The sequence below is a fragment of the Streptomyces sp. NPDC054887 genome, assembly GCF_053610585.1.
The window spans coordinates 1-55,185 of record NZ_JBSGYQ010000036.1 but is presented as its reverse complement, the minus strand read 5'-3'; the positions used below and the strand labels follow the sequence as shown (position 1 = coordinate 55,185).

55 protein-coding genes and 1 pseudogene (1 of these 56 only partly in view) are annotated in these 55,185 nt (G+C 70.8%); 18 read left to right on the top strand and 38 right to left on the bottom strand.

Features of this window, described 5'->3' with window-relative positions:
* The 4 genes from ACWGH0_RS21070 to ACWGH0_RS21055 all read right to left on the bottom strand — a co-directional run.
* Nucleotides 1–965, bottom strand: the 5' portion of a protein-coding gene (locus ACWGH0_RS21070; RefSeq protein ID WP_453405712.1) for an ABC transporter ATP-binding protein. It extends 91 nt beyond the left edge of the window; only the first 965 of its 1,056 coding nucleotides appear in the window; the start codon lies at nt 963–965; its stop codon lies beyond the left edge, outside the window.
* Nucleotides 962–1,663, bottom strand: coding sequence for a phosphonatase-like hydrolase (locus ACWGH0_RS21065; protein ID WP_453405711.1), 702 nt, complete (start codon nt 1,661–1,663; stop codon nt 962–964). The genes ACWGH0_RS21070 and ACWGH0_RS21065 overlap by 4 nt, the downstream gene beginning before the upstream one ends.
* Nucleotides 1,664–1,668: 5 nt before the next feature.
* Nucleotides 1,669–2,790 (bottom strand): TIGR03364 family FAD-dependent oxidoreductase, encoded by a 1,122-nt coding sequence (locus ACWGH0_RS21060; protein ID WP_453405710.1) that lies wholly within the window; start codon nt 2,788–2,790, stop codon nt 1,669–1,671.
* A gap of 183 nt (nt 2,791–2,973) precedes the next feature.
* Nucleotides 2,974–3,756: a GntR family transcriptional regulator gene (locus ACWGH0_RS21055; RefSeq protein WP_453405709.1), complete on the bottom strand. Its 783-nt coding sequence runs from the start codon at nt 3,754–3,756 to the stop codon at nt 2,974–2,976.
* A 283-nt stretch (nt 3,757–4,039) separates the two neighbouring features.
* Here ACWGH0_RS21055 and ACWGH0_RS21050 point away from each other — a divergent pair, with 283 nt between their 5' ends.
* Both ACWGH0_RS21050 and ACWGH0_RS21045 read left to right on the top strand, forming a co-directional pair.
* Nucleotides 4,040–4,264: a hypothetical protein gene (locus ACWGH0_RS21050; RefSeq protein WP_453405708.1), complete on the top strand. Its 225-nt coding sequence runs from the start codon at nt 4,040–4,042 to the stop codon at nt 4,262–4,264.
* A gap of 228 nt (nt 4,265–4,492) precedes the next feature.
* A complete protein-coding gene (locus tag ACWGH0_RS21045; RefSeq protein ID WP_453405707.1) occupies nt 4,493–5,236 on the top strand; it encodes a class I SAM-dependent methyltransferase in 744 nt (247 codons plus the stop codon).
* A 141-nt stretch (nt 5,237–5,377) separates the two neighbouring features.
* On the opposite strand, the gene ACWGH0_RS21040 is transcribed toward ACWGH0_RS21045, so the two are convergent.
* Nucleotides 5,378–7,381 (bottom strand): ABC transporter ATP-binding protein, encoded by a 2,004-nt coding sequence (locus ACWGH0_RS21040; protein WP_453405706.1) that lies wholly within the window; start codon nt 7,379–7,381, stop codon nt 5,378–5,380.
* A 614-nt stretch (nt 7,382–7,995) separates the two neighbouring features.
* Here ACWGH0_RS21040 and ACWGH0_RS21035 point away from each other — a divergent pair.
* On the top strand, nt 7,996–8,937 hold the full coding sequence (locus ACWGH0_RS21035) for a DUF1353 domain-containing protein (RefSeq protein WP_453405705.1): 942 nt from the start codon (nt 7,996–7,998) through the stop codon (nt 8,935–8,937).
* Between the two features lie 24 nt (nt 8,938–8,961).
* Here ACWGH0_RS21035 and ACWGH0_RS21030 read toward each other — a convergent pair whose 3' ends face one another.
* Nucleotides 8,962–9,561 (bottom strand): DUF998 domain-containing protein, encoded by a 600-nt coding sequence (locus tag ACWGH0_RS21030; RefSeq protein ID WP_453405704.1) that lies wholly within the window; start codon nt 9,559–9,561, stop codon nt 8,962–8,964.
* Between the two features lie 248 nt (nt 9,562–9,809).
* Here ACWGH0_RS21030 and ACWGH0_RS21025 point away from each other — a divergent pair, with 248 nt between their 5' ends.
* The gene (locus ACWGH0_RS21025; RefSeq protein WP_453405703.1) at nt 9,810–10,346 is read left to right on the top strand and encodes an SMI1/KNR4 family protein; all 537 of its coding nucleotides are present in this window, start codon (nt 9,810–9,812) and stop codon (nt 10,344–10,346) included.
* A 48-nt stretch (nt 10,347–10,394) separates the two neighbouring features.
* Here ACWGH0_RS21025 and ACWGH0_RS21020 read toward each other — a convergent pair whose 3' ends face one another.
* Together ACWGH0_RS21020 and ACWGH0_RS21015 are read right to left on the bottom strand one after the other, a co-directional pair.
* A complete protein-coding gene (locus ACWGH0_RS21020; protein ID WP_453405702.1) occupies nt 10,395–11,585 on the bottom strand; it encodes an ABC transporter substrate-binding protein in 1,191 nt (396 codons plus the stop codon).
* A 77-nt stretch (nt 11,586–11,662) separates the two neighbouring features.
* Nucleotides 11,663–12,868 (bottom strand): trans-sulfuration enzyme family protein, encoded by a 1,206-nt coding sequence (locus tag ACWGH0_RS21015; RefSeq protein WP_453405701.1) that lies wholly within the window; start codon nt 12,866–12,868, stop codon nt 11,663–11,665.
* Nucleotides 12,869–12,942: 74 nt separating this feature from the next.
* Between ACWGH0_RS21015 and ACWGH0_RS21010 the strand changes: the two genes are divergently transcribed.
* Nucleotides 12,943–14,448: an aminotransferase-like domain-containing protein gene (locus ACWGH0_RS21010; protein WP_453405700.1), complete on the top strand. Its 1,506-nt coding sequence runs from the start codon at nt 12,943–12,945 to the stop codon at nt 14,446–14,448.
* Between the two features lie 514 nt (nt 14,449–14,962).
* On the opposite strand, the gene ACWGH0_RS21005 is transcribed toward ACWGH0_RS21010, so the two are convergent.
* On the bottom strand, nt 14,963–15,703 hold the full coding sequence (locus ACWGH0_RS21005; RefSeq protein ID WP_453405699.1) for an NIPSNAP family protein: 741 nt from the start codon (nt 15,701–15,703) through the stop codon (nt 14,963–14,965).
* A gap of 110 nt (nt 15,704–15,813) precedes the next feature.
* Here ACWGH0_RS21005 and ACWGH0_RS21000 point away from each other — a divergent pair, with 110 nt between their 5' ends.
* Nucleotides 15,814–16,791 (top strand): helix-turn-helix transcriptional regulator, encoded by a 978-nt coding sequence (locus ACWGH0_RS21000; RefSeq protein WP_453405698.1) that lies wholly within the window; start codon nt 15,814–15,816, stop codon nt 16,789–16,791.
* 205 nt (nt 16,792–16,996) lie between these two features.
* Here ACWGH0_RS21000 and ACWGH0_RS20995 read toward each other — a convergent pair whose 3' ends face one another.
* Nucleotides 16,997–18,037, bottom strand: a complete 1,041-nt coding sequence (locus tag ACWGH0_RS20995) for a vWA domain-containing protein (protein WP_453405697.1) — start codon at nt 18,035–18,037, stop codon at nt 16,997–16,999.
* A 265-nt stretch (nt 18,038–18,302) separates the two neighbouring features.
* Between ACWGH0_RS20995 and ACWGH0_RS20990 the strand changes: the two genes are divergently transcribed.
* Both ACWGH0_RS20990 and ACWGH0_RS20985 read left to right on the top strand, forming a co-directional pair.
* Nucleotides 18,303–18,959, top strand: coding sequence for a TOPRIM nucleotidyl transferase/hydrolase domain-containing protein (locus tag ACWGH0_RS20990; protein ID WP_453405696.1), 657 nt, complete (start codon nt 18,303–18,305; stop codon nt 18,957–18,959).
* A 389-nt stretch (nt 18,960–19,348) separates the two neighbouring features.
* The gene (locus ACWGH0_RS20985) at nt 19,349–19,561 is read left to right on the top strand and encodes a DUF4287 domain-containing protein (protein ID WP_453405695.1); all 213 of its coding nucleotides are present in this window, start codon (nt 19,349–19,351) and stop codon (nt 19,559–19,561) included.
* A 126-nt stretch (nt 19,562–19,687) separates the two neighbouring features.
* On the opposite strand, the gene ACWGH0_RS20980 is transcribed toward ACWGH0_RS20985, so the two are convergent.
* Complete coding sequence (locus tag ACWGH0_RS20980) at nt 19,688–20,194, bottom strand: EF-hand domain-containing protein (RefSeq protein ID WP_453405694.1); 507 nt, start codon at nt 20,192–20,194, stop codon at nt 19,688–19,690.
* Between the two features lie 206 nt (nt 20,195–20,400).
* Here ACWGH0_RS20980 and ACWGH0_RS20975 point away from each other — a divergent pair, with 206 nt between their 5' ends.
* Nucleotides 20,401–20,937, top strand: a complete 537-nt coding sequence (locus tag ACWGH0_RS20975) for a kinase (protein ID WP_453405693.1) — start codon at nt 20,401–20,403, stop codon at nt 20,935–20,937.
* A gap of 68 nt (nt 20,938–21,005) precedes the next feature.
* Here the strand turns inward: ACWGH0_RS20975 and ACWGH0_RS20970 are convergent, their stop codons facing one another.
* Together ACWGH0_RS20970 and ACWGH0_RS20965 are read right to left on the bottom strand one after the other, a co-directional pair.
* Complete coding sequence (locus ACWGH0_RS20970) at nt 21,006–21,485, bottom strand: diadenosine tetraphosphate hydrolase (RefSeq protein WP_453405692.1); 480 nt, start codon at nt 21,483–21,485, stop codon at nt 21,006–21,008.
* Between the two features lie 213 nt (nt 21,486–21,698).
* The gene (locus ACWGH0_RS20965) at nt 21,699–22,760 is read right to left on the bottom strand and encodes a hypothetical protein (RefSeq protein WP_453405691.1); all 1,062 of its coding nucleotides are present in this window, start codon (nt 22,758–22,760) and stop codon (nt 21,699–21,701) included.
* A gap of 241 nt (nt 22,761–23,001) precedes the next feature.
* Between ACWGH0_RS20965 and ACWGH0_RS20960 the strand changes: the two genes are divergently transcribed.
* Nucleotides 23,002–23,370 carry a VOC family protein gene (locus ACWGH0_RS20960; RefSeq protein ID WP_453405690.1) on the top strand — a complete coding sequence of 123 codons (369 nt, stop codon included), beginning with the start codon at nt 23,002–23,004 and terminating at the stop codon, nt 23,368–23,370.
* Here ACWGH0_RS20960 and ACWGH0_RS20955 read toward each other — a convergent pair.
* Nucleotides 23,349–23,504, bottom strand: coding sequence for a hypothetical protein (locus ACWGH0_RS20955; protein WP_453405689.1), 156 nt, complete (start codon nt 23,502–23,504; stop codon nt 23,349–23,351). The two genes, ACWGH0_RS20960 and ACWGH0_RS20955, sit on opposite strands and share 22 nt — an antisense overlap.
* Before the next feature lie 256 nt (nt 23,505–23,760).
* The gene (locus ACWGH0_RS20950; RefSeq protein ID WP_453405688.1) at nt 23,761–23,979 is read right to left on the bottom strand and encodes a hypothetical protein; all 219 of its coding nucleotides are present in this window, start codon (nt 23,977–23,979) and stop codon (nt 23,761–23,763) included.
* Nucleotides 23,980–24,157: 178 nt separating this feature from the next.
* On the opposite strand from ACWGH0_RS20950, the gene ACWGH0_RS20945 reads away from it, so the two are divergent.
* Nucleotides 24,158–24,706 carry a GNAT family N-acetyltransferase gene (locus tag ACWGH0_RS20945; RefSeq protein WP_453405687.1) on the top strand — a complete coding sequence of 183 codons (549 nt, stop codon included), beginning with the start codon at nt 24,158–24,160 and terminating at the stop codon, nt 24,704–24,706.
* 148 nt (nt 24,707–24,854) lie between these two features.
* On the opposite strand, the gene thpR is transcribed toward ACWGH0_RS20945, so the two are convergent.
* The 10 genes from thpR to ACWGH0_RS20895 form a co-directional block, all read right to left on the bottom strand.
* Nucleotides 24,855–25,442, bottom strand: coding sequence for an RNA 2',3'-cyclic phosphodiesterase (thpR, locus tag ACWGH0_RS20940; protein WP_453405686.1), 588 nt, complete (start codon nt 25,440–25,442; stop codon nt 24,855–24,857).
* Nucleotides 25,443–25,778: 336 nt separating this feature from the next.
* Nucleotides 25,779–25,958: a hypothetical protein gene (locus ACWGH0_RS20935; RefSeq protein WP_453405685.1), complete on the bottom strand. Its 180-nt coding sequence runs from the start codon at nt 25,956–25,958 to the stop codon at nt 25,779–25,781.
* A gap of 231 nt (nt 25,959–26,189) precedes the next feature.
* Entirely contained in the window at nt 26,190–27,305 is a 1,116-nt protein-coding gene (locus tag ACWGH0_RS20930) for a sugar ABC transporter substrate-binding protein (RefSeq protein ID WP_453405684.1), read from the bottom strand.
* Nucleotides 27,306–27,823: 518 nt separating this feature from the next.
* On the bottom strand, nt 27,824–28,477 hold the full coding sequence (locus ACWGH0_RS20925) for an 8-oxoguanine DNA glycosylase OGG fold protein (RefSeq protein WP_453405683.1): 654 nt from the start codon (nt 28,475–28,477) through the stop codon (nt 27,824–27,826).
* 145 nt (nt 28,478–28,622) lie between these two features.
* On the bottom strand, nt 28,623–29,468 hold the full coding sequence (locus ACWGH0_RS20920; protein ID WP_453405682.1) for an RICIN domain-containing protein: 846 nt from the start codon (nt 29,466–29,468) through the stop codon (nt 28,623–28,625).
* 242 nt (nt 29,469–29,710) lie between these two features.
* A complete protein-coding gene (gene xdhC, locus ACWGH0_RS20915) occupies nt 29,711–30,520 on the bottom strand; it encodes a xanthine dehydrogenase accessory protein XdhC (protein WP_453405681.1) in 810 nt (269 codons plus the stop codon).
* A gap of 1 nt (nt 30,521) precedes the next feature.
* Nucleotides 30,522–32,978 (bottom strand): xanthine dehydrogenase molybdopterin binding subunit, encoded by a 2,457-nt coding sequence (gene xdhB / locus ACWGH0_RS20910; RefSeq protein WP_453405680.1) that lies wholly within the window; start codon nt 32,976–32,978, stop codon nt 30,522–30,524.
* On the bottom strand, nt 32,975–34,456 hold the full coding sequence (locus ACWGH0_RS20905; protein ID WP_453405731.1) for a xanthine dehydrogenase small subunit: 1,482 nt from the start codon (nt 34,454–34,456) through the stop codon (nt 32,975–32,977). The genes xdhB and ACWGH0_RS20905 overlap by 4 nt, the downstream gene beginning before the upstream one ends.
* Nucleotides 34,457–35,073: 617 nt before the next feature.
* Nucleotides 35,074–35,604: a chloramphenicol phosphotransferase CPT gene (gene cpt / locus ACWGH0_RS20900; protein ID WP_453405679.1), complete on the bottom strand. Its 531-nt coding sequence runs from the start codon at nt 35,602–35,604 to the stop codon at nt 35,074–35,076.
* Between the two features lie 259 nt (nt 35,605–35,863).
* Complete coding sequence (locus ACWGH0_RS20895; RefSeq protein WP_453405678.1) at nt 35,864–36,526, bottom strand: TetR family transcriptional regulator; 663 nt, start codon at nt 36,524–36,526, stop codon at nt 35,864–35,866.
* Between the two features lie 279 nt (nt 36,527–36,805).
* On the opposite strand from ACWGH0_RS20895, the gene ACWGH0_RS20890 reads away from it, so the two are divergent.
* Complete coding sequence (locus tag ACWGH0_RS20890; protein WP_453405677.1) at nt 36,806–37,522, top strand: NADPH-dependent F420 reductase; 717 nt, start codon at nt 36,806–36,808, stop codon at nt 37,520–37,522.
* 231 nt (nt 37,523–37,753) lie between these two features.
* Here the strand turns inward: ACWGH0_RS20890 and ACWGH0_RS20885 are convergent, their stop codons facing one another.
* Nucleotides 37,754–38,692, bottom strand: a complete 939-nt coding sequence (locus ACWGH0_RS20885) for a sigma-70 family RNA polymerase sigma factor (RefSeq protein WP_453405676.1) — start codon at nt 38,690–38,692, stop codon at nt 37,754–37,756.
* Nucleotides 38,693–38,702: 10 nt separating this feature from the next.
* A complete protein-coding gene (locus tag ACWGH0_RS20880; protein ID WP_453405675.1) occupies nt 38,703–39,899 on the bottom strand; it encodes an NAD(P)/FAD-dependent oxidoreductase in 1,197 nt (398 codons plus the stop codon).
* Between the two features lie 259 nt (nt 39,900–40,158).
* Here ACWGH0_RS20880 and ACWGH0_RS20875 point away from each other — a divergent pair, with 259 nt between their 5' ends.
* Complete coding sequence (locus tag ACWGH0_RS20875; RefSeq protein ID WP_453405674.1) at nt 40,159–40,875, top strand: helix-turn-helix transcriptional regulator; 717 nt, start codon at nt 40,159–40,161, stop codon at nt 40,873–40,875.
* Between the two features lie 31 nt (nt 40,876–40,906).
* A complete protein-coding gene (locus ACWGH0_RS20870; RefSeq protein ID WP_453405673.1) occupies nt 40,907–41,464 on the top strand; it encodes a DUF3291 domain-containing protein in 558 nt (185 codons plus the stop codon).
* 121 nt (nt 41,465–41,585) lie between these two features.
* Here the strand turns inward: ACWGH0_RS20870 and ACWGH0_RS20865 are convergent, their stop codons facing one another.
* From ACWGH0_RS20865 to ACWGH0_RS20855, 3 genes are all read right to left on the bottom strand, one after another.
* The gene (locus ACWGH0_RS20865; protein WP_453405672.1) at nt 41,586–41,930 is read right to left on the bottom strand and encodes a DUF3140 domain-containing protein; all 345 of its coding nucleotides are present in this window, start codon (nt 41,928–41,930) and stop codon (nt 41,586–41,588) included.
* Nucleotides 41,930–42,157 carry a DUF2945 domain-containing protein gene (locus ACWGH0_RS20860; protein ID WP_453405671.1) on the bottom strand — a complete coding sequence of 76 codons (228 nt, stop codon included), beginning with the start codon at nt 42,155–42,157 and terminating at the stop codon, nt 41,930–41,932. The genes ACWGH0_RS20865 and ACWGH0_RS20860 overlap by 1 nt, the downstream gene beginning before the upstream one ends.
* Before the next feature lie 633 nt (nt 42,158–42,790).
* Complete coding sequence (locus ACWGH0_RS20855) at nt 42,791–43,339, bottom strand: CchlQ (protein WP_453405670.1); 549 nt, start codon at nt 43,337–43,339, stop codon at nt 42,791–42,793.
* A 76-nt stretch (nt 43,340–43,415) separates the two neighbouring features.
* Between ACWGH0_RS20855 and ACWGH0_RS20850 the strand changes: the two genes are divergently transcribed.
* Nucleotides 43,416–43,763 carry a cupin domain-containing protein gene (locus tag ACWGH0_RS20850; protein ID WP_453405669.1) on the top strand — a complete coding sequence of 116 codons (348 nt, stop codon included), beginning with the start codon at nt 43,416–43,418 and terminating at the stop codon, nt 43,761–43,763.
* Between the two features lie 252 nt (nt 43,764–44,015).
* Here ACWGH0_RS20850 and ACWGH0_RS20845 read toward each other — a convergent pair whose 3' ends face one another.
* The 6 genes from ACWGH0_RS20845 to ACWGH0_RS20820 all read right to left on the bottom strand — a co-directional run bounded on the left by ACWGH0_RS20845 (nt 44,016) and on the right by ACWGH0_RS20820 (nt 50,857).
* A complete protein-coding gene (locus tag ACWGH0_RS20845; protein WP_453405668.1) occupies nt 44,016–46,772 on the bottom strand; it encodes a fumarate reductase/succinate dehydrogenase flavoprotein subunit in 2,757 nt (918 codons plus the stop codon).
* Between the two features lie 21 nt (nt 46,773–46,793).
* On the bottom strand, nt 46,794–47,549 hold the full coding sequence (locus tag ACWGH0_RS20840; protein ID WP_453405667.1) for an ABC transporter ATP-binding protein: 756 nt from the start codon (nt 47,547–47,549) through the stop codon (nt 46,794–46,796).
* Nucleotides 47,546–48,436, bottom strand: a complete 891-nt coding sequence (locus ACWGH0_RS20835; protein ID WP_453405666.1) for an ABC transporter permease — start codon at nt 48,434–48,436, stop codon at nt 47,546–47,548. Before ACWGH0_RS20835 ends, ACWGH0_RS20840 begins: the two co-directional genes overlap by 4 nt.
* Nucleotides 48,433–49,779: an ABC transporter substrate-binding protein gene (locus ACWGH0_RS20830; RefSeq protein ID WP_453405665.1), complete on the bottom strand. Its 1,347-nt coding sequence runs from the start codon at nt 49,777–49,779 to the stop codon at nt 48,433–48,435. Before ACWGH0_RS20830 ends, ACWGH0_RS20835 begins: the two co-directional genes overlap by 4 nt.
* A 14-nt stretch (nt 49,780–49,793) precedes the next feature.
* Nucleotides 49,794–50,021, bottom strand: coding sequence for a 4Fe-4S dicluster domain-containing protein (locus ACWGH0_RS20825; RefSeq protein ID WP_125741086.1), 228 nt, complete (start codon nt 50,019–50,021; stop codon nt 49,794–49,796).
* 68 nt (nt 50,022–50,089) lie between these two features.
* Entirely contained in the window at nt 50,090–50,857 is a 768-nt protein-coding gene (locus ACWGH0_RS20820; protein ID WP_453405664.1) for a GntR family transcriptional regulator, read from the bottom strand.
* 531 nt (nt 50,858–51,388) lie between these two features.
* Here ACWGH0_RS20820 and ACWGH0_RS20815 point away from each other — a divergent pair.
* The 3 genes and pseudogenes from ACWGH0_RS20815 (at nt 51,389) to ACWGH0_RS20805 (ending at nt 52,917) form a co-directional block, all read left to right on the top strand.
* Entirely contained in the window at nt 51,389–51,865 is a 477-nt protein-coding gene (locus ACWGH0_RS20815) for a DUF5709 domain-containing protein (RefSeq protein ID WP_453405663.1), read from the top strand.
* Nucleotides 51,866–52,023: 158 nt separating this feature from the next.
* A pseudogene (locus tag ACWGH0_RS20810) lies at nt 52,024–52,532 on the top strand (glycosyltransferase family 2 protein).
* 43 nt (nt 52,533–52,575) lie between these two features.
* Complete coding sequence (locus ACWGH0_RS20805; protein WP_453405662.1) at nt 52,576–52,917, top strand: hypothetical protein; 342 nt, start codon at nt 52,576–52,578, stop codon at nt 52,915–52,917.
* A 199-nt stretch (nt 52,918–53,116) separates the two neighbouring features.
* Here ACWGH0_RS20805 and ACWGH0_RS20800 read toward each other — a convergent pair whose 3' ends face one another.
* A complete protein-coding gene (locus tag ACWGH0_RS20800; RefSeq protein WP_453405661.1) occupies nt 53,117–53,710 on the bottom strand; it encodes a hemerythrin domain-containing protein in 594 nt (197 codons plus the stop codon).
* A gap of 14 nt (nt 53,711–53,724) precedes the next feature.
* On the bottom strand, nt 53,725–54,927 hold the full coding sequence (locus ACWGH0_RS20795; protein WP_453405660.1) for a hypothetical protein: 1,203 nt from the start codon (nt 54,925–54,927) through the stop codon (nt 53,725–53,727).
* Nucleotides 54,928–55,185 lie beyond the last annotated feature (258 nt).

Sequence of the window (55,185 nt, the reverse complement as noted above, 5' to 3'; positions counted from 1 at the left end):
CGCAGCTCGGGCAGGTCCGCCTTCAGGCGGTGGCCGTCCACGTCGACGTACAGCCGGTGGGTGGACCCGCGCCACTGCACCTCCGCGACGGTGCCGCGCAGGGCGTTGGGGCCCTCGCCGAGGCCGACGAGGTGGGGGCGTACGCACAGGGTCGCCGCGGCGCCGCCGGTCGCGGCGCCGGTGTCGACCTTCAGCGCCGTACCGGCGAAGGACACGCCGCCGTCGCCCACCGTCACCGGCAGGAGGTTCGCGTTCCCGACGAAGGACGCCGTGAACTCGGTCGACGGCCTGCGGTACAGCTCCTGCGGCGTACCGCAGTCCCGCAGCCGCGCCCGGTCCATGACGGCGATACGGTCCGCGAGCGTCAGCGCCTCGACCTGGTCGTGGGTGACGTACAGGATCGACATGCCGGGCAACTCGCGGTGCAGACGAGCCAGTTCGGCCAGCATCCCGGACCTCAGCCGGGCGTCCAGCGCCGAGAGCGGTTCGTCGAGGAGCAGCACGCCCGGGCGGATCGCGAGCGCGCGGGCGATCGCGACGCGCTGCTGCTGGCCGCCGGACAGCTCGCGCGGGTAGCGCCTGGCGTACGAGGCCATGCCGGTCATCTCCAGCGCCTCGGCGACCCGCCCGGGGATCCCGGCCCTCGGCTCCTTCCGCGCCTTCAGCCCGAACGCCACGTTGTCCTCGACGCGCAGGTGCGGGAACAGGGCGTACTGCTGCACGACCATGCCGATGCCGCGCCGGTGGGGCGGCAGTCCGGTGACGTCGCGGTCGCCGATGAACACCCGGCCGGCGGCCGGCCGGACGAATCCGGCCACGGCGCGCAGGGCGGTGGTCTTGCCCGATCCCGAGGGGCCGAGCAGCGCCATCACCTCACCCGGCTCGACGGTCAGGTCGAGCGAGTCGAGCACCGTGGTCCCGCCGTAGGCGACGGAGACGCCGTCGAAGCGTATGCCGCTGGTCATCGTCCCTCCCTCGCCAGCAGGCCGGGCAGTTCGGCGACCGAGCCGAGGACGTGGGTGGCGCCGTGCGCCAGCAACTGCTCGCGGTCGTGCGCGCCGGTCAGGACGCCCGCGACGACGCCCGCGCCGGCGCGGACGCCGCTGAGCATGTCGTACGACGTGTCGCCGGCCACCGCGATCTGCCGTACGCCGTCGGCCGCTCCGGTGCGCAGCAGCGCGGCGAGCACCATGTCGGGGTACGGGCGGCCGCGTCCGCCGGCGTCGGCCGGGCACAGCGTCAGCTCGACGAGTCCCCGCCAGCCGAGCGCGGTGAGGATCGCGTCCTGGGTGACGCGGGCGAACCCGGTGGTGAGGACGACACGGCGCCCGTCGGCGCGCAGTTCCTCGATGGTTTCGCGGGCGCCGGGGACGGGAGCGATGTGTCCGGCGTCGACGAGACCGCCGTACGCCTCCTCGAACGCGGTGTTGGCGCGCCGGGCCTTGTCCTCGTCGCCGAAGAGGTGGCGGAAGACCGAGATCTTGGACTCGCCCATCGTGGCGCGTACGTAGTCGAGCTTGGCGGCGTGGTCGGCCGAGCCGGGCTCGACGCCCAGGCGTTCGGCGGCGGCGGAGAAGGCGCGCTCGACGAGTCCGCCGTCGGCGACGGTGGTGCCGGCCATGTCGAGGACGACCAGGGTCACGGCGTGGGATTCGTGTCGCATGGGTGTCACCAGCCCAGTTCGTCGGCGGTCGTCTCGGCGATGGCCGGGGAGCACGTCATGCCGCGCCCGCCGGGCCCGGTCACCAGCCACACCCCGTCGCGCACCCGCTGGCGGTGTACGACGCGGCTCGTGTCGGTGCACTGCGCGTAAACACCTGCCCAGCGGTGCCGGATCGGGGGCAGCACGCGGCCCAGGAAGGACTCGGCGACCCCGGCCACATGCGCGTACGGCTCCTCGACGACGTCGAAGGCGAAGGGGTGCTCGTACTCGTGGGTGTCGCCGATGGTCAGGCCGCCGTCGCGGCGCTGGACCATGAGCAGCTGCATCCTGTGCGCGGCCGCGACGGGGTTTTGCGCCTGACCGGCGTTGAGGGCGTCGAGGGCCTCGCCCGCGTAGGCGGGGTAGTAGCGGAAGCTGTCGGCGTCGGCGACGGAGGTGGTGAGCGCCTCGCCCAGCGGCTCGGTCTGCATCATCTGGAGGCGGACCCGGCGTACGGGCAGGTCGGGGACGAGCTCCTTGACGAGCCCGCCGAGCCAGGCGCCCGTGCACAGGACGACGGCATCACCCCTGTGCACATCGCCGTGGTCGTCACGGACGGCACCGGGCGCGACGACCTCCCGCACCTCGCGGCCACCGATGAAGGTGTAGCGCCCGGAGGCCAGCAGCGCCTCCTTCAGGGCGAGTTGGGCGGTGCGGGGCTCGACGGCCGCGTCCCGCTCACACCACAGCGCGGCCTCGAACCCGCCGCGCAGGGCGGGGTTGACCGCGCGGGCCTCGGCCGCCGTCAGCAGCTTGTAGCCGCGCGCCGAGGCGTCGGCCCGGCTCACAGCGGCCTCGGCGACGGCCAGCTCCAGTTCGCCGCGTACCGGTGTCAGCGAACCGATGGCCCGGAAGCCGATACCGGGGACGCGCGCCCCGATGCCCTCCCAGAGCTCGCGTGCCCGCAGCGCGGTCTCCAGCTCCTCGCCGCCCGCGCGACCGCTGACCCATATCTGCCCGAAGTTGCGCAGGCTGGCGCCCCGGGCCTCCGTCTCGCGCTCGATCTGTACGACCTCGTGGCCGCGTTCCACTGCGTGCCAGGCGTGCATGGTTCCCACCACGCCGGCTCCTACGACTATGACTCTCACGGCGGCCACGCTCCTGAAGGCGGGTGACCCGGACGGATCCGCGCGGCAACGGCACAGTGAACAGCCCTCCAAGGATGGCCTAGACCCGTTATCTATCCGTGATGTCGAAGAGGTCCCGACCGTCCGGCCCCGACCCGACCGGCGAGACCCCCGCGGAGCCGTTTGAGCGCGGTGAGGCGGCCGTCAGCCCTGCCGGCCGAGCCGCGCCGTGAAGCTGAACCGGTCGCCGCGGAACAGCGTCCGCACCCGTTCCATCGGCCGGCCGGCGAGATCGCGCGACACGCGGTGGATCAGCAGCATGGGCAGGGCGGGCGGCGTACCGACGAGCAGCGCCTCCCGCGGTGTGGCGAGCACCGTCTCGATGCGCTCGTCCGCCTCCCCGAAGGCCACTCCCACGTGCTCGCGCAGATACGCGTAGAACGACGAGTCGGGCTCGAACTCCACGTCCAGACGCGGGACGCGAGCCACCGCCACGTACGTACTCTCCAGCCCCACCCGTTCGTCGTCCGCGAGCAGGACGCGCTCCATGTGCCACACCGGATCGCCCGGCGCCACGCCCACGTCCGGGGCGAGCGCCTCGGGGCAGGGGAACCGCTCCAGCCCGATCAGATTCCGGCCCGGCCGGCGGTTCTGCCGCCGTACGCCCTCCGTGTAGCTGGCCAGCGCGAGCGGCTGCTCCAGCTTGGGGCCCGCGACGACCGTCCCGCGCCCCTGCCGGCGCAGCCGCCCCTCCAGCAGCAGTTCACGCAGGGCCTGACGCACTGTCTCCCGCGAGACCTCGTACCGTACGGCCAGATCCCGCTCCGTCGGCAGCAGGCCGCCCTCGCCCAACTCCACCACGAGGTCGGCGATGCGTGCCTTCACCGCGTAGTACTTGGGGACCCGGCCGTGCTCCGGGACGCCGGAGCGGATCGGCGCTCCCGGGTCGCGGTGGTGCGTGTACGGATAATCCTTCGGGTAGTCCACGCATGGATGTTCGCAGACGGCGCCGGCGCCGACGCACCCGGCGGGCCGCGAACGACGAGCACACCCGCACGGCGACGACGTGCCTTTCCGCGACGACATCGCCGGGGTGCACATGGGCCTGCCGAAGAACGGACGGGGAAGTGCGCCCCCGGCACGCCGGCGCACCTCCCCGCCCCCCGAATGGGGCATCGCCGTCACGCCTTCCTTCCTCCCCACGGTGGTCACCCCGGACCTTCAGGGACCCGCGGCAGCCAGATTGTCGACGCGCGCGGATGCCGGAGTCATGGTGGTATCGACGGTCATGGACACCGTCGAACACGATCACAGTGGGGGAGAGCGGCGGCGGGCGCAGCGCCGGCGGGCGCGCCTCGCGCTGGCGGGCCGTGCGAGGGACGCATCCGACCTCGCGCTGCTCCTCGACATGCTCGCTCTGGGACCCGAGCTGGACGGGGACGTGCCCCCGCCCGGTGCGGGCACGGATCTGGCGGGATTCAACGACGCGGTCTGAGGACCGCCCCGTCCTCTCCGCGGGACGACGGCGCCGTCCCGCGACACGCCCCGGCGAGTTGGGTGATAGGAGGATCACCCAGCCAACTTCTTTGTGTCATCTGCCAGTACGGCGGCCGGACGCGGCGGGAGGAGACTTCTGCCACGACCGCGCCCCGGCGAGTGTCCGCTCCCGGAGCGCCGGCGTGTCCACGTACATGGCGAGGCACGAAACAGAAGGGGGCGGCACGTGAGCGTGCAGCAGTACGACCAGATCGGTGAGGCGTTCGAGGGGTTCAAGTCCCTGCCGCTGATGCGTTACGGGGAGGTGCCGAGCTTCCTCGGCATGGTCGGGGACGTGACCGGCAAGTCGGTTCTCGACCTGGCGTGCGGCACCGGTTTCTACAGCAGGGAGTTCAAGCGGCGCGGAGCCACGGACGTCTTCGGTGTCGACATATCCGTCGAGATGATCGCCGCCGCGCGCGCGAGCGAACAGCGCGACCCCCTCGGTGTGCGGTACGAGGTCGGTGACGTGGCCGAACTGCCGCCTCTTGACCGGCGCTTCGACATCGCGCTGGGGGTGCAGTGCCTCAACTACGCGGAGGACCTCGCCGCGATGGAGCGGATGTGCGGCAACATCCACCGGAGTCTGGTGCCGGGCGGAGAGTTCTTCGTACTCGCCCAGAGGCCCGACTACCAGTTCGACTGCGCGTCCCTCGACAAGTACGGGTTCCGCTGCGAGCCGACCGGCGAGGAATCGGAGACGGGCCCACGGGCACGGGTCACGGCGCTGCTCGACCCGCAACCGATCACCATCGTGGCTTCGGTACCACGCCGTGAGGTCTACGAGGGGTGTCTGGAGGCGGCCGGGTTCAGCGAGGTGGAGTGGGTGCCGCTGGAGGTGGCCGAGGCCGGCATCCGGGCATACGGTGAGGACTTCTGGGCGGACCTGCTCGCGGCTCCGCCCCTGGAGATGCTGCGCTGCCGCGCCTGACCCTGCCGACTGGCCCGCCAGCGCGTACGGCTGCGCTCCGCGGGCGGCGAAGGGGCGGAGGCGCCCGGCCCGCTGGAGCGGGCCGTGGCCGGCAGTGGCCCGGACGGCCCCGGGAGCGGTCGGCGCGGCGGGAGGCCGTGGTCATGTGGTCGCCTCCGCCTCCGCCTGCGGCGTGCGGGGCTGGTAGCCGCCGGCCTGGAGGGTGAACATCGCGGCGTAGGCGCCGCCGAGTGCGATGAGTTCGTCGTGGGAGCCGGACTCGGTGATGCGGCCGTGGTCGAAGACGTAGATCGTGTCGCAGTCGACGACGCTCGCGAGCCGGTGGGAGATCAGGACGGTGATCTGGTCCTCGCGCAGCCGGCCGCGCAGCACGGCCTCGTACACGGCGTGTTCGGACGGCGGGTCCATGCTCGCGGTCGGTTCGTCCAGGAGCAGCAGCGGGGCGTTCTTGTAGAGGCCGCGGGCGACCGCGATCTTCGCCCACTGGCCGCCGGACAACTGCTGCCCGCCCTTGAAACGCTTGGACAGAAGAGTGGCCCAGCCGAGGGGGAGAGAGGAGATCACGGTGTCGGCGCCGGACGCGCGTGCGGCGGCCATGACGCGGCCCGGGTCGGCCCGGGTGAGCGTGCCGGTCGCGGCGGTGATGTTCGACAGAGCGCTGAAGGGGAAGCGGACCGGCTCCTGGAGCACGCAGGCGACCTGACGGTGCAGCGACGCCGCGTCCATCTCGCGCACGTCGACGCCGTCCCAGCGCACGCTGCCGCGCTCGGGCTCGTACAGTCCGGCCAGCAACTTGGCGCAGGTGGACTTGCCCGAGCCGTTGAGGCCGACGAAGGCGACTTTCTGCCCTGCGGTCAGCGTCATGCTGATGCCGTTGAGGGCGGCGGAGTCCTTGCCGGGGTAGGCGAAGTGCACGTCGTCGACCGTGATCGTACGCACCTGCGCCGGGGCGGCCAGCGCCGCTTGCGGCGGCAGGAGTTGCCGGCTGCGTTCCTGGACGGCGAGGAGGTCGGTCACCCACAGGGCGTGCTCGTAGACGAGGTGGGCGACCTCGACGAGCCGGGTGAGCGCGGCCTGCCCGGACTGGATGGCCAGGACGGCGCCGGCGCCCGCGGCCAGCGGGAGCCATCCGGCGATGAGCATGCCGGCCAGCGCCGCGTAGGTGATACCGGTTCCGAGCCCTCCGACGGCCCGGCCGGCCAGGTGGAGAAGCGCCGCGTGCACGCCCAGCCGTGAGTCCTCCTCAGCGATCTTGACGGTGAGGAGGCGGTGTTCCTCCAGCAGTGCGCCCTGTGCGGTGTCCGAGCGCAGCTCGGCGGCGGCGTCGACATCGAGCAGCAGCCAGGAGAAGACCCTTACCCGGCGCTGGAGTGCGTTCCACCGTTTGAAGGAGGCGAAGCGGGCCCGGGCGCTGCGGAACGCCGCGACGCCGACCGGCAGCACGGACAGCAGGAGCAGCGGCAGGAGGGCCGGGTGGAGGATGCCCAGCACGCCGACGGTGCCCACGAGGCCGAGGGCGGCGGAGGCGAGGGACACGACCTGTCCGACGATCTGCCGTGCGTAGAACAGACCGCGGTCGTTGGCGCGGTACACCTCGTCGTGCCAGCCGGCGTCCTCGACCGCTTCCAGTCGCACGTGCGCGGTCAGATACAGGAACTCGCACTCCAGGGCGGTGCGCATCTTCGGTGTGACCCGCGCCTGGGCGACCGCGACGCCGGCTTCGAGGACGGCCCGCGCCGTCAGCAGCGCCACGACCAGCAGCAGTTGGGGCAGGGCCGCCCGCACGCGGTCCGGAGTGGGCCCCTGGGCGAACAGGTGGTGGAGAACCGTGACTCCCGCGAGCAGGCCGAGGGCGGTCGTCGCGGCGGAAGCGAGCTGGCACACGATCACGCACAGGGTCGCGCGCCGGTCGGCCCGCCAGGCGAGGCGGCCGATCAGGGCGGTGATGCGGGGCAGCCCGGTGAGTACCTGACCCACGGTGGCACTGGCGGCGGCACCGTCGTGCACCGACCAGTACGCCTCCTTCATCTCGTCGGTGAGGTTGTCGTCCTGCGGCCCCGCCGAGATGGTGGCGGGCGGCGGGGGAAGCGGGGGGGTACGGGGCCCCGGGACACCGTCGGCCGACGCATCGGTGGTCCCGCTCATGCCGCCGCCCTCCTGTCCGGACGTGCTGCGACGCCGCGAGCCGCGTCGCTGCCGTGCGTGACCGGGAGGGGGCGTCGTTCGATTCCGGTGAGGGGGTACGAGGGGGCAGGTGTGGGGTGCACGGTGTCCTCCGTATGGGCGTCGAGATGGCACTGGTGCTCCAAGGAACGCGCTGGATCCGGGCCCGTCACGGCCGGAACGCGGGCGCATCGTGAACAGGTGTTCTGGGCACGGGGGTCGGGCAGGCGGGCTCTGGAGGGTCGCGGCTCAAACTCGTTCGATCAGGGTCCATTCACTCCTTCAGGGGATTGCGGCCGTACAGGCAAGGTTGCGGCCGACTCCGTCGAAGGACTGGGGGATTGCCCAGAACAGGGGGCAAGCAGTGGGGTGCGGCCGACCACGTGGCCTTACACTGCCGGGCCGTCGTCGGCGTACGGGTGACGGATTGCGGGGAGAACGGACAACAGGAACCCATCGCCGGCAGGGCATGACGTACGGGTCCGTTGGGCGACAGGGGAGGTACGCATGTGCGCGTCCGGTGCTTTCTTCCTGAGCGGTGACCGGGTGAGGCCGGCCACGAGCACCCGGTGGACCGGGGCACCCGGGGCCGCGCGATGAGGTGGCGTGCCGAGGCCCCGGTCACCCGTGAGCCGGACCGGTTCTACGACGGCGGGGTCGACGCCGACGAGGGGCAGGCGGAGGTCCCGCCCGACCGCGATCGCGCTGTTCGGATCGAACTGGTCCGCCACGTGGAGGGCGGCCGCGAGCGCTTCACGATGCAGCGCCGTATTGCCTACCGGGACCGGCATCTCGGCGAACTCCTGGTGCCGGGGCAGACCCGCACCTTCTTCAGCGACCTGACCTCGGTGCCCGCGTTCTTCACCTGGCTCGTGCCGAAGACCGGGGAGCACCTGCCGGCCACGTTGCTGCACGACGGACTGATTCACCCGCTGGGTAACCCGACGTACACCTCGACCGACGGCCGGGTCGTACTGCGGGCGGAGGCCGACCGCGTACTGCGTGACGCGATGGCGGACGCCGGCACCGCGCTGATCCGGCGCTGGCTGGTCTGGGCAGCGGTGGCGACGGCGACGATGCTCGACGGGAAGGGAACGGGCTGGTCGAAGAGGCGCGCGTGGTACTACCGGCTGACCGCGGTCATGACGGTCGTGGCGATCGCCGTGCTCGGCGTCTGGGCGACGTTCGACCTCTTCGACTGCCCGCCCTTGGACCTGTTCGGCGCCACGATCACCGGTGTCCCGCTGCCCTGGATGGGCGACCGGCCCTGGTACGTCGAACTGGCCGGCGGGCTGTCGGGCGCCATCGTCGTCCCCCTGCTGACGGCCTTGCTCTGGCAGCGTTTCCGCATCGCCGGCGCGGTCGTGGGCGTGAGTCTTGCGATGCTGCTGCACGTCACGCTCGCACTGCTCGCCCTCACGGCGCTCTACCGGGGGCTGGAGTGGCTGGCGCGCCTGCCGAAGGTGGCCCTCGTCCTGGCGGGCGTCGGGACGCTGGGGGCGCTGCTCGTATTCGCCGCGGCGCTCTGTTGGCGATAGCGGGAGGTCCCACCTGGCCCTGAGTCATTTCGCGGGTCCACCATTGCCGGGATGGCGGAGGCAGGAGATCACGACCACAAGGGGCCACAAGGACTGAAGACATGTCACGTAACGTTCGGCAACGCCCATGGCTCCCTGGCGGTGCGTCTCGAGCACGAACCAGCACGCACCGGCGGCCATCAGTACGGTCGCCGTGCCGGCTGGAACGGGCCGCAGCCCCCATGGTGCCGACTTACCGCGATCGGCAGCCAGAACCGGCCACACCGCCAGGAGCGTGAAGCCGACCGCGGCGACCGACCCGTGGATCAGTGACCCCCCACTGGGCGGTACCGGGAGCAGAGCCACCACCCACGCCACCGCCCCGCCGCAGCCCAGCGCCACACGTCCGGCGAACGCGGCCGCGCGCAGTCCGCAGGCGGTGAGCAGGTGGCAGACGCCCAGGCCGAGGAGGGCTCCGGTCATCACCCAGAACCCCGCGGCCCCGTAGGCCCCCAGAACGCTGATCGTCTGCGTGACGGGATCGTACGCAGGTCCCTCCAGCAGTGCCGCGATCGTCCAGCCACCGACCAGCAGGACGGGGGCACACCCCGACGACAGCAGGGCCCACCTGGGAACAGCGCGCATCAGCCCACCGTACGGCGCTCGGTCATCACCCCCGGCGCACCGGGGCGGGTGGAACGCACGTGTTCCGGCGCCGACCGCGACGCAACGACTGGCCGATCACCGGCGGATCCGGTGTCGCGTCCCGGTCGGGCGCTGCGGGGTACGCGGTGCGGTCGGTGGGCGGATTCGGGTGGCGACGCGACCGGTCGGGCGTCGGCACGGCCGACTTGTGCCGCCCGCCGGATCCGACCGGTCGATAACCTGTGCGGGTGACGACGACTGACGACCGGCGGTTCCCTGCCGGACTCGCGGCAGCCATGGCCGTTCCTTTCCTCTATGACGAGGACGGTGTCGGCTTCGAGCCTTTCGCCAACTTCCTGCCTGCCGACGAGACGACTGACTGGATCCGCGCGTGGACGGGCAACGGGGAGCTGACCGGTGACGACTTCCGCGTGTTCGGGCAGGACGGCACCGGCGGCTACGCGGCTTTCTGGCTGATCCGCCCGGACTGGATTCTCACCGACCAGCCCGTCGTCTTCCTCGGCTCCGAGGGAGAAACGGCCGTCGTGGCCCGAGACCTGGACGACTTCCTGTGGCTGCTGGCCGGCGGCTACGGCCCCTTGGAGGCGACTCCCTCGTTCGCCACCACGTACGAGCCGGACTGGACCGCACGCCCCAACACGAGGGTCACCGCCATCGCCGAACGCTTCGCTCCGAACCGTCGCCGTTCGGCCGCCGACGTGATCGGTCTGGCCGCCCGAGAGTTTCCTGACTTCGACAGCACCATGATGGCCCTCTGCCGCTGACCCGCGGGAGGAGCGGGGCCAACGCTCGGTGCAGGCGGCCGTAGCCCGTCACACGGGGGAGTCCCGTGCAGCTGCTTGGAACGCGGTGCGACCACACCCGCCGTTTTTCGGGCCTCCGTCCCCCTCTCGGCCGGTGTGAAGAACGCGGAAGCGCTCCGGCCGCGCCGGATCCCGGTCAACCACTTGGATGGGCGCCCGGGCCCATTGCCACACGCCGATGCCCGGCGTGCGGGAGAACTCGATCCGACCGCGCGTGCCCTCGACCGCGACGCGCTGCCAGGAGGCGGCGACACGTGCCCGGTCCGTGCCGTGAGAACGCAGCACATCGGCGAGGACGGCGATCGTGTCGTACCCCTCGAAGGCGACGAAGGAGGGCGCTTCGGCCAGCCGGTCGCGAAGGGCCGTCTCGACCCGTACGCCGAGTGGACCCAGGTGCTCGGGCAGATAGCGCAGGAACGGGACCGAGGCGCCGTCGTCGCCCAGCAGCCTCGCCCACTCGGCGGACTCCGGTTGCCCGGCCGGAGCACCGATCATGATGTCGGCGAGGCGCCGGTCGCGGCGGACGGCCCCGACGATCGACACGGCCGGGTCCGGGTGGCCGACCAGGAGGAGGAGAGCCGTCGCGCGATTGTCGACGAGTTCGTCGCACACGTCCGCGGGGCCGAGTGCGCGCATGTCGAGTTCGATGACGGTGCCGCCGTGTGGTGCGAGGCACTCCCGCAGAACGCGGGTCCCGGAGGCCCAGTACACACTCGGCTCGGATGCCACGGCGATCCGGCCGTGGCCCGCGCCGAGGAGGAAGTCCGCGTACAGCTGCCAGCCGCGGGACTGTGGTGGGGCGAGGCGCGCGACCCACGGTGTCGGCTGCTCGGTGAGCGCGTCGAGGACCGCGGACGAGCAGAGGAACGGCACACCGAGCGCGTCGGCACGCGCGGCAGCGGCGCGGGCGACGACGCTGTGATACTCACCGGCCAGGGCGACCACGCCCGTGTGAGCCAGTTCTTCGACGGCTGCCACGGCCTTCCGTGGATCGGCCGCGGTGTCCCGGACCACCAGTTCGAGTGGCCGTCCGGCGATCCCGCCGGCGTCATTGACTTCACGAACGGCCAGTCCGAGGCCGGCGAGCAAGTGCCGGCCTGCCTCGACCCAGCCGGGCCGTGTGAGCGGAACGAGAGCGCCGATACGGACGGATGATCCGTCGGACCGTGTCGCTCCGAGTGGTGCGGCGGGTGTGTGCATGCGTCGATGTCTCCCGTGTGACGGTGCGGTCGGAGTACAGCCTGCGTACCGAGCGTGGTGCGCCCGTCCGCGGTCGCTCAGGCCGCCTTCGCCGCCCGTTCCAGCGCCTGCTCCAGGTCCGCCCACAGGTCCTCGACGTGTTCGATGCCGACCGACAGCCGTACCGTCCCCGGTCCGATCCCCGCCGTCTCGAGGGCCTGCGCGTCGAGCTGGCGGTGGGAGGTGGAGGCCGGGTGCATCACGAAGGTCTTCACGTCGCCCAGCGAAGGGCTCAGCGAGGCCAGGCGCACCGCCTCGATGAACGTCCGCCCCGCCTCCCGGCCTGCCGCCAGGTCGAACGAGACCACCCCGCCGCCGCCCCCGCTCAGTACCCGCCGCGCGATCGCGTGGTCCGGGTGGCTCTCCAGGCCGGGATGACGTGCGGCGGACACGGCCGGGTGGGCTGCGAGCCGCCCCGCGAGCTCCAGCGCGTTCGCGCACTGGCGCTCCATCCGCAGCGCGAGCGTCTGCATTCCGCGCAGCGTCAGCCAGGCCGCGAACGGGTCGGTCGAGGCGCCCTGTTCGACGGCGTAGTGGCGGATACGGCCGTACAGCTCGGCGTCGCGGAAGACGGCCACCCCGCCGAGGACGTCAGCGTGGCCGGCCAGGTACTTGGTCGCGGAGTGGACGACGACGTCCGCGCCGAGTTCGAGCGGCCGGCACAGCAGCGGCGAGGCGAAGGTGTTGTCGACGACGGTGGGGACGCCGTGCTCGGACGCCTCGGCGATGAGGGCGGGCAGGTCGGCGACGCGGGTGGTCGGGTTGGCGATGGTCTCCAGGTAGAGCAGCCGCGTCGTGGGCCGCACGGCACGTCGTACCTCTTCCGGATCCGTACCGGAGACGTAGGTGACCTCGACGCCCCACCGTTCGGCGAGGTCGCCGAGGACCGCGTACGTACCTCCGTACAGGCAGCTCTGCGCGATGACGTGGTCGCCGCTGGACAGCATCGCGAGCAGGACACCGTTGATGGCGCCCATGCCGGAGGCGAAGGAGTGCGCGGCTGTGCCGTGCTCCAGGCGGGCGACGGCGTCCTCCAGGGAGCGGACGGTGGGGTTGCCGAGCCGGCTGTAGAGGAAGGTGTCGGGCTCGTGGAAGGCGTCGGCCATCGCGTCGGCCGTGTCGAACGCGAAGACGTGGCCCTGGTGGAGGGGGACGCCGACGGGGCGGCTGCCCCGGATCTCCGTCCGGGGCGGATGGGCGGCGAGGGTTTCGGGACGGAGGGCTCCTCCGTTGTCGAGGCTCATGGAACCTCAGTCTGCTGACCGGGGACTTGCGCTCACAGGACCAATCCCGGCAGATTGGTCTGCCGATGGAGCCAATGTCACCGACCCGGCCGCCCGCGCCGCCTGCCGCGCCGCTCGGCCTCGACGAACTCGTCGCCCGGCTCGGACGCTGGTCCGCCGGGCGCGGACCGCTGTACCTCCTCCTCGCCGCCCGTCTGCGGCAGTTGATCGACGACGGCCTGCTGTCCCCGGACTCGCCCCTGCCGCCCGACCGGCGGCTCGCGACCGCGCTCGCGGTCGGCCGGACGACGGTGGTCTCGGCGTACGACACCCTCCGCCAAGAGGGCCGGCTGGTCCGCCGCCAGGGCAGCGGCACCCGCGTCGCCCCGGCCGCGCTCACCCCCGGCCCCCGGGTGAAGGAGACGTCGAACCCGCTCTTCCTCCACCTCCTGGAAGCACCGGACGGAGTGCTCCTGATGAGCTGCGCGGGTCCCGTGACCCCTCCGCCGGAAGTGGTGCGCGCGTACGGGGAACTGACCCTGCCCGCCTGCGACCTCGGCTACCACCCGGCCGGGCTGGCCCCGCTGCGGGCGGCGGTCGCGGCCCGGTACGCGGCGCGCGGCGTGCCCACGGACCCGGAGCAGATCCTGGTCACTACGGGGGCCCAGCAGGGACTTTCGCTGCTGACCCGGCTGCTGGTGTCGCCCGGCGACGGGGTGCTGGTCGAGGCGCCGACGTACCCCGGCGCACTCGACCTGTTCCGCGAGGCGGCGGCCACGCTGCTGCCCGTCGCGGTCGGACCCGACGGGATGGACGTCGAAGAGGCGATCCGGACGATGGAGCGTCACCGCCCCGCCCTGGCCTACGTCGTCCCGCGCTTCCAGAACCCCACCGGAACCGTCCTGCCCCCGCTGCGCGCCCGGCGTCTCGTGGAGGCGGCACAGGCGCTGGACGTGCCGCTCATCGACGACGAGGTGCTCGCCGACCTCGCGTTCGAGGAGGACCCCGGGGAGAGGGCCCGACCCGCGCTGTCCGCCTACGGTGAGGTCATCGGTGTCGGCTCGCTCAGCAAAGTGGTGTGGGGCGGGCTCAGGGTCGGGTGGGTGCGGGCGCCGGCCCCGCTGATCGCACGGCTCGCGCGACTGAAGGCCATCCACGACCTGGGCTCCGACGTGCCGTCACAGCTGGTGGCGGTGCGGCTGCTGGCCGACTTCGAGTCGATACGGGCCGCCCGCGCCCGGTCGCTGCGCGCCGGCCACGACCACCTGCGCGCGGAGCTGGCCCGCCTGCTGCCGTCCTGGAGCTTCGCCCCGGCGACCGGCGGCCAGACGCTGTGGGTACGCCTGCCCCACGGTGACGCAGTGGCCTTCGCGCAGGTCGCCCTGCGCCATGGGGTGGCCGTGCTGCCGGGTTCCGCGATGGATGCCGGCGGGGGAAGCACCCGCCGGCTGCGCCTGCACTTCCTGACCTCGCACGACACCTTGACCGAAGGGGTCCGCCGCCTGGCCGCCGCCTGGGCCGACTACGCGAGCGCCCCCACGCCCGACACCCCGCCAGGGATCCCGCGCGCGGGTGCGTCCCTCCGTGCGATCGCCGTCTGACACCGTTCGGACGACGGCCGTGACGTTGGCAGCCCGCCCGACACCGGTGGGCCCGTTGCGGCTGCGCTACCCCACGCCCCGGGCCTTCGGTGCCGCGTCGCGACCTCTCCGGACTTCGCCGCTCAGCTACGGGAGTTCACCGCCTGCGTGGTGCAGCGTGCGGGCGGACGTTCAGAAGTGCGTCGAGTGGGCAACCGAGCAGAGTGAGCAGTCAGCACAAGCCCGATGTCCAGGACTCGGCTTGGACCACAGCCGAGTCGTCCTGTGATGCTCACGCCCTTCGCGATCAGCTCGCCCGGGCGATCGAGTCCATCCGCTCCCAGACGGCGATGATCCGGGGGAGGCCGCCCGAGTCCACGCGTCAGGACGGATCCACGAACCCTGACGACCACACCTCAGCGGAATGATCTCGTCGGGGGGAAGGCGTCGGGCTGGGCGACTGCGGGCGCGTCATGCAGTTCCACCTCACGCGCCCGCAGGGTACGGCGGACGTACGTGCGTACCACGTGTCGACTCAGGCCAGCAGGGAGCGGCCGGTAGGCGCCAGCCTGAGCAACTGGGGAGCCGATGTCCGTTCCCGCTCGATGCCCGGCAGGATCTCCGCCCGGACGAGTGGGTGGGCCCGAACCGCGGCGAGGTGCCGGCGGTGTGCTTCCTCGTCGGCGTACGAGGTGAAGAGGGCGGCGACATTCTGACCGGTGCGGACCGGTAGCCGCGCGAACGTGTTGGGCGCGTGCTCGGTGGTCAGAAAGGCCAGTGGCCCGGGTCCCGTATCCCGGAGCACGGGCAGGAGCCCGTTCCCGATCTGCTCGATGCCGTCACGTCGTCCAGGCTTGAACGACCACAGGGTGGCGGCCACGAACCGGTCCGGTGGCGGTGTTCCGACCGGGGGGCGCCCGGAGGGGTCGGCGGTCAGGGCGCTTCTGGCCGACAGCGGGCGCAGAAGAAGTACGTCGTCGGAGTCGAGCATGGTGTCATTTGCCCGGGGGCCGTGCTCGGCCCACACGGGGCCACCGTAGAAGTCCGTGAGCGCACGATGCCGTGACCGCATGTCCCGGAAGCCCCGCAACCAGACGAAGCGGTCCGGGTCGTCGAGGTCCCGGAACTGACCGAGCACACGCATGCCCAGCCGCTCCTGGCTCTCGACGAACTCCCGGTCGAACAGCTCGACGAGTTCGTCCCGTCGACCGGGGCGCAATGTGTACTGGCGAAGCTCAATGACGGCGGGCGGGTCGGCGAGGTCGTTCGGTGGCACAGCAGGACTCCCGTCAAGCACTCTCTGGGCGGCGGCTACCGCCTGTCCGGCCCCGACACTAGGGTCACTCTGTGACAGGTGCTGTCAGGGTTTCCGGGGAGAACGCGCGCATGTCCGCCAGTCGACTGCTGTCGGTACTCCTGCTGTTGCAGTCGCGGGGCCGCTTGTCCGCTTCACAGATAGCGGACGAGCTGGACGTGTCCGTACGTACCACTTACCGGGACCTGGCCCGCCTGGAGGCCACCGGCATACCGGTCTACGCCGAGCCGGGCCGTGGGGGCGGCTACCAGCTGCTCGACGGCTACCGCACCCGCCTTACCGGGATGAGCGAGGGCGAAGCGCGGGCACTGTTCTTCGCCGGACTGCCCGGGCCGGCCGCCGACCTCGGGCTGGCGGCCGAGGTGGCGGCGGCCCGGCTGAAGCTTCTCGCCGCCCTGCCGACGGGCCCGCGCGAGGAGGCCGCGCGGGTCGCGGCGGTGTTCCACCTCGACGCCCCCGGCTGGTACCGGGAACCCGAACAGACGCCGCATCTGGCCGTGTTTGTAGAGGCGGTGCTCACCGGGCGCGCGGTGGACGTGCGCTACCGCCGCTGGCGCGCCCCGCAGGAGGTGCGGCGCCGCCTGCACCCGTACGGTCTCGTGCTCAAGTCCGGCACCTGGTACCTCGTGGCTGCCACGAGGAAGGGGACGGCGACCTACCGTGTGGCGCAGGCCCTCGACGCGGTGCTGGCCGACGAAGTGTTCGACCGGCCCGAGGACTTCGACCTGGGGGCCTACTGGGACACGTACCTCAAGGACTTCGAGGCGCGCCGCTACTCCGGCAGTGCGACGATCCGACTGTCCCCTCGGGGACGCCGGCGCCTGCCGGACAACGTGCCGCCCGAAGTGGTCCGGGCGGTCGACTCCACTGCGACCGCTGTGGGCGACGACGGATGGATCGAAGCCGTCATCCCGGTCGAGGGCACCCAGCACGCCTGCGGCGAGCTGCTGCGGCTCGGCAGAGACGTCGAGGGCGTCGCACCGGCCGAACTCCGCCATGCCATGGCAACCACCGTGGAGGCACTCGCTCGTACCTACGGACTCCGCTGACGCCTTCGTCGCCGACCCAGTGTCGCTACGAAGTCTGCCGTGGCATGCCGGGCCGGCCCTTCGCCGACCAGGCTGACCACGTTCACCGGGCAACGGCGTCAGCTCCGGGGAACGACGCACACGCCGCGCCCCGCTGCCGCTGCCGCCGCCTCTGGTGGGCGCTCGCCGGAACCGGCAAGTCCGGCACTCGCCCAGCGCTGTCGCGTCAGATCATGAGCAGCAGCCGCGTGTGCGGAACGAGCTTCCGGTTCACACTGGTGCTCTGCACGAAGATCATGTAGTCGTCGTTGTGATCCGGCTTGATGCGGACTTCCGTGTCCGGCAGGCCGAGGAGCGCGCGAGCCTCCGGTCCGGTGTAGACCCGGTCCGTCTTCTTTTCCAGCACCGCGATCTTTTTCCGCGCCTGAATCTTCTCCGACTTACTCAGCTGATAGAAAGCACAGCCCGTACGGTAAGTGTGCCCGCATTCGATGACCCATTCCCGTATCGCCGCTTCACGAGCCACCGGAACCAGCTGGTACTCCGACGGCTTGACCGGGGTGAGACCGGCTGCCTTGATGGTGTCCTTGTTGACCGCTTCGGCGCCCGTGGAGAACACCGCCCGCGATCCCCGGATTCCCTGGGCGCGGCCCACCATGAAATTCTCGGTGGCCTGCTGGATGACCTGACCGGCCTCCTCCAGGCCCTGTGTGCTCGTGGCGTCCCAGATGGCGATGTTGTCCTTCGGGAACCCGCACTGCATGGCCTCGCGCTTGCCCAACTGGTCCGGCACCAGTACAGCCAGCGTCCAGTTGTCTTGCTGCGTCTCGATCAACTTCCCGACGGCTTGCACCAGTTCACGGGCGTTCCTGCTGGGCGCGTCCGGGCAGCGATGGCTCGCGTTCTCCTGCCCGTCGGTCAGCACGAACGTCAGGAAGCTGTGGTCGCCGTACAGCTGCGCGGTCTGAGCCAGTTCCCGCTGAGACTTCAGAGTGGCGGCCAGCAGCGCCGTCATTCCGCCCACCCGGTACAACTGCTTCAGGGAAGGCATGCGCAGCACGTCCTTGTCGTAGATGACGCACTCCACCTTGTCGGCGAAGACGTACACCGTGACGCGGGTTTCCTGGTCCAGTTCCTTCGAACGGCGTGCCAGATAAGCGATTTGCTGGTCGGCGACTTCGACGACCTTGCCGTTCAGGTGCGACATGGACGAACTGGCATCCAACACGAGAGCGACGTGATTGATGTAGTTCTGGTTACCGGACATGGCGGCTTCCCCCTCTTCCGATTCGATGCTTCTACCTTCTCACCCACCACTGACAATCGATCTTGGTTGCCCGGGCGGCCGGCTGGCGAGCCAGGCCTCACCCAGGTGAACGAACGGGCCCGCAGTCCGCGGCAGCCGTTCCGCCCGGCGCGCTCTCGGGTGGCCGCAGGCCGCAACGCTGTGGCAGGCAACCGCATGGCCCGGGAAAAACGTACGTGCGTACGGGATCTCGGCCTGCGAGGATCGGTGCGGGAAGCGAGGTCTCATGGACGAGTTGAGGCGATTCCGCCTGGCGCTGGCCGCATGGGCGGCCGGCGGACCGGAGGCGGGTCGGGCCGCCTCGGTGGCGCGGGAACTCGCGGGCGGAGCTGCGCGGATGACCGTGCTCGTCGAGGGAAGCAGCGATCACGCCGCTGTCGAAGCGCTGGCCGCACGCTACGGCCGCGACCTCGGTGCGGAGGGCGTAGTGGTAGTACCGCTGGGAGGTGCGACAAGCATCGGGCGTTTTCTCGACGTGTGCGGTCCTCCGGGGCTCGATCTCCCGCTGGCCGGCCTCTGCGACATGGGCGAGGAGCGGCATTTCCGGCGTCACCTCGAACGGGTCGGTCTCGGGTCCGCTCTCGGGCAACCCGAACTGGAGACGCTCGGGTTCCATGTGTGCGTCGCCGACTTGGAGGACGAGCTGATCCGCGCTGTCGGGACCGACGGCGTGCAGCAGGTGATCCGTGACCAGGGGGAGACGCGCCCCTTCCGCACCTTCCAGGGCCAACCCGCACAGCGCGAACGGCCGCTGGAACATCAGCTGCGGCGCTTCATGGGCACGCACAGCGGTCGCAAGGCGCTGTACGCGCAGGCCCTCGTGGCGCACGTGGACCTCGAGCGAGTGCCCCGGCCACTGCGGCGCCTCCTCGCCCACGTCTGACACCACGGTCAACACCCGGCTGCCGGGCGGGGCGCGGTGAGACCGCCGCCGGGTCGTCGACGCGATGGCGGCTGGGGCTGCGGTTGCTACAGCGGTGCAAGTTGTGTCGGCACAGGTGTGATCCAGTCCACATCGGCACGTCGATGACTGTGCCGCCTGAGGCTGGTCGTAACAGCGACAACATCCGCACGGAAGGGCCGCCATGACCCACACGTCCCAACGCGCCCACAAGCACACGAAGTGACGCCGGACCTGGGCGCCGACGCGGGGCCCTCTCGGGACGCCGGCGGTGACGGCGCATCTGTCCACCGCCCGGTGAACCGCCGGCCACTCCAACTACTGGCATCAACCATGTCGAAGTCATCTCGACACGCAACGGAGGCATCCACATGACCGACGCAGTCACGGGTCCGGCCGCTTACTTCCCCGCCATCGAGAAGAAGTACGGCCGCCCGGTCCTCGAATGGAAGCACCTCATCCGCACCTCCCCGCTCACCAAACACATGGAACTCGTCAACTGGCTGAAGTCCGAACACGACCTGGGGCACGGGCACGCCAACGCCCTGGTCGCCCACACACTGACCGAGGGCAGAGGCGCGTAATCGCACGCCTGCCGTCCGGTGCTGGGGTGCTGTCGGACCGGTGGCTTCGCGACTCATGCCCCGGGGGCCGCCGTGAGCATGGAGAGCTCCGTGCTGCTGTCCGTGCTGAAGGGGCGTCCGTACGCGTCAGCGGACCGCGACCAGCGCGTCGTACATGGGCGAGCTGCCGACACTGACGAAGGCCCGGATGGCGATGAGGTACTCGTCGCGGCTGATGCGTCCGTCGCCGTCGGTGTCCAGGGCGTCGAACGCCGTGGCGGCGTTGTCCGCCGCATTGCCCAGCACTTCACGGAGCCTGGCGAATTCCGTTCGGTCCAACATCCCGTCTCCGTCGGTGTCAGCGAGGTCGAACAATGAGCCGAGCGCATCCCGGCAGACATCGTCGAAGGTCTGAGCGCCCGCCCACGCCGCGTACTCCTCGAAGGTCACCTGCCCGTCCCCGTTCGCGTCCATGGAAGCGAAGACGCGTTCGTGCAGGGTGCGAGCGACGGACACAAGAGGGTCGTTCATGTCGCGGCCCAGCTTTGCCGCCGCCCGGTCGGGGCGGACCAGATACTCCTGACGGGAGATCACGCCGTCACCGTCCACGTCCAGCATGCCGAAGACGCGGTTCCTAGCAGCCATGACGTCCATGAAGTGGTGCCTTTCGAGCCGAGTGAGGTGAGGTGTACCAATCGGATGTCATAGGTGCCCGTCGCACGGCGGGGGCGAACATCTCACCGCTCGAACCACTCGTTCTTGTGCTTCTGTGCACTTGTACCGGCGGCGACGGCCTCGCCCGTTCCGGCGACGTGGCACGGCCTTGCCGTAGCCGGAGGGAACACCATTATCGTGACCGTGTGACGGTGGGCACCGAGAACACGAGACTGGTCGTCCTGCGCGGAAACAGCGCCTCGGGGAAGTCGAGCGTCGCGCTCGGCATCCGTCAGAGGTTCGGCCGTGGCCTGGCTCTGGTAGGTCAGGACAACCTCCGCCGGATCGTTTTGCGCGAGCACGACCGGCCTGGCGCGGCGAACATCGGCCTCATTGACATTACGGCCCGCTATGCCCTGAATGCCGGGTATCACGTCGTCCTCGAAGGCATCCTCTACGCCGACCACTACGGCGACATGCTTGCCGAGCTGCGCGTCGACCACTGCGGCCCGACTCACGGCTACTACTTGGACGTCCCGTTCGAGGAAAGTCTCGCCCGCCACGCCACAAAGCCGATCGCTGATGAAGTCTCAGCCGACGCGCTGCGTTCCTGGTACCGACCGCTCGATCTGCTGCCCGGCGGCACAGAGACGGTCATCGATGCGGACAACGCTCTGGAGGCCACTGTGGAGCGCGTCATGACCGAAACCGGGTTGTCCGGCCTGCCTCCGCTTGTACTTTGACAGCACTGATGCCGCCAGGCTGCGCCGTGAGGAGGGCCGACGGAGGCGCGCGGCAAGGGCCATAACGGTCAGTGAGCCAAACGTAGTCGGTCCAGTTCGCCGGCGATAGCCTTTCGCAGCTCGTCATGCTGCGGACCGAGCCTGAACCGCTCGTCGCTCCACCGTTCACGCGGATAGAGCCACACCGGTGCGCCCACCTTATCGGCCGGTTCCCACTCGAACCGCGGCCAGACATGCGCGTGCAGGAACGGGTCCGTGTTCCCCCGGATCTCCAGGTTGACCCGGCGGAAAGACGTGTCCAGCCGCCGACAGGCACGCTCGACTGCTTCACCGAGCCGGTCCATGTCAGACAGGAACGACAGCCGCTTCGCCCTCGGCAGGTCCGACAGCCGCTGCACATTCGGTTCGTCCACGAGCAGGACCGAGTATCCAGGCAGGAACTGAACATCCCCGATCACCGCGAAGCCCGATGTCAGCCGTCGCAGTACGGTCGGGTTCTCACCCCTCAGCGCAGAGCCGATGCGATCCGTCCGCCAGTCACCAGTCATGGCCGCTTGAACTCACTTTCCAGTAATCGCGAACGCTCTTCGACCCTCCACCTCCCGCCATAGTGCGCCAGTAGGAGGCAGAAGGAGGCCCCGGCCGCGTACGCGCTTTCCCCTCACCTGCCGCCTCGCTCCCACCCGCACGGGGAGGTGGCAGGTCGAACGGCAACCGGGGCAGCACGCGTTGAGCAGCGTGCACGCACGCCGGGGAGTGGGTCAGCCCGTCGGCAGGCCGAGCCCGTAGTACGTGACGTCGTATCCGTCCACGTACGTGGCCTCGCCGCCGACGATGAGGTCGGTCGGGTCACTCACCCCCACTGCCCGGGCCGTCGCCACGAGCATCTCGGCGAGTGCGCGTCCCTTCGGTTCGCCGGGACCACCCGCGTCCACACGCCATACCGGATCGTCGTCCCTGAAGACGGACGCCGTCCCCGGGTGCTGCGCGACCGTGCCCCAGCCGAGTGCGGCCGGATCGATGTCGTCCGGGGCGAAGCAGCCGATCGACAGCCGGTCATTGCACGTCACCTCGAACAAGAGGGGTGCGCCGTGGCTGTTGCGCCCGTAGACCGGCATCCCGATCCCTATACCGAGGGCGGTCGTCTCGGCGGGCAGGGTCCCCAGGAACTGGCCCAGCGACCGGATTACGGTGTCCCAGCTGCGGGCGGTCCAGCCGCCGGGGAAGCCGAGGCCGACATTCGCCTGGTCGCGGTTGTTGCTGCCGAAGAAGCCGCTGATGGAATGCTCCTCGCCGATGCCCTGACGCCAGAACCAGTTCTCCGCCGGGTCGGTGGGCTGCAGTACGAGCTCCGGCCCTGACTTCCCGGCGCGCAGTTCCAGGGTGTCCGGCCTGCCGCGCCAGCGCAGGAAGGGCGCACCCCAGAGCGGCCCGCTGTCGTAGAAGGGGCCCAAGTCGCCGTGCGAACCCAGGATGGACGGTTTGCCCAGTGCTGCGGTCAGTTCCTCTTTGGCGGCACGGAAGGCGGCAGCCTGCGCCGCGGCGTCGGGCGCGGCAGTCGCGACCGGGACCGCGAGCTCCACGTACGACTCGCCGCAGACGTACCGTTCCTCGTACTTACCGACCGGCCGCAAGCGGGCGTCGCCCGAGGCCCTGCCGGTAGTGAGGACGGGCTTGTCCGGCGTCCCGTTCCAGGCCCAGCCGAGTTCGGCCGCAAAAGCCCTCACCCCGTCCGGCGTCCAGCCACCGGCGTCCGCCGCGACGAGTCGACGGGCGAGTTCGGCGATGGATTCTTCTGCAATGTTTCCCCGCTGATCGTTCATACGCGCATCGTGCCGCATCCCGGAGCGGACCATTCTGCGGGGTGCACGGGGAGGGATCGGGGGTCAACGGCGTGGGCGTGACCTCGTTTTAGCGTGCTTGTGCTTGTGCTTGTGCTTGTGCTTGCGCTGGTCGTGGGCGGCCGTCTGTTGGGCAGCTCGTGCGGCGGAGTGGTTTCGGCCGATGAGTTCACCGTCCTCCGACGGTCTACCCAGCGATACAACCATTCTCGACAGGAGTGCCATGTCCACTATCCAGCCGGTGATCGTGACTGCCGACCATGACGTTCTGCTCGGGTTCTATACGGGGTTGTTCGGCGCTGAGGAGATCTTCCGGGTGCCGGATGAAGGCCCGGTCTTCTACCGTGGCCTGCGCATCGGCGACACCGACCTCGGGCTGGTGTCCAAGGCGGACGCGGCGACCGGGGCGGCGTCGCGAATCCTGCTCAGCATCGGTGTCGACGACGTCGACGAAACGCTTGGCCGAGTGGAGGCGCTGGGTGGCTCGGTCCGCGGCGGCCCCAACGACATGCCGTGGGGACAGCGCGTAGCCCACATCGAGGACCCCGACGGCAACCCGGTGAACCTCACTCAGCCGATCCCGGGCCGGTGACGGGGTTCCGGGGAGGCGTGTGTTGCCTTCTCCTGGATTACGTCGTCCGCCTCCGTCCCCTCCCAGCCGGGCAGAAGCTCTTCCGGTATGAGGCCGTAGCAGCCGAAGTCGGTGCGGTCGAGCCAGGTATGCACGCGGGAGATCATGGCCCCTCCGGCAGCGACGGAGCGCGAGTGTCGAGAGTGCCGTCGGTCACCCAGCCGAGCGACTTGCCCGTACGGGACTTTGCGCCGATTCTCGCACCGAGCCAAGGCCCGGCCGTCGACACCTGAAAAATGCTGGTGGCTCAGCCCCATGGCTCCGTCCGCGCGCCGCCGCTGGGGCCGCTCGCACGTCGTCCCGGCACTTGCGCGTGACCGCAGGAAACCAGAGTGGGGAAGGAACGCCCCTTCAGGCGCCTATGCCCAGCAGGGCCACTTGCAGGGGAAGGGCGGGCTGGGCCGGAAGGAAAGGCGGCTCAGGGCGGCGGCCCGTGTGCGTGGCCGGGACGGCACGCAGGGCATCGATACCGTCAGCCGCCCACGGCGCGTCCGTCCGCCGCAGCGCCAGCGTCATGCGCCGGCCGTCGGCCAGGGTGGTCTCCAGCGTGGTCGGGTCGTTCGCCTGCATGGCAACTCGCTTCCGTGGACACGTCATAGGCCCCGTACAACCGCATAGGCCCTGTACACCCGGCGGCACCCTTTAGGACGAACGCGCGCGCCGAACAGTTCCCCCGCCGCCTCCGGTCAGCACGAGCTGCGTCTTCTCTCCGGAATCGCTCTCATGAGCGGGCGATAGATTGCCCGCCATGACTGCACTCGGTCCCGTCGCCTGGCCACCAGCCCCGATAGGAACCGAACGGCTCGTGCTCCGCGAGTCCGAGGCCCGGGACCGTACGGCGTTCATCGAGCTGTTCACATCGCCAGAGGTGCGCACCTACCTTGGTGGCCCCCGACCGCGTGATGAGCTCGAACGTGCGGTGCCTCCGGTGCCCGGACGGCGCCCTGGCCTGTTCGTGGCCGATCTCGACGGAGCGATGATCGGCACGGTCTCGCTCGACCGACGCGATGCCGAGCGCCCGGGCCACGTCCTTCCCGAAGCCGGGGAGGCCGAACTCGGTTACATGTTCCTGCCGGAGGTCTGGGGATGCGGGTACGCCGCCGAGGCGTGCGCAGCGGCACTCGAATGGTTCGCCGACGCGCTTCCCGGCGAGCCGGTGGTGCTCTGCACCCAGACCGCCAACGTCCGCTCCATGCGTCTCGCGGAAAAGCTGGGGTTCACCGAGGTGCAACGGTTCGAGGAGTACGGCGCGGAGCAGTGGTTCGGCATGTGGCCCTCGATTACGCCGTCTGCATGAGCGCGGTCGGTTCGTCGCGGAGACACCCGGAGACGCCTCGAACGAGGTGGGCGATGACGGGAGTACCGGCGGCGGGTGCTGATGCGAGCGCCGGAAAGTACCGCCGGTCAGGGTTCGGCTCTGGTCCCACCCGGCCCGCAAGGGTGGTTCATCGCGCGTCGTCGTTGAAGGGCCAGGCTTCGATGTCGCGGTAGCGGATCGGTCCGGGTCCTCGGCCGAAATTGCTGCCGACCAGGTGCAGGCGCTCGGCCTGCCATGTGCGGCCGGCGAACGCGGAAAGTCCTGCGGCGGCCTGGACCGCGCTGGACGTGTCGTCGCGGCGAGATCGGGACAGTGTCAGGTGCGGGTTGAACGGCCGGTCCGTGTATGTGAAGCCCAGCCCCTTGACGAGCGCCCGCACCTCTTCGGCCAGCAGCCGCAGCCCTTCGAGGTCTCCTCCGATCCCGCTCCACAGCACACGCTCGTCGAAGTGTCCCCCGCCGCGCAGGGAGAGGTGCAGAGGGCGGTGCCCCGCCGCGAGCTTCGCCAGCGGCGGCCGCAGGAGCGACACGGCTGATCTCGGCAGCTCGCCCAGGAAGGCCAGGGTGATGTGCCAGTCCTCGATGCGGTTCCACCGCATGCGCGGATAGGCGTCATAGGCGGGCCTCAGTGCCTGCGCCAGTTCCTCTTTGGCGTCGTCGGGCGGGGCGAGTGCTATGAAGACGCGGACGGTCGAAGTTTGGTTTTCGTCGTGCATGAAGGACTTCGTACACCATCGGGGCCGGCGGATGCCGAGTGCGGTGGGCTGTCGTGCAAGGGGGGAGTGGCTCTTCTCGCCCGGCCACCGAAGGCCGCCCGGTGATCCTCCCCGCAGGCCCCCTCCAGGCCCCTCGCCGAACTGCTCGGGCACGCCGTCGGCCGCCACCTTCCCGCCCGACCCGGGGCCCGGTCGTGGGGCTGGCCGGCCCGGGGATCCCCACGCCCCGGCTCCGATCCGGCGTCGTCCTCGCGCCCCGCCATTTCCCCTAGGACGCGGCCTGGCGCCCGGCCGGCGACGAGGGGGTAGTTGTGCCGCTGGACAGCCGCTTCTTGCTCAGGTCGCAAGAGGCGGTTCGGCACGAACGACGGGGCGGCTCAACAGGTTCTCGAACCAGTCGGCGCACCGTACGGCGAGCTCGACGGCCGTGCCGGAGGCCCGGAAGAAGTCGCACTGGGGTGACTCATGGAGGTCGCAGAGCTGGTCGCAGACTTCGAACCAGGTGTTGTCGTCCACGTGCAGACTTCAAGGGCGAGGGTCTCCCGTAGGCCACGGGCGGAGCCAGGGCCTTTTTGCCGTAGCGGAAGGCGACGGCTCGGGGCTTCGGCGGCCGGCGGTTGGACTGTCCGCACGCCGGCCACGCCCGTCGCCGAGCACCTCAGCACGTCGGCCTGATCTGCCGACACGGGCAGCCGTAAGACACCGGGGAGGGCAGGAGGCCCAGGGAACACGGGGCCGTCCGGTGGGCTACTTGAGCCCGAGTTCCTCGCACGCCGCCTTCACCTTGGGGATGCAGATCTGCTCCACCGTGTAGAGGCCGTCGGCGATCACGGTCTCCTCGATGTTGTCCTTCGTCACTGCGATGACGGGGATGCGCACCGTCGGGACGGACGTCTCGGTCGGGGTGTCGATGTCCGTGTGGGCGGCGGCGCCGAGCGACATGTTCCTGGCCAACAGGATGGCCATCTCGGCGGCGGCCTCTGCCTCGGGTGCGTACTGCTTGTATACGGTCATGTACTGATCACCCGCAACGATGCGCTGTACGGCCGCAAGTTCGGCGTCCTGGCCGGTGACCGGCGGGAGATCGGTGACACCGGCGGCCTTCAGCGCGGCGATCACGCCGCCGGCCATACCGTCATTGGCGGAGTAGACGCCCGTGATGGCGTCCTTGCCGAGTGCGGCGATCGCGGCTTCCATGTGGGCCTGGGCGTTCTCGGGCTTCCAGTCCTTGGTGTCGTACTCGAGCCCGATCTCGACCTTCCCGTCGAGCTCGGTGTGGGCGCCTTCCTTGAACATGGCGGCGTTCGGGTCGGTCAGTGCGCCGTTCATCATCACGATCTTGCCCGGCACGGACCCGGACTTCGCACCGGCCCCGGCCTCGGCCTTGAGGGCCTTGAGCAGGGACTTGCCCTGGCTGTGGCCGACCTGTTCGTTGTCGAACGAGACGTAGCCGTCGATGGGGCCTTCGGCGAGGCGGTCGAAGGCGACGACCGGGATGTGCGCTTCGTCCGCCTTGCCTATCGCGCCGGCTATGGCCTTGGAGTCCACCGCGTCGACGATCAGCACGTCGACCTTGTCCTTGATCATGGACTCGACCTGCCGGTTCTGCAGATCGGCGTCGTTCTTCGCGTTGGCGTACCGGACGGTGCCCTTGCTGTTGGTGAGCAGCGCGATGCGCTCCTCGATGACCGGTTTGTCGAACTGCTCGTACCGAGCGGCCTGGTTCTCCGGGAGCAGCAGACCGACAACGATGTCGTCACTCATCCTCACGCCCGCTTCCTCGGTCGTCCCGCAACCGAAGAGGGACATGGCCATCGCGGGGGCGGCGGCTGCGACGGCGGCACGACGCAGAAGTGCGTTCATTGGTTGAATCAAACCTTCCTCGCTGGCCGCAGTAATTGCCGCCAATGTGGCCGAAACTCAACTATGTGGTGGAGGAAGCGTCAAGATGGCTCCCGTTAACGTGACCGCAACGTGATTCTGTGTAAGCAAGCGTTCACTTCTGTGATCGCGAGGGAGCCGGGCATCAGGCCGTGTGCGCAGTGGCTGCGATACGTCACGCCGTACGCAGAGCCACGTGGCCACGACGCCGCCCCCCGTGCGCGGTGCGAAGCACGGGGAGGAGCGCAGGGAACAGCACATGGATGTGGGCCGGACGCGCTGCCGCGCGCCGGAGGGCGTCAGGGACGACTCAGCGACGGCAGGGGCTCACGGCCACGGCAGGCGGTGCGCTCTTCCCAAGCGGCCCTGAACAGCGCGTATTCGAGCAGATCGGGGGCCGCGTCGGGTGGCCAGCCGCTGGTGCCTGCCATCTGGCGCGCGGCTGCGCGCATGAAGGAGATGTAGACCTCGTAGCGGTGGGGTGACCAGTCCCAGTTCGCCTACACCCTCCTCGCTGTCGCCCCCTCGGGGTCGTGACCGGTCTGCCGGCCGACCTCAGTCGCCAGGGACCGCAGACGGCACGACAGGACACGGTCGAGGATGAGCGGCCCCGGCCCCCGGGCAGGTGGAACGCTCTTGCCGACGAAGTAGAGAAACTTCGTGAAGAACGACGGCCCGAACCCCGCGACCCGATGATGGAGCGCCGCATAGGCCGCGCGCGAACCATGGTCACGTAGCGCGGTGACCGCTGCTGCCAGCGCCTCGTCCGCACCGTCGACGGCCAGAATCGCCTTCAGCGTGACCGGTCCGCTGCCGCGGGGCGTGCCGCGCTTCCCCTTGCCCCACACGTACGTGGCGACCAGGGCTTCCCTGAAGTCCTCCCGCCGCAACGCATCGGCGACCATCGAGGTCACCTCCGCCCGGCCGACCTCGGCATCACCGCTGTGTGAGGGGGCAGCCAGTCCCGCCGGCCACGGGTGGACCGACGCCCACCGGCTGGGCGTGTAGCGGACGGAGTGCGCACCGGGCGTTCCGTCCGCGTACCCGGCCCTGTTCTCGTTCCACCAGCGACCCAGCGCCAGCACGGCGGCATCGGGCAGCAGGCGTGCGGCCATCTCCCGGTCCACCGCGTCCGCACGGTCCTGTCTGTTCACGCGCTGCTCCTGACATCCGCTGCCTGGCATCATGTCGTGCAGAGCGTGCGTCAGGGGATGTGAATCAGAAACCTGCCGTGCTCATCCCGCAGCCCGGGGCGTCGCCCGGGTGGCGGAACATCGTCGGGGCGGCCACGAACTGCTCTCAGAACCGCTTCCAGATCTGGGCGTCGGTGCCGTTGCACTCGTGGATCTGGACCTGGACGCCGTTGGTGAAGTTCGAATACGGAACATCCAGGCACTTGCCCGAACCGGAGTTGGTGAAGGCGGCCGGGGTGGGCTGGTCGTAGTGCCACTGCTGAGCGCCGGTGCCGTTGCACGTGTAGATCTGGATCTTGCTGCCGTTGGTTGTGCCTCCGTTGGCCACGTCCAGGCACTTGCCCGAGTTCGGGTTCACCATGGTGCCCTCGGGCGTGATCTTCCACGTCTGGCCCAGGGAACCGTTGCAGTCCCATATCTGCACCCTCGCCGCGTCTTCCTTGCTGGCGCCGCCCACATCCAGGCAGTGCTTGCCACCGTCGGGGCTGTACGAGAACTCCGTGGCCGTGGACGCCGGGCCTGTCACGTTGAACGTGCACCAAGCGGACCAGGCCGACGGTCCGTCAGCGCTTTCGGCGCGGATCCGCCACTGGTAGTCACCCGGGCTGAACGTACTGGTGGGCATCTGGACGTTCCATCCGTGGCCGACCGGCCCCGTGGTGAGCTGCAAGGTGCGGAACGGCTGCTGGCCCGGGCGCGCGAGTTCCATGGTCGCGCCCAGGTTGGGCTGCGGTTCCACACCCTTGACGGAGGCGGCGAACAACGGTCCGAAGCCATTCGTGGTGCTGAACGTCGGCGCGGTCTGAGCGCCGCAGAACTGGAAGCCCGCGTACGGACCGTCGGAGATCCGCAATGTCTCCGGTACGTCGGGGGTGGCGGCCCACGCGGTGGCAGGCAGGCCGAAGAAGGCTGCGGTCAGACTCGCCGTGACCACGCAAGCAATACGCCTCATCATCACTCCGTCGCAAGATTCGGAACTCGGTAACTCGGCAACTCGGCAACCGGGTTGCTCGGTTACTCGGTCGCTCAGGAGTCCACACCGTCGACCGCCACCACGTCAGCCCCGCAGGCACCGGCGTAAGGATTCCGTCACATCTCCTGATCCCGGACCGACCAGGTCCGGTCCGGGATCAGACGCGAGCACGGGACCCTCCTGGTGAACCCGAGCGAGACTCGGACACCCCTCGTCCTCCCTCAGGTGCCCTCGGACTCGAAGGTGCGCAGCAGGTCCGCGGCGACGCTCACGGCGATCGTCGCGGGTTCCTTGCCGGTGATGTCGGTCAGCCCGATCGGCGTTTTGATCCGGTCGACGGTGGCCTCGTCGTGACCGCCCTCGTCCGCCAGGCGCTTGCGGAACCGCGCCCACTTGGCCGCCGACCCGATCAGCCCGACGGAGCCGAGGTGCGTTGTACGCAGGGCGGCGTCGCACAGGGCGGCATCCTCGGCGTGGTCATGGGTCATGATCAGGATGTGGGTGCCGTGCGGCAGGTCGTCCAGCACCTCCTCGGGCAGCAGTGGCGTGTGATGCACGTGCACCTGCGCCACCGCGTCTGCCAGTACGTCCAGCCGCTCCTCGGTGAGGAGGTCGGAGCGGGAGTCGATCAGGTGGAGGTCGAGGTCCTGACGCGCCAGAATGCGAGCGAGCTCCAGCCCGACGTGCCCGACGCCGAATACGGCCACTGCCCTTACCACCGGCAGCGGTTCGAGCAGCACCGACACCGTGCCACCGCAGCACTGCACCCCGTGCCGGTTGGTCACCTTGTCGTTCAACGCGAAATCGATCAGCTCCGGCTCGGGCCTGGACGCGGTGAGCATGTCCCGGGCCCGGTCGATGGCGACGGCCTCGACGTTGCCGCCGCCGATCGAGCCCCAGGTCCTGGTCTGCCCCACGACCATTTTCGCGCCGGCATCGCGCGGGGCATGGCCGCGCACGGTCGCGACGGTGACCAGCACGCCGGACTCCCGGCGTGCTCGCAACCGTGCGACCGCGGCGACCCACGTCATGTCAGGCACCGTTCAACGCTGCCGCGTCGGTTCGGACACTGCCTGCGGCGCCGTGCCCGTTCTCCGTACGACCAGCGTGGGCGCAACCCTCACCGGCGTGACCGTTCCCTGAGGCGTCGTCCCGCGAGGCGTCGTCCCGGCGAGCCGCCCGGATCGCCCAGTACACCGCTTCGGGCGTCGCGGGCGAAGCGAGCTCCACGCTCACCCCGCTCGGTCCGAAGGCGGCGGCGGCCTGCCGCAACGCCTCTCGTACGGAGAAGGCCAGCATCAGCGGGGGCTCGCCCACCGCCTTGGACCCGTACACCGCGCCCTCTTCGGTGGCGTTCTCCAGCAGCGTGACGTTGAACTCCTCGGGCATCTCCGAGAAGCTCGGCAGCTTGTAGGTACTCGCGGCCTGGGTCAGCAGCCGGCCGCGATTCGGCCCGTCCGTGGCGTCCCAACGCATGTCCTCGAGCGTCAGCCACCCCGCGCCCTGAACGAACCCGCCCTCCACCTGCCCGATGTCGATCATCGGGGACAGGCTGTCGCCCACATCGTGCACGATGTCCACCCGCCGGATGCGGTACGCGCCGGTGAAGCCGTCCACCTCCACCTCGGCCGCGGCGGCGCCGTGGGAGAAGTACTTGAAGGGCGAGCCCCTGAAGGTCTTCGCGTCCCAGTGCAGTCCCTCGGTCCGGTAGAAACCGGCTGCCGACAACTGAACCCGCTGCATGTAAGCCGTCCGTACCAGGTCGTCCCAGGCCAGCTCCTCGTCGCTGCCCAGGGTGCGCGCGACGCCCTCGACGATGCGTACGTCCGAGGCGTTGGAACGGAGCTGGGTGGCGGCCACTTGCAGGAGCCTCTCGCGCAACTGCTCGCAGGCGTTCTTCACCGCCGCGCCGTTGAGGTCCGCCCCGGCACTGGCGGCGGTGGCAGAGGTGTTGGGCACCTTGTCGGTACGCGTCGGGGCCAGCCGCACCTTGTGCAGCGGGATTCCGAGCGAGGTCGCGGCCACTTGCAGCATTTTGGTGTGCAGGCCCTGGCCCATCTCGGTGCCGCCGTGGTTGATCAGGACCGAGCCGTCCTTGTAGATCAGTACCAGCGCACCACCCTGGTTGAAGGCGGTGAGGTTGAACGAGATGCCGAACTTGATGCCGGTGACCGCCAGGGCCCGCTTGGTGTGCGGGTGTGCGGAGTTGAACGCGGCGATCTCACGCCGGCGCTCGGCGAGGCCGGCGTTCTCCTTGACCTGGTCCCAGACCGCGGAGATCCGTTCCGGGTGGGTGACTTGCTGTCCGTACGGGGTCGACTGCCCCTTCTGGTAGAAGTTCCGCTCGCGCAGCTCCGTCGGGTCCAGGCCCAGCAGGGGCGCACACCGGCCCATGATGTCCTCGATCACCAGCATGCCCTGCGGTCCGCCGAAGCCGCGGAAGGCGGTGTTGGAGACCTTGTTGGTCCTGGCGATGCGGCCGGCGACGCGCGCGTTGGGAATCCAGTAGGTGTTGTCGATGTGGCACAGCGCGCGGGCCACGACCGGCTCGGACAGATCCAGGCTCCAGCCGCCGTCCGCGGTCAAGGCGGCGTCCAGTGCCCGGATGCAGCCGTCGGCGTCGAAGCCGATCTTCCACTGGGCGTGGAACCCGTGCCGCTTCCCGGACATGGTGAGGTCCTGGGTGCGGTTGAGCCGGACCCGGACCGGCCGGCCGGTCAGCTTGGCGCCGAGTGCGGCGACGGCCGCGAACCCGTGCGGCTGCATCTCCTTGCCGCCGAAGCCGCCGCCCATCCGCAGGCACTGCACGGTCACCTCGTGGCTGTGGAGACCGAGCACGTGCGCGACGATCTCCTGGGTCTCCGACGGATGCTGGGTGCTGCTCTGGACGAACACCTGCTCGGCCTCGTCGATGTGGGCCAGCGCGGCGTGCGTCTCCAGGTAGAAGTGCTCCTGGTCGGAGAACTCGAACTCGCCGGTGAACACGTGCGCGGAGTCGGCGAGGCCGGACTCGACGTCACCGGTCACCATCATCGGCCGAGCGCCGTGGAAACTGCCGGCCGCGATCGCGTCCCGCAGTGTGACGACGGAGGGCAGTTCGTCGAGTTCCACCTCGACGGCCGCCGCACCCAGCCGGGCGGCCTCCAGGGTCTCGCCGAGGACCCAGGCGACCGCGTGGCCGTGGAACATGACCGTGTCGGGGAACAGCGGTTCGTCGTGCTTCATCCCGGCATCGTTCACGCCGGGTACGTCGGCACCGGTCAGGACACGGACCACGCCGGGCACGGCGAGCGCGGGCTCCGTGCGCAGTGCGGTGATTCGGCCGTGGGCCTTCATGACCTGCACCGGGTACGCGTGCAGCACGTCCTTGGTGCGGTGCACCAGGTCGTCGGTGTAGAGCGCGGCACCGGTGACGTGCAGGGTGGCACTCTCGTGCGGCATCGAAACGCCTACGACAGGCTTTTCGGGGCGTTGGGACAGCTGACTCATGACGACACCGCCTCGGTGGTTTGCGCGTACAGCTTCAGCAGGCTCTGACCCAGCATCGCGGAACGGTAGAGGGCGCTGGCGCGGTGATCGTCCATCGGTGTCCCCTCACCGCGCAGCGTCCGGGTTGCGGCCTCGACGGTCTCCGCCGACCAGGACCTGCCCTCCAGGGCCGCCTCGGTGGCGACGGAGCGGATCGGTGTGGCGGCCACGCCACCCAGGCCGATGCGCGCCTTGCGGACGATGCCGCCCTCGATGTCGAGCGCGAAGGCGACCGCCACGCTGGAGATGTCGTCGAAGCGCCGCTTGGCGATCTTGTGGAAGGCCACGACGGGTGACAGCGGCAGCGGCACGCGCACCGAGCGGATCAGCTCGCCGGTACGGCGCACGCTCTGCCGGTAGCCGGTGAAGTAGTCCGCCAGCGAAACCTCGCGCTCACCGTCGGCGTCGGCGAGCACCACCGACGCCTCCAGCGCGAGCAGCGCCGGTGCGCTGTCACCGATGGGGGAGCCGGTTCCCAGGTTGCCGCCGAGGGTCGCGCTGTTGCGGATGAGACGGGATGCGAATTGCGGGAACAGCTCGGCAAGGAGCGGGACGTCGCCGTCGAGACGGCGCTCGATCTCGGTGAGCGTCAGCGCCGCCCCGATCTCGATGTGGTCGTCCTCGACCCGCAGCTCGCGCAGTTCGGCGAGCCGGTCGACGGCGACGACGCAATCCGCCCTGCGCGAGCGGATGTTCACCTCGACGCCCCAGTCGGTGGAGCCGGCGACCACCACCGCGTCGGGCCGCTCGCGCAGCACCTGCAGCGTTTCGGCCAGAGTGCTCTTCCGCAGGAAGACACTCCCGCTCCGGGTGTACTCGGTGGCGGCCGGCGCGGGCGGGGACTGCTCGCGACGCCGTGCCAGGGGGTCCTCGTCGGCGGGTGTCCCTACGGCGAACGCGGCATCACGAATCGGCCGGTAACCGGTGCAGCGGCAGAGGTTTCCGCTCAGGGCGTGCAGGTCGAAACCGTTCGGACCGTGCTCGGCGTCGGTGCCGTCGTGCTCGCCCGGGGCTTCGCGCGCTTCCGCGGATGCGCAGCGGTCGGGCCGGTAGTACTCGGCGGCCATGCTGCAGATGAACCCGGGTGTGCAGTAACCGCATTGGGAGCCGCCGCGCACCGCCATCTCCTCCTGCACCGGGTGCAGGGCGGGCGGCGTGCCGGGCTCGCCGGCGGTGGCGAGCCCTTCGGAGGTGACGATCTCCTGACCGTCCAGCGCCGCCACCGGAACCAGGCAGGCGTTGACCGCCACCCAGTCGGTGGGCTTGTTCACTCCGGGACGGGCCACCAGGACCGAACAGGCGCCGCATTCACCCTCGGCGCAGCCCTCCTTGGTTCCGGTCAGGCCACGCTCGCGCAGGAAGTCCAGTGCTGTGGTGTGGGGCGCAGCCGGGGCAATCGGTGCGACTTCTCCATTGACCGTGATCCGCGCCCCTACCATGACAAACCTTCGTTCCGGTGCGCGATCGGTCGCTTCATCGTATTCGCCAATTTTCAGGCAGCTTTCTGTGTTCGACGCGCCGCGTAAGAGGAACGGGCGCGGAAGGGCACGCGGGAGCTGCGTGCCGGAAGGTGTTACGAGGGGAAACCCGGAATGCGCCACGAACGGCACATCGGAACGGCGTGGTCAGCAGCCGTGGGCGATACGTCCGGGTACCCAGGCCGTGCACTGGGCGAGGCGACCGAGATCAGAGCTGATGTACATGCGCTGGTCGCCTCCTTCCGGTAGATGTGGGCCGACAGACGCGGTCCGGCACGTGTGGGCCGAACAGATGTGGGCCGACGATCACCGCAAGTTAGTGGCTCGGGCCACACAGGTCAAGAGGTCGCCCCCGGCCGGTCGAGAACCGACCGCATCCGAGGCCGGGCGTCACCGACCCGACGCGGGGCACAGCACACCGCCGGCAGGGGGCCGGCCTCATGGCGCAGTCGCTCCGGAACGCGTCCCCATGCGGCACACCACGGACCCCGCCACCGACCTGAGCCTGACGCGCCCACTCCGCGCCTTCGCCGGCGAGATGCGCCGGAGCAGCGACGCCCTCGAAGCCGGGCCGCCGGTCAGCCGACCCGCGCTGCGATGGTCCGGGCGCATTCCATCGACTCGGCCTGCGTGGTGTCCACTTCCACGTCATAGACCATGCCCCGGTGGACCACATCCGCCTGGGACGCGGCCATCCCGATCACCCGGTCACCCCGGGCGATCTCCCGGCCCGCGGCGACGGCACTGTCGCACCGGACGCCGACCCACAGCACACGCAACTCGCCCAGAGCCTTCAGCCAGCGCTTCTGGGAGTCCACGCCACCGAGAAAGACCTCATCGACGATGACCCGGGCACCCGCGCGGGCTATCGCGGCGACCCCCTCCATCCACGCCGCTTCCAGCGTCCGGAACTCCGGCCCTACGATCACCTGACCGTTGTCGGCGAACTCGATGCCGCCGTCCGACGTCCGCAGGGACGCGGGCATCGCGTCCACCAGCGTGTCGGTCCCGAGGGCCAGCCACGGACCCGGCAGGACTGCCTGCAGGCACCGGGCGATCCCGGACTTCCCCGCACTGGAACCGCCGTTGAGAACGATCACCTCAGTCATCACCGCGCCACATTAGAGCACCACAGCAACACTCGAAACGGATTTTTTGGCACGGCACCGGCTGGTGTGGTGACCGCACGGGTGAGGACGAGTACCTGGCCGCGCCGCTGCAGGTGCGGCACTTCACGCTCGCGTCCCTGGGCTGACCCCGACCGCACCCCTCTCCGTACGGCACCTCCCGTTCGCGGGGGCGCCCAACGCGGTGCGTGCGGCTGCGTCGCACGGGCGGCGGACGCGTGCGCCCGTCCGGCAAGCCCAGTCATCGCCCGGCTGGTTGCTCCCCGCGCAGTCCGCTCAGTGCGCCCATCGCCTGGTCGAGGAGCGCGGGCAGGGAAGCCGCCCCGTCACCGGCCGTCCATGCGTCGGTGGCGGCGTCCAGGCACGCGATCGCTGACGCCACCATGGCGCGGGCGCGCAGATCTCCGTCCGAGCTGGTGTCAAGACGGCGGGCGACTTCTGCCACCAGTGTGTTCTGCCACTCCTGTGTCTTCTCCCACTGCCGGGTCTTGAGAGCGCATACGTCGCCGAGCAGTCGCATCAGGTTCAGGGACTGTTCCGGCCGGTCGGGATCGGTCTGGATGACCACGTCGAAGGCGCGGCGCAGCGAATACCAGGGCTGTTCGCCTTCGGGGCGGGCGGCGACGGCCGCGGCGATCTGGTGGCCGTGCTCCGCGAACTTGCCGAGGACGACCTCTTCCTTGGTGCCGAAGTACCGGAAGAACGTGGTGCGCGACAGGCCCGCCTCCGCGGCGATCTGGTCCACCGTCGTGTGGTCGAAGCCCTGTTCCGCGAAGAGCCGGAACGCGACCCTGCTGACCTCGGCGCGCATCGCGGCACGCGTCCGCTCACGCAGCGACGACGGGGTGGAGGGGGCGGGCTGTGCGCCGTCGTGCGCGGAGGAGGTCTTGCGAGTCTCAGCCATACGCGCAGTCTAGTATGCAGACCCGAAGTGGAACTCAGTACCAGATTGGGTTACGGTTCCTGTGTGGGTAGCTTTCAGTGTGGCTCCGTGCTCGGCCGACCGCCCCGTCGGCGGGCCGTGGCGGACGGCCGCTTTCGGTCGCTTTCTCGGGCACGCGCTCGTTTCCCTGGCCCGCTCAATTGCCCTCACGCCCCGTGAGCGGGGGCCTACGAGTGACCACACCACCGCACACCCCGGTACCGCCCGGTTCCGGGTGGACACGCGAAGCAAGGAGCAGCGATGCCGACCCTGGGAATCATCGGAAGCGGAAACATCGGGACAGCGGTCGCGCGTCTGGCGCTGGCGGCGGACATCGACGTGCTGATCGCCAACTCGCGCGGCCCGCAGAGCCTGGCGGACCTGGTCGAGGAGCTGGGGCCGAGAGCCACGGCAGGCACCGTCGAGCAGGCCGCCCGAGCCGGAGACGCGACCCTTGTCAGCATCCCGCTGACCGCCTACCGCTCCCTGCCCGCCGACCTGCTGCGAGGCGGGATCGTGCTGGACACCGGCAATTACTATCCCCATCGCGACGGCCGGATCGCCGAACTCGACTCGGAGACGGAAACCACGACCGAACACACCCAGCGGCTGTTGCCCGGCGCTCTGCTCGTCAAAGCCTTCAACAACATCCTGGCCCACCACATCCCCCAACTCGCCCGGCGCGCCGACGCCCCGGACCGCAGCGCCCTGCCCATCGCCGGCAACGACCACCACGCGAAGGGCCGGGCAGCGGAGCTGATCGACCGGCTCGGCTTCGACACCGTCGACGCCGGGACGCTGAGCGAAAGCTGGCGCTTCGAACCAGAGGCCGGCGCCTACACCCGCGTCTACCTCGCCGACCCCGACGTCCCGGCCGAGCGCATGCTGCTGTCCCCTGCCGCGCCATTCCCGGCCGACAAGCTGCGCGCCGCGCTGGAGGCGGCCCGGCGGGTGGCGGTCGCCGAGCGCACCTTCTGAGCGCCCCGGCCATGGCAGCGCCGAGGATTTCGCGGGCCGGGCCGAATGAAGTCGCACGGCCTCGCGGCGATCGAAATCCTGGGCGCTGGTCGGAGACCGGACGCCCTGGAGGGCCCGGTGCCGTTGAGAGGGCCCGGTGCCTTGGGGGCCGTTCCACTTCGCGCGGCTTCCCGGGCGTCGCCTCGTGGTCGGCTCTCCGCCACTCAGGTCACTGGCCGGCGTGGTGCCGACTCACCATGCGGTGATGGCCGGTGCGCCCGGTTCGTGCTGTCGCCAGGTCTCGTTGAGGCGCGTGAGGCGGCCTGCGGCGGCGATGCCGCGCAGGGACGCGACCTTGCCGTCGCTGACGTCGAACGCCACGACGCCCGCGACGCGGCCGTCGACCACGGCGAGGACGGCCGGGGAGCCGTTGACCTGCTCGATGTGGAACGCGGGCGAGCCGCCGGCCAGCCGCCGCTTCGCCGGCGTGGGCTTGAACCCGGCCCGCACGAAGGAGGCGACCCGCTCCCGCGTCTCGTACCGCAGCAGCCGCCTGGCCAGTCCGGCGCCGTCCGACACCAGCGTCACGTCCTCGGTGAGCAGCGCCACCAGCCGTTCGGTGCGGCCCGACACGGCGGCGGCGAGGAACTCCTCGACGACCCGGCGCGCGGACGCGGGGTCGGTCTCGGCGCCGCGGCGGCGCTCGCCGGCGACCCGGCGCCGGGCCCGGTGGGCGTGCTGCTGACTCGCGGATTCGGTGATGTCGAGGATCCCGGCGATCTCGGCGTGGCTGTACGAGAACGCCTCACGCAGGACGTAGACGGCCCGCTCGACCGGCGACAGGCGCTCCAGCAGGGTCAGTACGGCCAAGGACACCGTTTCGCGCTGCTCGAAGGTGTCGGCGGGGCCGAGCATCGGATCACCCTCGAAAAGCGGTTCGGGCAACCAGGCGCCGGCCGCTCGCTCGTGGCGCGCCTGCGCCGAGCGGAGCCGGTCGAGGCACAGGTTGGTGAGGACCTTGGTGAGCCAGGCTTCCGGCACCTCGACCCGTTCGCGGTCGGCCGCATGCCAGCGCAGGAACGTGTCCTGCACGGCGTCCTCGGCATCGGCGGCCGAACCGAGCAGACGGTACGCGAGCGAGGCCAGCCGGCTCCGGCCGGCCTCGAACCGATCGACGGCTGCGCTGTCCATGCGCGACAGCCTAGGCCGCGACCCTCACACCGGCCCGGTCGGGCACGGTGACCAGCCGGCGCCTGCGCTTCGGCATGCCGAAGGTCGGGTGGTCGATGCCCCACCCGGCGCCCTTGAGTACGCCCGACTTGAGCCGCGCGGCCGTCCGGCCGCCCAGGTACCAGGACTTCGCCCGTACGTCCCCGCCCACCATCTGGAAGATCGCGTCCCGTCGCCCGAGGCTGATGTGGTTGCCGAAGTACCTCAGCCCGGTGGCCGGAACCTCGCTGCCCGTCAGGCGCGCGACGATCGCCGCGGTCGCCTGCATGTTGGTGAGTCCGGCCGAGGCGCAGGACATCGGCAGCGGCCGGCCGTTCTCGCCGATCGCGTAGGCGCAGTCCCCGGCGGCGTAGACGTCCGGATGCGAGACCGAGCGCATGGTGCGGTCGACGACGATCTGGCCGGTCCCGGCGACCTCCAGGCCGCTGGCGGCGGCGATGGGGTGCACGGCGAACCCGGCGGCCCATACGGTCACATCCGCCGGAAGGGACGTACCGCCGGCCGTTGTCGTCCGTGCGGGCTCGACCGCTTCGATGCCGGTGTGCTCGTGGACGGTGACGCCGAGCCGGTCGAAGGCCAGGCGCAGGTGGCGGCGGGCCTTCGGGGAGAGCCAGGCACCCAGCTCGCCGCGCGCGGCGAGCGCCACCGAGAGGTCGGGCCGGGACTCGGCGAACTCGGTGGCGGTCTCGATTCCCGTCAGCCCCTCACCGACGACCAGCACGGTGCCGCCCTCGCCCAGGCCGGCCAGGCGCTCGCGCAGACGCAGCGCCGACGACAGCCCGGTCACGTCGTGGGCGTACTCGGTCACGCCGGGGACGCCGTGGTGCGCCACGGAGCTGCCGAGCGCGTAGAGAAGCGTGTCGTACGCGAGCTCGCCGTCGCCATCGCCGCCCTCGCCCGTCACGGCTACGGCCTTGCGCTCGGGGTCGACGCCGGTGACGCGCGCCAGACGCAGGCGCACCCCGGTCCCCGCGAACACGTCGGCGAGCTTGCGGAACGCGAGGTCTTGGCCGGCCGCGAGCTGGTGCAGCCGCATCCGCTCGACGAAGTCGGGCGCGGCGTTGACGACGGTGATCTCGGTGTCGGCGGGGGAGAGCCGGCGGGCCAGGTTGCCGGCGGCGAAGGCCCCGGCGTACCCGGCCCCGAGTACGACGATGCGGTGCTTCATGGCTTGCTCCTGTCTCGTTCGCGTGCCCCTTGAACGAGACGGCGCCCCGATTGCTGACAGAAGTCGAATGTGACGTGGGTCACCGCCGTGCGTGGGTCACCTGGCCGGGTGTGTCGCCCGTCCGTTTGAGTCGCTGGGTGCTCGGAACACCGGACCGCTTGGGTCGCCGGACCTGCGGCGCGCGGCCGAGTCTCCGGCATGCGCGGCGATGCGGTCTCGCCCTTCTATCTCCTACCTGCGTTGTTCCTAGAATGGGTGAATGAAGGACATCGACGCGATCGCTGTGTTGCAGGAGCCGGTCCGCCGCCGCCTGTACGAGTACGTGGTGGCACAGGGCCGTGAGGTTGGCCGCAACGAGGCCGCCGAGGCCGCCGGCGTGGCCCGCACGCTCGCCGCGCACCATCTGGACAAACTGACCGAGGCCGGTCTGCTGGAGAGTGGCAGCCGCCGCCTGACCGGCCGCTCAGGGCCGGGGGCGGGCCGTCCGGCCAAGGTGTACACGCGGGCGAGGGGTGAGCGGTCGGTGTCGCTGCCCGCCCGCGACTACCGCACCGCCGCCGAACTGCTCGCCGAGGTCGCCGAGCAGGCCGGCCTGGACGCCGGACTCTGCGCGGCCGCACGCCGCCGGGGTGAGGCCCTGCGGGGCTCGGCGGCGCCGTGCGGCGGCCTGGAGGACGCCTTGGAGCTGCTGGCCGCCCGCGGCTACGAACCGCACCTGGAAGGCGTCGAAGGTGCTGCGGCCGTCAACGGCTCCGAAGGCGCGAACGGAACGGCCGGGGCCGCCGCGCCCGTCGTGCGTATGCGGAACTGCCCGTTCCATGCCGTCGCGGAACGCTTCCCGCCGCTCGTCTGCGGCATGAACCTCGCGCTGCTGGAAGGGCTTGTCGGTGCGGACGGTCCCGTGCGCGCCCGTATGGATGCCCGGCCGGGGGAGTGCTGCGTAGTGATCGAGAGTTCTAAAACAAACGAGGATTGACATAGAAGGGAGGGGCTGCTGGGATGAGGCCATGACCGCATCCGCGTACGCCGCCCATCTCGCCCAACTCAACGTCTCTACGCTTCTCCACCCCTTCGACGACCCGCGCATGGCGCCCTTCGTCGACATGCTCGATCCGCTCAACGCCGCTGCCGACGGGACGCCCGGATTCGTGTGGCGGCTCGTGGGGGAGGGGGCGGCCGACGCCACCGGCCTGCGACCGGCGGGCGAGGACGTCATCGTCAACCTGTCGGTGTGGGAGACACGGGAGGCGCTGTGGGACTTCACCTACCGCAGCGGGCACCTCGAGGTGATGCGGCGGCGCCGTGAATGGTTCGCACGGCACGTCCAGGCGCACCTCGTGCTCTGGTGGGTTCCCGCCGGGCACCTTCCGACCGTGGGCGAGGCCCTGGACCGCCTGGCGGACTTGCGCGCGAACGGGCCGTCTGCCCGCGCGTTCACCTTCGCCTCCTCCTACACCGCCGCCGAGGCCGCCCAGCACCTCCAGGCCGTGCGGCCGGTCTCGCCCGGGCGGGCCGGCCTGAGCCCGGCGCAACCGACGCCGGCCGGGGACTCGGCGGCGGTCTGAAGGAGGGCCGCAGTGGGACGAGGGCACTGGTCGCACCGTTCCTCGTCAGTGCCGGACGCGGCAGAGGAGCCGGGGCCTGCAAGCGCGGCGAGGACACCGCCGGATGCCGGTCCGGTGGCGGTCAGTCCTTCTGCGGGTCGTGTCCCCAGTTCATGAGCGAGTAACGCCATCTGGTGTCGGTGATGTCCCCGCTCGGGCGCTGCTTGATGTGCCGGTGGACGTAACCGGTGACCTTGCGCATATGGGCGAGGTCGTCGTCGCTCAGATCGGCCTTCTTGGTGTCGAGAAGTTCGATGATGCGCCTCCCGGAAGCGTGGCCCACGCTTTCCCCGCCGTCGCTCTGTCCGACACTCTTCGATTCGTCGGTGGCCAGCCACTTCTTCAACTGGCCGGCGGTCATGTTGACCGCTTCCTTGAAGGCGTGGAGCGTCTCGTCGGGGTCGCCGCCCTTCCGGTCGGCGGCCATCAGGAGTGCCTGCCCTTCTTGCGGAGCGCGCCGGGCTTGTGCACGGCTGAACGGCCGGACTTGTCGCTCTCCACCTCGTACTGCGGCTCTTCCTTCGAGGCGTCCACGGTCCGGCCTGCCGCCCGGGTCCGGTCAGTGATCTTTTTCTTCACCTTGCCCGCCACGTTCTGCCCGTGGCTCTTCCACGACACCTTGTCGCCCTTGCTTAGATCGTCCTTCTTCGCCATGGCTTTCCCTTCTCGCTTCTAAGTTGCTGCGCCCGTTGGGCCCGGGAGGAGATCCCTCAGGGTGGGAGGCCTCGTCGGGTGGTACGAGCGAGCGGTCACGCACTCAGGTTCCTGCGGTTGGCCCGCTCGCGCACCCGCTGCTCATCCGGCCGGACAGACCTTCGTGGACAACGGCGGGTGTGAGCGCCCCGGACAGGGACATCACAGGCCCGCACGCGCCGGGCAGCCGGCCGTACGGCGCGTGCGCCGTCCGCACCGCACTGACTCCGCGCACCTGGACCGAGGAAGCCACCAACGACGTCTCCGCATTGGTGGTCGACGCCGACGGCAGCGGTCGCAGGCTCACCGACGTCGTGGGCGGCCGGTGCCAGCGGCGGCCCGTGGCTGGCCGACTTCGACGCGACCACCGGAAAGGGCGTCCTGGTCTCGGCCAACAGCCAGCTCGAAGCCCTTGAGTCCGTCACCAAGATGTACGCGCCGGCCCTGAAAACCACGGCCAAGTCGATGTACGAGCGGGCTCAGAGAAGCTGACCACCGAGCGCCCACCCCGTCACAGACGACGGCGGGCGACGCGGGCGGCGAGCACGCGGACGCGGTGCAGGCCATGCTGTGGGGAGCTGATCGCCGGGGGGATCATCGCGCGGCAGGTGAGCCGCTGCCGTTCGCCTCGTTCGCGTCGCACACGAGGCACCGCTCCCTGCCGTCCCACGCGGTCCAGCCGAAGGCGGAGGGGGACAGCGACCGGCCCTCCAATTCGTTGCGAACCGCGACCCGGTAGGCCCACACCGCGTCGAGGTACGGGTGGTAGACCTCGTGAAACGCGGGCGAGGTGTCGCACGCCCCGCCGGCGACCGCGTTGCGCAGCGCACGCAGTCGTTCGAACATCGACTGGCCAGCACCGGCGACCTTCGCGCTGGCGTCGACGAACAGCCGCTCACGGATCTCGTGGAGTCCGGCGTCGACCAAGGCGGCACGGCTGGCCGCTTCCAGGTCCGTGGCGGCGTCGGGGGAGTTGGCGAGACGGCGCAACGCGGTATGGGCGGAGCCGGCGGCGGCGATGAACTCGACGTACACCTCGCGCCGTCGAGACTCGAGACCGCGATCGTCTTCGTGTCGCGTACGCAGATGGTCGGCCAGTACGGTGCCGGACATCGCTATCACCGCGCCGCCGAGTGTCGCCACCAACGTTCCCCACTCCACGAGACCCCCACTCGCGCGCCAGTGAAGCGACCGTAGCAGCAGCCGGACCGCGCCCTCCATGCCGCGACGCCTGACCGCTCTTGCCGGCACTGACGTCTCCACAGGGGGAAGGACGGCGACGGACGGCAGGTTGTGCGAGCAGGGCCCGAAGACGCACTTTCACAAGACCATCTCGGAGTCGTTCTTCATCCTCGACGGGACAGTGCGGTTGTTCAACGGTGGCGACTGGATCGATGCGAAGAAGGGCGACTTCCTGTTCGTGCCGCAAGGCGGCTTGCACGCCTTCCGCAACGATGCGGACGCCCCGGCGGAGATGCTGATGCTGTTCGCGCCGGGGGCGCCGCGCGAGGAGTACTTCGAAGGGCTGTCGCAGCTCGCGGACGCGACCGACGAGGAGCGCACCTAGTTCTTCATCAAGCACGACTCGTACTTCGTGGAGTGAAGGGTGTCCCGGGCGGCCGTGGCGACCAATGCCGCCGCCGGTGACCGGGTGCGGCGAACTCAGATCACCGGCCCCCGCCCACATCGCGATGACGGCAGGGCGGGGCGCAGCTACCTGTCGGCATGACAGCGAGACCTTGGGGCACCACCCGGGTCGGGTTCAGGTACGGCATACGGAGCGCCCAACTTTCCCTGGCTATAGGGCAGTTGCCCGCCCTCACGCGGCCGCCGCTCGGGACGCGTAGGCGCGGACGTCTGCGTCCGGGTCTGAGGCGGCCGCGGCGAGGGCGGCGCGCGCCCCGGGCTCGGCGTGGTGGAGGAGGAGCGAGAGGACGGCGGCCTTGCGGACGTCGGCGTTCGGGTCGGTCAGTGACTGGGAGAGGGCGGGGACCGCCCGGGCGGGCGGCGCGGCACGGAGCGCGGTCGCGGCGCCCGCCCGGACCTGCCAGGCCGGGTCGTCGAGCGCCGCCGCGGCCCGGGCGGCGTACGGCGGCGGGCAACCGGTGGCGGCCAGCGCGGCGAGCGCGGCGGCCCGCACGAGCGGGTCGGCGTCGTCAAGCAGCGGGGCGAGCGGCCCGGGGTCCGGGGAGTGCACGGCCGCGAGGCCGCGGGCCACCGCGACCCGCACCTCCCGGGCCGGGTCGGCCGCTGCGGCCGCCAGTTCCGCGACCGCGTCCACCGAGACCAGGGCCCGGACGGCGGTGATGCGCACCTCGATGTCCGCGTCGGCGAGCGCGGCGGCGTACACCCCGGCGTCGCCCAGCCCCAGTGCGCGCAGCACGTCGAGCGCGGCGGCCCGTACGGCCGTGTCGGCCACGTCCAGCGCCTCCCGCAGCCCCGCCCCCAACCGCTCCTCGGCGGGCAGTACTTCGACCAGTTCGCGCAGCGCCGCCGCGGCGGCGGTCCGCACGGCGGGCGCGGTGTCCCGCAGCCGCTCGGCGAGTGCGGGCCCCGCGCCGGCCGGGACCGTCTCGCCGAGGGCGGCCACGGCGGCCACCCGCACCGCCGGGTCGGCGTCGCCCAGGTAGGGGCGCAGCGCGTCGAGGTCGGGGGACTCCTCGGCCAGGGAGAGCAGGCGCAGCAGGGCGGGGCTGGGCCCGGAGACGGCGGGGGCCTCTGCCGGCGCCGCCGCGTGCGGTGCGGCCGGTGGCGTGGCAGCGCGGGCGGCCGGGGCGTCGTCCCGCGGACCGGCCGTGGCCACCGGCACCAGGTCCACCTCGCCCAGCCACCGTTCCGGCCCCGGCGTCGGCGCGAACTCCGGCACCGGGACGACGTAGGGTTCGACCGGCCGGGCCGTGAACACCATCGTGCCCGACACGGACTTCCGCAGATCGAGGTGGTGCAGCCAGTCTTCGTCGTCCCGCCCCGGGTGGTCCAGCCGCTCGTGGTAGAGGCCCCACCGGGACTCGGTCCGGGCCAGCGAGGCCCGTGCCGCCATCTCCGCGCAGTCCCGGATGAACGTGACCTCCGCGCACCGCATCAGTTCGTGCGGCGTGCGCCCGCCCATCCCGGCGATCTCCTCCGACATCCTGGTGAACGCCTCCACCGCAAGGGACAGCTTCGCGCCGGTCTTAGGCGGTGCCACGTAGTCGTTGACGAACCGCCGCAACTTGTACTCCACCTGCGGCTGCGGCGGCCCGTCGGGATTGCGCAGCGGCCGGTAGACGAGCTCGTGGGCGGCGACGAGCTGGTCCTGGGGCAACTCGCCCTCGTACGCCCGGTAGCGCGCGGCGTCCTCGCCGGCCAGATCGCCGTAGACGAACGCTCCGATCATGTAGTTGTGCGGTACGCAGGCCAGGTCGCCGGCCGCGTACAGCCGGGGCACGGTGGTGCGGGCGTGCGCGTCCACCCGTACCCCCGAGGCCGAGTGCCCGCCGCAGAGTCCGATCTCCGAGATGTGCATCTCGATGTCGTGGGTGCGGTAGTCGTGGCCGCGGTTCTCGTGGAACGTGCCGCGGGTGGGCCGCTCCGTGGTGTGCAGGATCGATTCGACCGAGGTGATGGTCTCGTCCGGCAGATGACTGAGCTTGAGGTACACCGGACCCCGGTCGGAGGCGAGTTCGGCCGAGAACTCGGCCATCATCTGTCCCGACCAGTAGTCCGACTCGACGAACCGCTCGCCGTGCCGATTGACCTGGTACCCGCCGAACGGGTTCGCGACGTACGCGCACGCCGGCCCGTTGTAGTCCTTGATCAGCGGGTTGATCTGGAAGCACTCGATGCCGGTCAGCGCGGCGCCCGCGTGGTAGGCCATCGCGTACCCGTCGCCCGCGTTCGTGGGGTTCTCGTACGTCCCGTACAGATAGCCGGAGGCGGGCAGGCCGAGCCGGCCGCACGCCCCGGTGGCCAGGATCACCGCACCCGCGCGGACGGTGACGAACCGACCCGTGCGGGTGTCGAACCCGGCCGCGCCAACGGCCCGGCCGTCGTCCGGGTGGGTCAGCACCCTGACCGGCATGACGCGGTTCTCGATGCGGATCCGCTCCCGCATCTCGCGACGCCGCAGCTGCCGGTAGAGGACCTTCTTGACGTCCTTGCCCTCGGGCATCGGCAGCACGTACGAACCGGACCGGTGCACCTGGCGCACCGCGTACTCGCCGTGCTCGTCCTTCTCGAACTTCACCCCGTACGACTCCAGGCGCTGGACCATCGCGAAGCCGCGCGTCGCGGTCTGCCGGACGGTGGACTGGTCGACCACGCCGTCGTTGGCCCGGGTGATCTCCGCGACGTAGTCGTCGGGTTCGGCCCGGCCGGGGATGATCGCGTTGTTGACCCCGTCCATGCCCATGGCGAGTGCGCCGGAGTGCCGGACGTGCGCCTTCTCCAGCAGCAGCACCTGCGCGCCGCGTCCGGCGGCGGTCAGCGCGGCCATGGTGCCTGCGGTGCCGCCGCCGATGACCAGAACGTCACAGGACAGTTCGGTCGCGTCGGCGAGGGCGGGGACGGACGGCGGGGTGTCCACCAGGGTGTCCACGGGGTGCCTTTCGAGTGGCTTTTAGAGGGATTCGATGATGTGGCGGTGCAGTTCGGCGGTTCCGGGCGCGTGCCGGGCGCCGCGCTCACGCGGACGCGGTACGTCCAGCACCTCACCGGAGCCGAGCAGCAGGACCCTGTCCCCGAGGTGCAGGGCCTCGTCCACGTCGTGGGTGACGAAGACGACGGTGGCGCCGGTGTCTCCGAGGATGTCGGCCAGCAGGTCCTGCATCTCGGCGCGCGTGTGCGCGTCGAGCGCGCCGAACGGTTCGTCCATCAGGACCGCGCGGGGCCGGCCGGCCAGTGCGCGGGCCAGTTGGACGCGCTGCCGCTGCCCGCCGGAGAGCTGGTGCGGCAACTTGTGGGCGTGCCCGGCCAGAGCGACCCGGTCCAGCCAGTCGGCCGCGGACCGCCGCCGCTCGGCCCGGGGCACCCCGCGGATCGCCAGCGGCAGTTCCACGTTGGCCCGGACGGTCCGCCAGGGCAGCAGGGCGTCGTGCTGGAAGACGAGCGCCCGGTCGGCGGCGGGCCGCCGGATCGGCTCACCGTCCTGGGTGACCTGCCCGTCCAGCGGGGGCAGCAGCCCGGCGAGGGTGCGCAGCAGGGTCGACTTGCCGCAGCCGGAGGGCCCGACCACGGCGAGCAGTTCCCCCGGTGCGATCCGCAGCGCCACAGTGCCGGGGACGGCGGCGCCGTCCGCGTGGCCGAGCCGTACGTCGCGCAGGACGAGTTCGGCGCCGGCCGGCGCGGGTGCGGCGGGCAGGGTCGCGGTGCTCATGGGACCGGCTCCTTCCGGGGAACGGCGGTGCGGACGGTGGCGGCCGGTTCGGCGGGAGCGTCCGCACCGCTGCGGCCGGCCCTGCCGAACGCCGGACGCGGTGCGCCGGCGGCCGCTCGTGCGGCCGGGCGGGGCAGCCAGGAGGTGGCGCGACGGCCCAGCAGTTCCACCGCGGTCGAGGTGAGCCATCCGAGGGCGCCGATGGTGGCCATGCCGACGAAGACGGCCGGGTAGTCGACGATCGTGTAGTCCTGCCAGGTGCGATAGCCCACCCCGTACTCGCCGGAGATCATCTCGGCGGAGATGACGCAGATCCACGAAACACCGATGCCCACCGAAAGGCCGCCGAAGATCCCCGGCAGGGCTCCGGGCAGCACCACCGAGAACAGCACCCGGAGCCGGCCGCCGCCCATCGTGAGCACCGCCTCCTCCCACACCGGGGTGAGCGCCCGCACCGCGTGCCGCGTCGACACGACCACCGGGAAGAACGCGGCGGTGAAGGTGATGAACACGATGCCCTGCTCGTTGGTGGGCAGCAGCAGGATGGCGACCGGGACCAGCGCGATGGCGGGCACCGGCCGCACCACCTCCACCAGCGGGCCCACCAGATCGGCGGCCCACCGGGACCGGGCGACGGCCGTTCCGACCGCCACCCCCGCCAGCGCCGCCAGTACGAAGCCCACCGCGATCCGGCGCAGGCTGTGACCCAGGTCCTGCCAGTACGGGGCGGTGCCGACCCGGTCGGCGAACGCGGCCACCACCTCGCCGACCGTGGGGAACTGCTCGAACCGCAGCCACAGGTTGACGTCCAGCGAGGTGAGGAGTTGCCACACGCCGAGGGCCGCGGCCAGCGAGGTCACGCGGAGCAGTCGGCGGCCCACGCTCATGACGCCAGCCTCACGGCTTGCGCGTAGCGGATGATCCGCGCCCCGGTGTGAGCGCCGACGTACTTCTTCGCGCCGGCCTCGGTGACGAAGGCGCGCAGGTCGGCGCCGTCTTGCACCCACACCGCCTTGTCGGCGAACCACAGGGTGCCGGTCACCGCGTCCGGCACGTACGCGGCCCGGACGTCCTTGCCCTCGGCGGCCTTCAGCAGCTCCTTGGGGCTGTCGAAGGTGCGGGTGGTGGAGGCGCCCTTCAGCCACAGTTCGGGCCTGGCCGCGACCGCCTTCGGGTAGGCGGGGGACCGCACAGCCCGCTTCAGGGGGGCCGGGTCGACGAAGGCGTCCACGTCGACGTCGCCCACCAGCCGGGCCGCCTTCAGCACCGGTACGTCCTTCTTCAGCGCGGCGATCAGCTCCGGGCGGAGCTCGGGGTCGAAGGTGGCGATGCCATGGGCGCCGTTGTAGAGGTAGACCACCTCGGCCGGCAGCCCCGTCACCTTCGCCACGGACTCGGCCGCGGCGACCGGACGGGCACGCAGGTGGTCGGTGGCCCGCCGCTGCGCCCGGAGGAAGTCGTCGAGTACCCCGCCCCGTTCCTTGGCGAACTTCTCCCGGACCGTCACCCCGTGGAAGGTCGGCAGGTTCAGTTCCGCGCCGTCGTACAGAGCGGTGGCCCCACTCTCGAAGGCCAGCTTGCCGGGCCAGGCGACGAACTGGGACAGCGCGTCGACGCTCCCCGCGGCCAGGGCCGAAGCCCCCACGCTGGGCTGCTGGTTGAGCTTCTGGATGCCCTTGTCCGGGTCGATGCCGGCCCGCTGGAGCGCCCGGACCAGGGTGCCGTCGGCGGCCGATCCGACGCTGGTGGACACCTTCTTGCCCCGCAGGTCGGCCAGCGAGCGCAGGGACGAACCGGGCGCGGTCACCACGGTGTTCAGGCCGCCGCGCAGGTTGTACCCGGTGACCGCGACCAGCCGGGTCGGCTGCCCCAGCTGTTTGCCGCGGGCCGCGTTGATCAGGAGCGGGAAGTCGCCCATCGACCCGATGTCGACCTTCCCGGCGGTCATCTGGGCGGTGATCGGGGCGCCGGTCGCGTAGTCCTGCCATTCGACCTTGTAGGTGGTGCCGTCCTTCTTCCCACGGGCCGCGAGCTCCTCCTCGAAGTAGCCGAGGGAGCGCAGCAGGGTGCCGGCGGTGACGGTGTTGATGGTCTTGGACTGGTAGCCGACGGTCACGGTGACCGTCTTCGTGTCGCCGTCGGCGCCGGCCTGACCGCCGCAGGCGGTGGCCAGTGGGACCAGCAGGGCCAACGGCAGCAGCGGGAGGAGTGTGTTTCTCTTGTGTGACATGGGAGTTCGGCCTTTCACCGGAGCAGGTAGGGCATGTTGACCGTGACCGCGCCGGTGGGGCAGCGGGCCGCGCACGGGCCGCAGTACCAGCACTCGTCCACGTGCATGTACGCCTTGCCGTTGTCCTCGCGGATGGCGAGCGAGTCGAGAGGACACATGTCGACGCACAGAGTGCAGCCGTCGATGCACTTCGACTCGTCGATGGTCACGGGCACGTCGGCGCGCTGCGGAACGAGAGGCATGGGGATCTCCAAAGGGCCCGGCACGGCCGGGAACAGCGGGAACGGAAAGGGACGGGGGAGTGCGGGGGTCAGAGGGAGCGGTGCAACACGCCGCTCATGGTGATGCGGTCGCCGCGGAACCGGATGAACTCCAGGTCCACCGGCCGCCCGTCGGACAGACAGGTCAGTCGTTCCAGCATCAGTACGGCGGCACCGCGCGGGGCCTGGAGCACGGCGGCGGAGTGCGCGTCGGCGTTGACGGCCTCCAGGGTGATCTCGGCATGACCCAGCGGAGCGCCGGTCAGCGACTCCAGGAGCCGGAACACGTCCGTGTTCTCCAGGTCGCAGCCGAGCAGTTCACCGCCCACGTCCATGGGCAGGTAGGACAGGTCGAGGGAGAGCGGAAGTCCGTTCAGGCGGCGCAGCCTCTCGATACACAGCACGTCGGTGTTCTCGGGGAGGCCCAGCCGACGGGCCACCGGGCCGGGGGCGGTCACCGGACCGACCGTGCGGACCTCGTTGGTGACCCGGCCGTGCTCGTGCAGGGTCTCGGCCAGGCCCTGGAGGCGGTCGAGCCCGTGCGGGTACTTCTCGCACACCACCACGGTGCCGACCCCCGGTTGCCGGTCGACGAGTCGCTCGCCGCGCAGCAGGTCGAGGGCCTGCCGGACGGTGTTGCGGCTGGCCCGGTAGTCGGCGGCGATGGCGTCCTCGAGGGGCAGCACCCCGGTGGGGAAGCCGCCCGTCAGGACCTGGTGCCGCAGCAGGTCGGCGAGCTGCCGCGCCCGGTCAGCACGCAGCAGCCGACGGCGCGCGGCGGCGACGGGGAGAGCGGCGGGGGCGGGTTCGGCTGGCATGGCACGGAACGTACAAGGACACGCGCTCCGATGGTGTTGCCGCAGTATTGCGCCACCTGACGACCCGTGCGCACTCGTCTGACCTGCGCTTTCATGGACGAAACAACAAGATCCGCCACCGGGACGACCACAGCGTGGACACCCTGTGCCCACGATGCGGCCGCCGGCCTCATCATGACGTCACCGTGCGACGCGCCGAGGTACGGGAGAGACCGGCAGCCTCCAGCGGCCGACCGGCGCAGTCCGCGGAGGACCGCTCGGGGGCCGCGCTCAGCCGGGCACCCCCGCCGTGTGGGCCATTGGGGTGAACCCGGGCCCGCGTCCGTGGATGCCCGGAGTGCCTGCGGGACGGATGCTTCCGGCTCCGGGCAGCGGCCGGACCGGGTGCGCCGCGGCCGGTCCGGCCCGGCGGGGAACGACGAAGCCCGTGGCGTTCGCTGAAAGGCGTGGGATTCCGGCGCGCCCTGAGTGGATACCCGGTGGTGTGACAGCGGGACCTTCGTTGTCACCGAACGGTAGTGAGGATGCACCATGAGCGATGACCACATGGCTGATGACGTCTACCAGCCCACTGGCACCAACGAGGAGCAGGAGGACGGGGCGCCCCTCGACCTGCAGGACGCCCTGCAGGAGCGCACGTACGACGACATGCTCGACGAGGGCTACTCGCCGCCCGAGAAGCCCCTGGGGGTCACTAAGCACGGCACGACGGCCGCCGAGCAGCATGACGGCGAGACGTTGGACGAGCGGCTGTCCCAGGAGGTCCCCGACGTGACGCCGCCGGTGGGCGACGACGTGGGGGACGTGCCCGAAGGAGAGGGCGAACCCGAGGACCCGGAGGCGGGCGGCGGACGTGCCGGCCGGCTGACGGCCCCGGACGAGGGCGTGCGCACCGACACGACGAGGGAACTGGTGGCGGACGACCACGGCATCGACGCGGGCGCGGCGAGTGCGGAGGAAGCCGCCGTACACGTCGTGCCCGACGACCTCCCGGCGGACGAGGAGTGACGGGGGGCCGACGCCGTTCCGGTGCGGCCGCCGCGGCGCACCCGGCCACGTGACCTCCGCGCTTCCCCGGACGCGCGCCCGGCAGCCCGGTCCCGGAGGATGGGTTCGGTAGCCGGGTGCACGGCCGCACCCGGGCCCCGCCGGCGTTGGGCGGACGTATGAGTGACGCCCGTACCACTGTCGTCGTGATCACCCACAACCGCCGCGACGAACTGCTGCGCACCCTGGGAAAGCCGGCCGCGCTGCCCGAGCGCCCACCGGTGGTCGTCACCGACAACGGCTCCACGGACGGCACGGCCGACGCGGTCGCCCGGCTGCACCCGGAGGTCACACTGCTGACCCCGGGAAGAACCTGGGGGCCGTCGGCCGCAACCTGGCCGCACGGTACGTCGACACCCCGTACATCGCCTTCTGTGACGACGACTCCTGGTGGGCGCCGGGCTCCCTCACGCGGGCGGCCGACCTGCTGGACCGCCACGACCGGCTGGCCGGCGTCACCGCACGCATCGTCGTGGAGCCGGGCGGCCGAGGATCCCATCGTCGCCGAGCTGCGCGATTCACCGATCGAGGGGCCCGGCTGGCTGCCTGGCCCGGCCCTGGGCTCCTTCCTGGCCGCGGCGACCGTACTGCGCACCGACGCCTTCCTGGCGGCGGGCGGGTTCAGTGAGCGGCTGTGGCTCGGCGGCGAGGAGGAACTGCTCGCCACGGATTTGGCGACGCACGGCTGGTGGCTGGCGTACGTCCCGGAACTGACGGCCCACCACGCGCCGTCGGCGGCGCGGGACGCCACTGTGCGGCGCATCCAGGGTCTGCGCAACACCCTGTGGTTCTGCTGGCTGCGCCGGCCGGCCGGTCCCGCGCTGCGCAGGACCCTGTTCCTGGCCCGGACCGTCCCGCGCGACGCGGCCTCCCTGCGGGCCTTCGGCGCGGCGATCGCCGGGCTTCCGTGGGTCCTGCGCGAGCGGCGCGTCGTCCCGTCGGCCGTCGAAGCGCGCCTGGGGGCGCTCACCGAGGCACAGTGCCGTTCCACCGCCCGGCAATACGTCGGCTGAGTCGCATGCGACCCGTGCGGGAAGAGTTCGGCAACCTGCGCGGAATCGTGGCCGGTGAACAACGATTCAGCACGCCCAGGGGGAGCCGCTCGCCGGCCGGGACGTGAGGCGATCGGTCCCCCCCGGCGGCCGGCGGCCGGTGGCCGGTGGCCGGAGGACGCACTCGGGCGCTCGGTGCCCGAGTGCGGTCACCCGCGGTTCAGCCGTCGTGCCCCATGGCTTTGCGTACGGCGTCCTTGGTGCGGTCCATCAGCGCGGCGATCGGGCCCAGTGCCACGTTGGCCGCCGCGGATTCCACTCCGGGGTGCGGCCGGGTCGGCGCCATTGCCTCGGCGGCCTTCACCGCCTTCGCCATCGAGGCGAGTTTCCCGGCGTCGGTGCTGCGGCGGATGTGCGTGAACTCGTAGCGTTCCTCGGCGCGCGCGTGCGCCTGGACGTCCTCGCGCAGGGCGAGCAGCCGGGGCAGGAACTTCGGGTCGTCGGTGTCCATGCCGTCGAGAGCCGACAGCACCTCCTTGGCCTCGCGCTCCTCCGCCAGCCGGTCCTCGACGACCTTCTCACCGCCCGGAAGCCTGCGGCGCGCGAAGGGATGGACCACTTCCTCCTCCGCCGTCTCGTGTACGGCCAGCAGACGTACGAGGCGGCGGAACGCGTCCTTGCGCGCTTCGCCCCGCGTCCGCTCGACTTCGTCGAAGAGGTTGCGGATGTCTCCGTGCTGGCGCATGAGCAGCGCCACCACGTCGGTGTCGGAGGCGTGGTCGTCACCCGCGTGGGGGGTGTGGATCTGAGTCATGCGAAACCCTTCCGTCAGCTCTTCTCGCGCATGGCGGGGTCCGGGTGCTCGCCCTCGGTCTCCAGCCGGTACTCGCGGCCGAACATCTGGTCGTGCTGGGTGATCACCCGCTCGCTCGGCGGCTGCTCGCCGCCGTGGATCTGCTCCTGCATCTGCTCGAAGCGCTCGTGCGCCTCCCGCACGTACCCGGCGCCCAGCGTCGTCAGATCCATCTGGGTGTCGAGCAGCTCCCGCAGGTACGCCTTGTTCGGCTCGAACGTCAGGACGTTCGGCAGCTGCGGGGCCAGCACTTCCTGCGGTTCGCGGCCGTCGTGCCGCCGCATGAGGTCGCAGGCGATGTGCAGGTGCTCCAGCTCCATGTTCAGGTGCAGTTCCCAGATCGCCCTGACCCTGGGGTCGCTCTCCTGCTCCATGAAGGAGTAGTAGAGGTAGCACTCGTTGTACTCGTGGTTGACCAACTGCTCCCACCACGTCTCACCCGGGTCGACGAGCGACTCGTAGTGCGTGACGTGCTCCTCCTCGATCAGCCCGATCTCCTGGTAGAGCTGCCGGGCGATGGGCTCCATGTACGTGGGGCCGGTGTTCATGTAGAAGTTCATCGTCTGCTGCTCGGCCGACAGGACGGTCAGCGCGTGCAGCTTGGACAACGGATCCGTCCGCGTCCGGTCATACGGGTCCCGGACGTTGTCGACCGGGTTGCGGTGATGGAACTTGGTCGGGCGGCCGGGCATGACCTCGTCCAGACCGTCGACGATCGCCTCCGCCTTGCGGTGCTCGATCATCTCGTACAGGTTCGCGTACCGGTACAGGTGGTCGAAGTCCTCCAGCACACCGAACTGATACGCCTGCTTCAGATACGGATCGGGCTCCATCCGCGCGATCCACGCGGTCAGGTCGACGGCCACCTGCTCGTACGCGATCGTCGTCTCCAGCACCGACGAGACGCCGGGTAGCAGCCAGTTGACCACCTTCTGCTGCTGCGCCTCGATGTACCGGGTCCTCGCCAGCTGCCTCTTGACCTCTGGATCGACCGTGTTGCGGGCGAGATGGTGGCTGAACATGATGGCCTCCACCTCGATCCCGTTCAGCGTGATGACCCGACACCTGGTGTACGGATCACAGTGATCGGGGTCGATGGGTTCCACGTTCAGCTCACGCCAGTTCCTGAGCTGACGGTCCAGCGGAATGCCACGCTGCTCCAGGGGATTGAACGTCATCCGGGTCTCCTTGGGGGAACCGAGGTTTCGAACTGCCGTGGAGTACCCCGGGACACTGTGCGTACACGGGGCATCACACAATCTCGGCCATGCTCCCTGGCGCGTGTGCGGCGACCGCGGCACCGCACGCCCGGGGCATCGGCTCCCACCCGTACGGCTCACCGACGCCACCGGTGATGCCGGGGGCGGGCGCGCCGACGACGCCCGTGTTCGTCGCGCGGGCCGTGCTCGCGACTAACACGGGCGCCGCCTTGCGCC

Coding starts and splice junctions, on each gene's coding strand:
- ACWGH0_RS20825 (WP_125741086.1), bottom strand. CDS start 50,021: ATGCCTCTCGTTCCGCAGCGCGCCGACGTGCCCGTGACCATCGACGAG.
- ACWGH0_RS20860 (WP_453405671.1), bottom strand. CDS start 42,157: ATGGCGAAGAAGGACGATCTAAGCAAGGGCGACAAGGTGTCGTGGAAG.
- ACWGH0_RS20880 (WP_453405675.1), bottom strand. CDS start 39,899: ATGAAGCACCGCATCGTCGTACTCGGGGCCGGGTACGCCGGGGCCTTC.
- ACWGH0_RS20835 (WP_453405666.1), bottom strand. CDS start 48,436: ATGAGCGTGGGCCGCCGACTGCTCCGCGTGACCTCGCTGGCCGCGGCC.
- xdhB (WP_453405680.1), bottom strand. CDS start 32,978: ATGAGTCAGCTGTCCCAACGCCCCGAAAAGCCTGTCGTAGGCGTTTCG.
- ACWGH0_RS21030 (WP_453405704.1), bottom strand. CDS start 9,561: ATGCGCGCTGTTCCCAGGTGGGCCCTGCTGTCGTCGGGGTGTGCCCCC.
- ACWGH0_RS21035 (WP_453405705.1), top strand. CDS start 7,996: ATGAGGTGGCGTGCCGAGGCCCCGGTCACCCGTGAGCCGGACCGGTTC.
- ACWGH0_RS20995 (WP_453405697.1), bottom strand. CDS start 18,037: ATGTCCGGTAACCAGAACTACATCAATCACGTCGCTCTCGTGTTGGAT.
- ACWGH0_RS20795 (WP_453405660.1), bottom strand. CDS start 54,927: ATGACGTTCAATCCCCTGGAGCAGCGTGGCATTCCGCTGGACCGTCAG.
- ACWGH0_RS20990 (WP_453405696.1), top strand. CDS start 18,303: ATGGACGAGTTGAGGCGATTCCGCCTGGCGCTGGCCGCATGGGCGGCC.
- ACWGH0_RS20870 (WP_453405673.1), top strand. CDS start 40,907: ATGACCGCATCCGCGTACGCCGCCCATCTCGCCCAACTCAACGTCTCT.
- ACWGH0_RS20800 (WP_453405661.1), bottom strand. CDS start 53,710: ATGACTCAGATCCACACCCCCCACGCGGGTGACGACCACGCCTCCGAC.
- ACWGH0_RS20965 (WP_453405691.1), bottom strand. CDS start 22,760: ATGAACGATCAGCGGGGAAACATTGCAGAAGAATCCATCGCCGAACTC.
- ACWGH0_RS20885 (WP_453405676.1), bottom strand. CDS start 38,692: ATGGACAGCGCAGCCGTCGATCGGTTCGAGGCCGGCCGGAGCCGGCTG.
- ACWGH0_RS21015 (WP_453405701.1), bottom strand. CDS start 12,868: ATGAGCCTCGACAACGGAGGAGCCCTCCGTCCCGAAACCCTCGCCGCC.
- ACWGH0_RS20890 (WP_453405677.1), top strand. CDS start 36,806: ATGCCGACCCTGGGAATCATCGGAAGCGGAAACATCGGGACAGCGGTC.
- ACWGH0_RS21040 (WP_453405706.1), bottom strand. CDS start 7,381: ATGAGCGGGACCACCGATGCGTCGGCCGACGGTGTCCCGGGGCCCCGT.
- ACWGH0_RS21010 (WP_453405700.1), top strand. CDS start 12,943: ATGTCACCGACCCGGCCGCCCGCGCCGCCTGCCGCGCCGCTCGGCCTC.
- ACWGH0_RS20920 (WP_453405682.1), bottom strand. CDS start 29,468: ATGAGGCGTATTGCTTGCGTGGTCACGGCGAGTCTGACCGCAGCCTTC.
- ACWGH0_RS20820 (WP_453405664.1), bottom strand. CDS start 50,857: ATGCCAGCCGAACCCGCCCCCGCCGCTCTCCCCGTCGCCGCCGCGCGC.
- thpR (WP_453405686.1), bottom strand. CDS start 25,442: ATGCACGACGAAAACCAAACTTCGACCGTCCGCGTCTTCATAGCACTC.
- ACWGH0_RS20850 (WP_453405669.1), top strand. CDS start 43,416: ATGCCGCGACGCCTGACCGCTCTTGCCGGCACTGACGTCTCCACAGGG.
- ACWGH0_RS20865 (WP_453405672.1), bottom strand. CDS start 41,930: ATGGCCGCCGACCGGAAGGGCGGCGACCCCGACGAGACGCTCCACGCC.
- cpt (WP_453405679.1), bottom strand. CDS start 35,604: ATGACTGAGGTGATCGTTCTCAACGGCGGTTCCAGTGCGGGGAAGTCC.
- ACWGH0_RS20950 (WP_453405688.1), bottom strand. CDS start 23,979: ATGCAGGCGAACGACCCGACCACGCTGGAGACCACCCTGGCCGACGGC.
- ACWGH0_RS20960 (WP_453405690.1), top strand. CDS start 23,002: ATGTCCACTATCCAGCCGGTGATCGTGACTGCCGACCATGACGTTCTG.
- ACWGH0_RS21050 (WP_453405708.1), top strand. CDS start 4,040: ATGGTGGTATCGACGGTCATGGACACCGTCGAACACGATCACAGTGGG.
- ACWGH0_RS21000 (WP_453405698.1), top strand. CDS start 15,814: ATGTCCGCCAGTCGACTGCTGTCGGTACTCCTGCTGTTGCAGTCGCGG.
- ACWGH0_RS20905 (WP_453405731.1), bottom strand. CDS start 34,456: ATGGTAGGGGCGCGGATCACGGTCAATGGAGAAGTCGCACCGATTGCC.
- ACWGH0_RS20840 (WP_453405667.1), bottom strand. CDS start 47,549: ATGAGCACCGCGACCCTGCCCGCCGCACCCGCGCCGGCCGGCGCCGAA.
- ACWGH0_RS20895 (WP_453405678.1), bottom strand. CDS start 36,526: ATGGCTGAGACTCGCAAGACCTCCTCCGCGCACGACGGCGCACAGCCC.
- ACWGH0_RS20945 (WP_453405687.1), top strand. CDS start 24,158: ATGACTGCACTCGGTCCCGTCGCCTGGCCACCAGCCCCGATAGGAACC.
- ACWGH0_RS20815 (WP_453405663.1), top strand. CDS start 51,389: ATGAGCGATGACCACATGGCTGATGACGTCTACCAGCCCACTGGCACC.
- ACWGH0_RS20930 (WP_453405684.1), bottom strand. CDS start 27,305: ATGAACGCACTTCTGCGTCGTGCCGCCGTCGCAGCCGCCGCCCCCGCG.
- xdhC (WP_453405681.1), bottom strand. CDS start 30,520: ATGACGTGGGTCGCCGCGGTCGCACGGTTGCGAGCACGCCGGGAGTCC.
- ACWGH0_RS20830 (WP_453405665.1), bottom strand. CDS start 49,779: ATGTCACACAAGAGAAACACACTCCTCCCGCTGCTGCCGTTGGCCCTG.
- ACWGH0_RS20980 (WP_453405694.1), bottom strand. CDS start 20,194: ATGGACGTCATGGCTGCTAGGAACCGCGTCTTCGGCATGCTGGACGTG.
- ACWGH0_RS20970 (WP_453405692.1), bottom strand. CDS start 21,485: ATGACTGGTGACTGGCGGACGGATCGCATCGGCTCTGCGCTGAGGGGT.
- ACWGH0_RS21065 (WP_453405711.1), bottom strand. CDS start 1,663: ATGCGACACGAATCCCACGCCGTGACCCTGGTCGTCCTCGACATGGCC.
- ACWGH0_RS20875 (WP_453405674.1), top strand. CDS start 40,159: ATGAAGGACATCGACGCGATCGCTGTGTTGCAGGAGCCGGTCCGCCGC.
- ACWGH0_RS20985 (WP_453405695.1), top strand. CDS start 19,349: ATGACCGACGCAGTCACGGGTCCGGCCGCTTACTTCCCCGCCATCGAG.
- ACWGH0_RS21020 (WP_453405702.1), bottom strand. CDS start 11,585: ATGCACACACCCGCCGCACCACTCGGAGCGACACGGTCCGACGGATCA.